We start from the raw sequence: 57671 nt of genomic DNA, 5'->3' as shown, positions 1-57671 counted from the left end.
GATTTTGAAGTAGAAAAATATAACTATTATATTAGCCGTGGCGCTTCTGTATTTGCAATTTCAGCAAGTAACCCTGAGCTTTTAAAAGATGTAGACCCTAAAAAGATTTCATCTAGCGTTCAAGCTAGAAGTAAGGCTTTAAAAGAGGTTTACTCAGATAAACTTATGAGTAACGAAAATGCTTGGTGCATAGTTTCAATCCCAACTAAAGAATGGGCTATGAAAGTATTTAATGATGTTTCTTCTAAAGAAGCTATAGAGCTTTTATGGAATTCTATCTTTGATATTATGAGATTAAATAGCGAAGACCCTATAAAGTCTTGGGATATTCATTTAAATAACATAAAAAAACATTTAGATTTTTTCAATAAAAATAACTTTAAATATCTAAAGATGAAAAACTCACTAGGAACAGATTTAAAAGTAGAATTACCTTTAAACCATATTTGGTGTGGAGGTTCTGAACTTACTAAAGGAGGAGTTGAATTTATAGCAAATATGCCAACAGAAGAAATCTTCACAACTCCTAAAAGAGATGGTGTAAACGGAGTAGTATATGCATCAAAGCCTTTAAATTATAATGGAACTTTAATTAATGACTTTAACATTACTTTTAAAAAGGGAGAAATAGTTAATTTCGATGCAAAAGAAGGGCTAGAAGCTTTAAGAGAATTAATAAACACAGACGAAGGTTCTAGATACTTAGGAGAAGTTGCTTTAGTTCCTTATAACTCACCGATTTCTAATTCAAACATATTATTTTATAATACTTTATATGATGAAAATGCATCTTGTCACTTAGCTATAGGTGAAGCTTACCCATCATGTATAAAAGACGGAGAAAATCTTTCTAAAGAAGAGCTTTTAAAGGCAGGTTCAAACGTATCTTTAACTCACGTTGACTTTATGTTTGGAACTTCTGACTTAGAAATAATAGGCGTAACTTACGATGATAAAACTATAGAGATTTTTAAAGATGGAAATTATGCATTTTAAATAAAAAAAGAAGGAAAATTATTTCCTTCTTTTTTAGCTTTTATTATACTTTTCATAAACTCTTTTAAGTATATCTTTTAAACTATTAGATTCTAGAAAAATTTCCTTACCCTTTGGAAGTTTTCCCCCTTCAATCTTAACGTTATATAACTTACTTGTATCTTTTTCTCCATTAACTTTAAAAACTAATGAACCTTTGTCCTTTTTAAGTTCTTCTAGCATCTTATAATACTTGTAATAACTTTTTATATCCATTTTTAGATATCCTTTTTAATTATTTACAATATATTATATTTCAAAGGTTCTACATTATTCTTTTTTTATTCTGAAACAGCCTTCGGTTTTGCTTTTTCTACCTTTTCTCTGTGAGTTAATATTTCATTTTCTAAACCTTGTACTAAATAAGAAAATCTATTTTTAATTCTCTTTTTAAAAACGAAGTTTTGAATCATACCGTTCATAGCTTTAAAAAAGCCTTCTGTACAATCTGATTCTTCTAATGTGAATCTAGTTTTTGAATCACCTAGGTCTTCAAATCTATATGTAGAAACAAACATTAATTTATCTCTAACTGTTGTTATTTGATATACTTCATTTAACTTATAATCTGTTATCTCAACCCTTACTTTTGCTTGTTTCATTCCATAGTTCCCAGCAGTTTTTATAGTATAAGCTCCTATAGGATCCTTAGGATTGAAATTTGCAAAATCCCTTTTTGCTGTTCTAATAATTACTTTAAATACCTCATCTACTGGATAATCTAATTCTACACTATTTATAAATGCCATAAATAAGTCCCTCCCTTAAAATCTAAATTTATATTAGCCCCTACACTAATTCTAATATAAATTTAAATTTTAATACAGTATTTTCCTAAAATTTAAAAGAAGGCATAAGCTATATTTATAGCTTATGCACTTCAAAATTAATATTATTCTTCTAATTATTCAGCATCTTCTGCCATCTTGTTAGAAGCTATAACAAATGGTGTCCAGATAATTAGAGCTACTACGAATAGTAATGCTGCTAATATAGCTGCTTTGAAATCTCCATTTGTAGCTAAGAAAGCTGATAGTATTGGTGGAGTTGTCCAAGGAATGAACGCTTGGATTTTTTCTACCATACCTGCTTCTGTAGCGAAGTATGCTAAAGTTAATAATATACCTGGAGTTAATACGAATGGTATAAAGTAAATTGGGTTTAATACGATTGGTAAACCGAATATTACTGGCTCGTTGATTTGGAATAATCCTGGAGCGAATGCTAATTTAGCAAGTTCTTTTTGCTCTTGTCTCTTAGAGAAAATCATTATTGAAATGATAAGAGCGAAAGTAGCTCCTGATCCACCTGGCATTGCGTATACGTCTACGAAGTTTCTAGTGAATGTGTGGATTGCTTCTTTACCTTGAGCAACTAATTCAATATTTTCGTTTAATGTTGGTAAGTACATAGTATTAAGAGCAGGCTCTACCATATTCATACCGTGTAATCCAAAGAACCATAATAATTGAGAGAAAGTGATTAATCCAATATAAGTAAATGGAGATTGTCCTAATCTTTCTAATGGTTTTTGAATTGTAGTATCTATCCAAGATTTGTAGTCAGTTCCTACAATTTTTAAGAATATCATTGAAATTATTGCAAATACCATAACTGTTAAGATACCAGGTATAACTGCAGCGAATGATCTTGAAACTGCTGGTGGTACTTGATCTGGTAACTTGATAACAAGTCCTTTTTTAACTATAAAGCAGAAGAATTGAGCTGAGAATAATGCAACTAAGATACCAGCGAACATTGCAGTTGAGTTAAATGAACCCCAAGAGATTTGTCCCCAAGTTCCTGTTGTAGTTATAAAGTCAGCGCCAACTAAACTTTCTTTTAAAGCGTCAGGTGCAACACCTAAAGTTCCAGCGATTTTGTTTAGAGTTTCAGGAACTTTTTCTACTAAAGTTACATCTTTAATAGTTGAAGTTAATCCATCTAAAACTTGTGAATCTGGAATCATAGCTAAGTATGAACCTAAAGCAACGATTGCTGTAGCAAGTGGATCTACTTCTTGAGATCTACCGTAAGCGTAAGCTATAGTGATTACTAAATAAATAGTAGTCATTGCTAATGTTGCCCACCACATTTGGTTAAACACTGGGTTAACATATTTTTCTAAGAATGGGAATACAGAAGTTTTGTATGCCTCAATCTTCATTAATTCTCTACCTACTAATGAGTCCGGTTTTAATAAAACGTTTAGCATCATAGTACCAACGGCACCGATTAATGATATAGGTAGGTAAGCTATAAATCCATCTCTTAGCGCAGCTAAGTGTTTTTGGCTACCAAGTTTTGATGCGATAGGCATCATAACCTTTTCAAGCCAAGCAGCAAATTTGTCCATAAATTTCATTTTGGTTTCCCCCCTGAATTGATTTATTTATATGAAACTTTCTTTTTTGATTTACTAGGGTGCCGCCCTGTAAATCTCGAAAGTACCCATAACTTAGTATCATATAATTTGCAATTCTTTTTAAACTACAAACCCTTTTAAATTATATTTAATTATATTAACTTAAGTAAATTTATATAACTTATATATTAAATTTATTTTAAGTATTCTTCTATTGTTGGCAGAATTTTTTCAATTCTCTTTAATCCAAAATCAGCTGGTTTAATACTAGCGTATGGAATATTAGCCCCTTCTAATTCTTGTTGAACCTTCTTTTCTACAAGTAACATCTCTGGTGAGATAAGAGCTACGTTAACATCTCCATTTTCAATGATTTCTCCCATACCTGAATCATTTGAAAATATCCACTCGATATTTAAAGAGTTCTTCTCAGTGTAGTCGTTAACAAATCTTTCAAATGCTTTTGATTGCCCTGTTCCTTTAGACAATACTAATACTTTGTTCATAATCTGCATCTCCTTCTATTCCCTAATTATTAGTACAATTTCCTTTTTCTTCATCTGTTATCATTTACATAATAACATCTATTTTACGGTTTGTACATAGTTTTTGAATATTTTGTAAGTTATTTTTGTAATCTTGAAACCTACTTTAATATTATAGGATTTAGTCAAGAGAAATATTACTTAAAACAATTAATTTTTTATATCTTTTAGCATTATTTCCCTTCCTTAAATCCTATTTTATATAATTTTTCACAGAATGTAAACATTTTTATGGATTATTTTTGTAATTTTTTCTGATTTTCTCAGTTTAATTAATTATATTAATTTTTTATTACTAATTTTATTTTTAATACATATTTTTTATAATATTTTGTCTAAAAGGGTATTTTTTACATCCTCTAAAAACTCAAAACTGTTTCTAACCTTAATATTTTCAAAATTGCTAATTAAAGCTAAATCTTTAGTCATAAATCCTTTTTCTATAGTCTCTATAACTGCTTCTTCTAACTTATTTGAAAAATCGATAAGTTCCTTATTAGAATCTAATTCCCCTCTTTTTCTAAGCGCTCCAGTCCAAGCAAAAATTGTAGCAACTGAGTTTGTAGAAGTTTCTTCCCCTTTAAGGTGCTTATAATAATGTCTTTGAACTGTTCCATGTGCAGCTTCGTACTCAAAGTTTCCATCTGGAGATACTAAAACTGAAGTCATCATAGCTAAAGAACCAAAAGCTGTTGCAATCATATCACTCATAACATCACCATCATAGTTTTTACAAGCCCAAATCATCCCACCTTCTGACTTAATAACTCTAGCTACAGCATCATCTATAAGAGTATAAAAATACTCAATATTTTCTTTTTCAAACTTTTCTTTATATTCTTTTTCAAATATCTCGTTAAATATATCTTTAAAAGTATGATCGTATAGTTTCGATATAGTATCCTTGCTTGAGAACCATAAATCTTGCTTTGTATCTAACGCATAGTTAAAAGAACTTCTAGCAAAGCTTTCGATAGAATTATTTAAGTTATGCATCCCAAGCACAACGCCATCCCCATCAAAGTTATGAATAAGCTTTCTTACTTCTTCCCCGTTCTCATCTGTAAATAAAAGCTCACACTTTCCTTTAGAGACTTTCATTTCCACATCTTTATATATATCTCCGTAAGCATGCCTTGCTATAGTAATAGGTTTCTTCCATGTTTTTATGTAAGCTTCAACAACCTTTGTAATTATTGGTGCTCTAAAAACAGTTCCATCTAAAATAGCTCTTATAGTTCCGTTTGGACTTTTATACATATCTTTTAAGTTATATTCTTTAACTCTGTCTTTATTTGGAGTAATAGTTGCACACTTAACTCCAACCCCGTATTTTTTTATTGCAAGCGCCGCTTCCTTTGTTACATCATCATTCGTAATATCTCTGTTTAAAAGTCCTAAATCATAATATTTCGTATTTAGTTCTATAAAAGGCTCTAGTAATATACTTTTTATTTCTTTCCATAAAACTCTTGTCATTTCGTCTCCATCCATTTCAACTAATGGAGTTTTCATCTTTATCTTTTCCATAATATTGCCCCCTTTTTCTTACGAAATGTAAAAAAACATTTTTTTACAATTATATATCACGCTACCTTTTTTTACAAATTTGAATATAAAAAAAGACACGCTACCCTAGCATGTCTTTATGTAAACAATTTTATTAAATTAATTTTAGAAAAAAAGATTTTTATTTTATTTTGAATGCTTCATCTATAAAAGCTTCCATATTACTGCTTATAAATTTATCTTTGTGATGTAAAAATAATAGATCTCTTTTGATTTTTTCACCATTAAAACCTTTAATAAGTAATTTGTTGTTTTCTACTTCTTCTTTTACGCAAAGATTAGATATACAACCTATACCAAGACCAGCTTCAACACTTTTTTTGATAGCCTCTCCACTACCTAGTTCCATATAGACTCTATAACTTATCTCGTTTTTATTTAGATAGTTTTCAACTGTTTCTCTAGTACCACTTCCGTATTCTCTCATTATAAATTTTTCTTTAGTTAATATGTCACCTTTTAAAAACTCTACTTTTTCCCATTCTTCATTTGCTGGTGTAATAAATACAATTTCATCTTCTAAAAACTTTTTATATGTAATTTCTTCTGAGTGAATAGCACCTTCTGTAAATGCAAAGTCTATCTTATTTTCTAAAATCAACTTCTCTATATTCTCTGTATTTTCTATTATTAATGATATTTCAATTTTTTTATTAAGTTTTGTAAACTCTTTTATTATATCTGGAAGAATATAAATACCAATAGTTGTACTTGCTCCGATATTAATTTTTCCAAACTCTCTGTTACCCATTTTTCTAATGGTATCAACGCCCTCATCGTAAAGGTTTAAAATTCTTCTTGCATAGTTAAAATAAACTTCACCTTCATGAGTTAAAGATATCTTTCTACCTATCCTATCAAAAAGTTTTACTCCTAAGTCTTCTTCTAATTCTCCTATCGCTTGGCTTACCGACGGTTGACTGATATATAAACTTTTAGCAACCTTTGTCATATTTAAATGTATAGCTGTTTCATAAAAAATTCTAAGTCTTCTGAAATTCATATTTTCTCTCCTTACTTTCTAATATACCTAAACTAGAGCTAAGTAAAATATATTACTTAGCTCTATTATACACTATTTATCATCAATATTTTCATAATCTACGTCGATTGCTTTTGATGTGTCGAAGTCATCATCCTCTGAGTCAGTGCTCTTCTCATTGCTATAATATGTTTCTCTTTCTTCATACACATTTTCATTTTCTTTAAATTCTTTTTCTACCTTTTTACCTTTTAATTTGAAATATCCCCAAAGGACAAGCATCACAACTAATATGAAAGGTAAAAGATAAATAAATAAACTAATGACAGCCCCTATAATAACAACACCTATTATTATATAAAGTATAGCTTTCCAATTCACTCTATTCATATCCTCATTCCTTTTCTTCCTTGTTTACTTCATTATACAATTTAATTCTTAAGGATAAAAGCATATATTCCTTAAATTTTCTTAACATAATTATATAAGAGTTATTGTGTAACTTATTATATAGTATTTTAATTTATTTTTCAAGTTTATACTCTATACTTAATCTTTTCTTCATTTTTAAAGTAGAAAAAAAGTGCTAAATTAAATTTAGCACTTAAAAATTTATATTTTTTTCTTTTTAGCTATAACAGGTAATATAAATCCTAAACCTATTAATATAAATGGTGTTAAAACATTTAAGCTAATTTGGAACCACCAAGGGCTACTAAAAGTTTCTACACCTTGAGGGAACATTCCAAGCACACAGGCAAATGCTGTAAAGATAAAGCACCAAACGCCTACTCCAAATGCAATCTTATCATTTTTTAGGAATTTGTAATCTGATTTAAACTTATCTTTAGCCTTTTTAAGTAACATAAACGCTAAGAACACCCAAAGATATCTAAGTGGCATTACAACAGCATTTAATCTTAAAAGCCAGCTGTATAATTCGTTCATGTTTCCTATTCCTAAAGCAGGAACTACTATAAGTATCCCAACTAAAATAGAAGTCATTATATAACCGTTAACTGGAGCTCCATTTTTATTAGTTTTTGTTAAACCTTTAGGAACAAAATTATCATCAGTATCTGCAAGTAATACTTTTAAAGGTGCATCTATTGAGAATACTAAAGCAGAAATTTGAGCTGCTGTATTTGCAATTGCATAAATAATTAAAAGTACATTTCCAAGACCATAATAATCTCCAAGTTTTTGGAATGCATAATATTGACCATTCATCATAAGATCGTTTGGAATATTATTTGCATCAAACATCATTCCCATAGCAACTGATCCTAAAATAGCTGATACCCCAACCATAATAGCTAGTACTATCATACCTATTGGAAATTCTTTTGAAGCGTTCTTAGTGTTATTTACATAAGGTGATATCTTTTCTGCACCACCAACTGAGAATACTAACATAGATATTGTTGTTAGGTATGCAAAGTTAAAATTAGGAATTACACTATGTAACGAAATATCTGTAGTTGCAATCTGAACACCTCTTAAAGCTGGTGCTGCAATCATCATTAATATGTAAAGTATAGACATAATAAATGTAGCTGTACCTGCTACTGTACCAATTATTTTAAGTGAGTTCATTCCTTTTAATGAAACCCAAACGAAAAATAAGAAAATACCTAAAGTTATTAACTGTGCCGTCATAGGAGATAAAGTCTTTATTAAATCTCCATTCCCTTTAAATATCCACCCAAGTCCAACTAAAACGTTTTGTGGCTTTTGAGCAAGATATGGAATATGTACTACCCAGTAAGTCCACCCTGCAAAGTATGCAAGAGTTGGTGTACTAGTTTCTCTAATCCAAGTACTAACTCCCCCTTTACCTTCTTTAAAAACAGAGCCAAGTTCTCCTACCATAAGGGCATAAGGAACAAAGTATAATCCTATAATAAGCACCCAAGAAACTACTACTTGAAGCCCTTGGTTTGCGAAGTTATTTACTACGTTACCAAATCCCCAAACCATTACAAATGCCATTAAAGAAAGATTATACCATCTAAGCTTTTTATCTTCTGCCATTTAATCTCCTACTTTCTTTTGTAAAATAATATAATAAAAAGATTATACCAGTTTTCAGATAATTCGACAATTTTTTTACGATTATTTTTGATTTTTTGAGGCAAATAGTTCGATTTTCTATAATATTATATCTTATTATAGAAAATTCTACTTTTAATGAATGGTTAGCATTAATGTATAAAAAAAAGCACCTAATAATTAGGTGCTTAAAACTCTTAGTGTAATACGAATTTTAGAATAAATACTATTGCAATAACAACTGTTGCTAAACTTATATCTTTGAATTTTCCAGTGAAAACTTTTAATACAATATAAGATATAACCCCAAATATGATACCATCAGATATACTATATGAGAAAGGCATCATTATTATAGTTAAAAATGCAGGTATAGCTTCTGTAAAATCTTCAAAGTTTATCTCTTTAATAGGTTCAATCATAAATAAACCTACTAAGATTAAAGCTGAAGCTGTTACAGCTGGCGTAATTACTGCAAAGATCGGAGCAAAGAATAATGCAAGACCAAACATTATAGCTGTAGTTACAGCTGTAAGTCCTGTTCTTCCCCCTTCTGCAACTCCTGCTGCACTTTCAACGAATGTTGATACAGTACTTGTTCCAACGCAAGCTCCAAAAGTAGTTCCTATAGCGTCTGATAATAATGCTTTTTTTATGTTTGGAACTTTTCCATCTTTATCAAGCATCTTAGCTTTAGTTGCAACTCCAACTAAAGTACCTATAGTATCAAATAAATCCATAAATAATAATGTAAATAATACTATTACCATATCAAAACTAAATATATTATGCCATTCAAAAGCAAATAGCACACCTTTAATTGAAGGTGGTGCACTCATTAAAGTACTAGGCATAGGTGTTAAACCAAAAGGTATACCTATTATTGCAGTAACAAGCATCCCAATAAATAATGCTCCCTTGATTTTTCTAGCTATTAAAACTGATGTAATTAATAAACCAACTATAGCTAAAAGCCCAGGTCCTTTTACTATATTTCCAAGTTGTACAATTGTTCCTCCATCTTGGTGAACAACTATACCAGCTCCTTCAAGTCCAATTAAAGCAATTAAAAGCCCGATTCCAACAGCTATACCTTTTTTAATACAATCTGGTATAGAGTCTACGATAGCTTCTCTAACATTAAATAAAGTTAATAATATAAATATAATACCTTCTAAGAATACTGCAGTAAGTGCAAATTGGTAAGAATAACCCATTTGTAGAACTACTGTGAAAGCAAAGAATGCGTTTAATCCCATTCCTGGTGCTTGTGCAAAAGGTAATTTAGCGTATAATCCAGTAAGCATAGTTGCAACAAATGCTGAAAGTGCTGTTGCAGTAAATACTGCTCCTTGATCCATTCCAGCTGCTGATAAAATTGATGGGTTAACAATTAATATGTATGCCATCGTCATAAATGTTGTAATACCAGCTAAAACTTCTGTTTTAGGTGTAGAACCAGCCTTAGTAATATCGAAATAATTATCTAATAGACCGTCTTTTTTAAAAAGGTTTTTCATCTTATCACTCTTTCATGTAAATTTCGTCCGCATTCTATAATACCTTATTTTTTTACATTTTTCTACCCTAACTACGAATATTTTTTCTATATTTTTAAGTTTTTTTCATAATTTTAAGGTTTTTACGAATAATGCAACCTGTTTAAAAAGCTAATCGTTCGTAAATTCAACAAAAAGCTATGTCTTACTAGACATAGCTTTTTGCTAACATATTTCTCACTATATGTTTTTTTGTTAATTATCCGCTAATTAACCTTTCCGCTTTTTACCACATTCCCCTAACGGTTAAAATACCCTTACTATTTTAACCATGTTTTAAACCCTCTTTTTAATTCCGATCACTCCAACTTGAATAACAAAGCCCATCTGCTATTCTATATATAATAAAGAGCCCCCTCCTTATTAATCTAAATCAAAATTAACCCTCCCCGAAAATTCAGTTAATTTTAATTTTAAGTAGTTGTTGTACATTTATTATTTCATAAGGATTTTTTAGTGATGTGTTATTTTAGAAAATAAATTATTCCAACTAATAATTCCTTTCCGCCTTCCCCTAATGGTATTTTAACTTGTATTCTTATTTTTTTCATCATACTTTTATATTATTAACCATTTGTTATTTAAATTCATTTTTTATACAATATTTTCTAAGCTAATATTATATATATTTATAATTTGTATAATATTATAGAAATATTATTGAATAATTAGCTTTTGTATACATTTTTTCTATTTCCAATATTATTATACAATTTTTATTAATAAACTCTTTTTTACCAATTAAAAAGTAAAAAAGAGAGAATAACCTTTGTTATTCTCTCTCTTAATAAAAACTAAATTTTACTTTTCAGTATCATCTTCTATTTTTCTTCTACTACTTCTTCTTTAGGCTCTCTAACTGATTCAATAACACCTACTGTTTCAGTTTCTCCTTCATTAGTTCCAGAAAAAACTGTATTTTCAACTATTATTTCTTCATCTACAGAATCTGTGTCTTCTTCTAAATCTTCTTTAGCTTCATTTTTCCCATTTAATTCTCTCTTTAATTCAAGATAAAATTGAGCCATAGAAGCATTGTAGTAAGGGATAAACCAAACTGAATAAATTCCACAAGTTATAATAACTAATAAGAACCAACCTATAAATGAAAGTTGAGTTAAGAATAATTTTCCTTTGTACCCTTTCATCATTTCGATTGATTTTCCGAAACTATCTTTAACAGAATTTCCTTCTACTATTAAAAACTTAGTACAGAAGAAGAATAAATTAAATATTATCCCTGCAGCTACTGCAATAATTACAAGAATAATTATTTCTCCAACTAAACCACCTAAATCTCCAAGACCTATTCCATAATATAATAATAAATCAATATTACGTATATAATCTAATAGTTTAAATAATATTGGAATACAAAGTATTAAGCTAACAATTAAGCTAAATAGACCTACAAATATTGTATATCCAACATATCTGAAATAAGTTTTAGGACTAACTTTTAAACTAGCTAACTTACCTCTACCTGTTTTTACGATATTTAAGAAGAAAGCTGTAATAGCAACACCTATAAATGCTTCAACCATACAAGCTAGTAATGTAAATCCTAAGCCTAAGTACATATTAACTTCAGCAATGCAAAGTGCTAATACTATTGAACTAAATGAAACTCCTAGGATAACCGCTTTATCTTCTTTCATTTTTTCTCTTGCTCTAAATTTTATAATTCCTATATCCATAATAATTCCTCCTATCCTCTCTTTAATTATACGGCAATAGCCTCCTATTAACCATCTAATATAGGCTAAATTCACCACATTTTAACATAATATAACTACAGTTCAAATAAACTATAATTTATTAATAAACTATATAAAAATTTTATGTCCACCTTACTATTAGTATTACCTTAATGCAGATTTGAACACTATTTTTTAAAAATATATTTTTTTATAATTCCTCTAAATACAAAAAGTACCACAACCTAAGTTGTGGTACTAAAAAATTTAAAATATTAATTTTAAATTATTTATTTTTCATTCCTTCTTCTACAGCAACAGCAACTGCAACAGTAGCTCCTACCATTGGGTTGTTACCCATTCCGATAAGACCCATCATTTCAACGTGAGCTGGAACTGATGATGATCCTGCGAATTGTGCATCTGAGTGCATTCTTCCCATAGTATCAGTCATACCGTATGAAGCTGGACCTGCACCCATGTTATCTGGGTGAAGAGTTCTTCCTGTACCACCACCTGATGCTACTGAGAAGTATTTTTTACCTTGCTCTACACACTCTTTTTTGTAAGTTCCAGCAACTGGGTGTTGGAATCTTGTAGGGTTAGTTGAGTTACCAGTGATTGAAACGTCAACTCCTTCGTGATGCATTATAGCAACACCTTCTCTAACGTCGTCTGAACCGTAGCATTTAACTTTAGCTCTGTCTCCGTTTGAGTAAGCAGTTTCTTTAACTATGTTTAATTTTCCTGTAGCATAGTCAAATTTAGTTTCAACATAAGTAAATCCGTTGATTCTTGAGATGATCATAGCAGCGTCTTTTCCAAGACCGTTTAAGATAACTCTTAAATCTTCTTTTCTTACTTTGTTAGCTTTTTCAGCTATTTTGATAGCTCCTTCAGCAGCAGCGAATGATTCATGTCCTGCTAAGAAAGCGAAACATTTAGTTTCTTCTCTTAAAAGCATAGCTCCTAAGTTTCCGTGTCCTAAACCAACTTTTCTGTCGTCAGCAACTGAACCAGGGATACAGAAAGCTTGTAATCCTTCTCCGATAGCTTCAGCAGCTTCAGCAGCAGTTGTACATCCTTTTTTGATTGCTATAGCAGCACCTAAAGTGTATGCCCATTTAGCATTTTCGAATGCGATTGGTTGAGTTTCTTCAGTGATTTTGTATGGATCGATTCCGATTTCATCACAAACTACTTTCGCATCTTCTATTGTTTTCATTCCGTATTTGTTTAATACAGGAACGATTTGATCTATTCTTCTTTCATAACTTTCAAATAATGCCATGATTAAAAATCCTCCTTACAACTTTTAATAAATTATTCGTGTCTTGGGTCTACTAATTTAACAGCGTCTGCAACTCTTCCGTATTGTCCGCTTGCTTTTTCCATAGCTTCGTTAGCTGTCATTCCTTTACCAACGAACTCCATCATTCTTCCAAGGTGAACGAATTTGTAACCGATAATTTGGTTGTCAGCATCTAAAGCAACTTTAGTTACGTAACCTTCAGCCATTTCTAAGTATCTAGGTCCTTTAGCAACTGTACCGTACATAGTACCAACTTGTGATCTAAGACCTTTTCCTAAATCTTCAAGTCCAGCTCCTATTGGAAGTCCGCCTTCTGAGAATGCAGTTTGAGATCTTCCGTATACGATTTGTAAGAATAATTCTCTCATTGCAGTGTTTATAGCATCACAAACTAAGTCTGTGTTTAATGCTTCTAATATAGTTTTTCCTGGTAAGATTTCTGAAGCCATTGCTGCAGAGTGAGTCATACCTGAACATCCTATAGTCTCTATTAATGCTTCCTCTATTATTCCATCTTTAACGTTTAAAGTAAGCTTACAAGCTCCTTGTTGAGGTGCACACCAACCTATACCGTGAGTAAGACCTGAAATATCACTTACTTCTTTTGCTGCTACCCATCTTCCTTCTACAGGGATTGGTGCTGGTCCGTGGTTAGGTCCTTTTGCGATTACACACATTTCTTCAACTTCTTTTGAATACATCATATTCTAATTACTCCTCCCTAATTATTAGATTCTAAACTACGAGTTTTATCTCTAGTTTATTTTCTAGCTAGGTCAAAAACTGTCCCTGTGGGATAGTTTTATCCTAAATATATTTTAGCAAATCTACCACAATCAAACAACCTTATTCTTTCATTTTTTTTTAATATTTTTCTATATCCTTTATTTTTCCCCATTTTTAAGGGGTTATTAAACTTTTTTTATTTTCTTATTTGTTAATTTAATTGCAATCTTTTACTTTCCTATGCTATAATATTTTATACAAGTTGCAAATTTTTATGCCACCATGGCGGAACTGGCAGACGCACATGACTCAAAATCATGCGGTTTTACCGTGTGGGTTCGATTCCCACTGGTGGCACCAAATAAAAAAGGACAAGATAATCTTGTCCTTTTTTCTATATACTTTAAATTTATAAAGCTTTATTTAATGAATCTATATCCCATATTACTAGTTGTAAATTTCAGATTTTAATTTTTTTCTTATTCTCACTCTCCTATAATTTCAATACTACAATTAAATATAGGGTGATTCCAAATATTTCAAAACTGATTATAGCAAATCTTATTATTCTTAATGTAATTAATTCGCCTAAAGTAAAAAAATTGCTTTATGTTAATATGACACCTTATTTCTTTAAAATCATTACTTATAGAAGTAATAGAATTCATTTCATTAACTATTCATATGATTTAATTTTTATAGGAATTCTAACCGATTTACCACTTGCTTTGGTAGCTTATGATAATTTATTCAAACCTAAGCCTTATCCATTAAATACTCCTCTAACGTAATATTTTGATTGTGAATTATCTTTGCAGCCTCTTTACCAACATATCTTATGTGCCAAGGCTCGTATGATATACCTGTTACTGATTCTTTTCCTTCAGGATATCTTATAATAAACCCATACTTATAGCAGTTATCATTTAACCAATCCGCTTCCTTTGTTCCTTTAGCAAAATATTTTCCTTCGTTTGTTATATCTATGCAAAGCCCTGTTTGGTGTTCACTAAATCCTGGTTTTGCAACATACGCATCAGCCATTTTCTTTCCTTCTGATTTAACTCTATTATTATAAGTTTGTACCTGCGATTCATATGATCTATATCCTGAATTCCCTAAAAGAATTATTCCTTCGTTTTCAGCATCATTAAACATAGCTTCTAGGCTTTTAGCTATTCTTTTAGATACATGCTTTTCTTCATTACTCGAGCTATTATTAAACCTTATATTTGGTATTACAAGCTTATCGTCTTTATAATTTTTATCTACTCCATTTTCTTTGTTTACTAAGACTAATTCTTTATCTTTTATATTTTTATTTATAGTAGGATTTTTATAACTTTCCTTATGTAACATACCTCCTAAAATATAACCTCCACAACATAATAAAATAATTAATATAATAACTTTTTTCATCCTCTACACCTCTTTTTATAATATATTTTCATTATAAAAAGTAGGTTTTAAAATAATTATAAGAAAACCTTACGAAATCTTACGTTTAAATACGCAAAAATAAAAATACCGTATATTTGTTTTAAATAATACGGCATTTTAAAAAAATCACTCTCATTTTGATAAAAAATCTAATTCTTCCTTTGATTCAAACCAAAACTCACTATATCCGCAATCTAAGCAAATATAATAGTTAGGGTTTAAAAGTTTTGTTTTGAATCCCTCTCTAGCCCTAACTGGTGGTGCTTTTACTTTTTTAACCTTGGTAGAATCACATTTAAAACATTTCATTTTGTTTTTCATAAATTCCCCCCTAAAATTTAAGAGTTATATATTTCTTTAAAATTGACTTTTTAATTATCAATTATAATTTCTTTATATGATTCTTCTCTTGATTTTAGATTTAATAAAATCTTAGATACTAAAAACAATACAGGTAATTCTATAAGTGGTCCAATTATAAGTGCTAATGCAATAAGCGGTCTATCAGGAAATGACGCAACTGCAATTGCGAGTGCTATAGGAGAGTTTCTTGCGATAGTAGTTAAATTTAACGAAACCCCATCTTGATAATTTAGTTTTGTAAGCTTTCCTGCAATTCTTCCAACTATAAAATTGATTACAAAAAATAATAAAATAGGAATTAATAAAATAAAAAGAACCTTATAATTTTCTAGTAATACCTTCCCTTGTGATGCAAACATAGCTATAATTGCTATATTTAAAAAGTATCCTTGTGAATCACAAACTTTAGGGATCACCTTTTCTTCAAATTTATTATTCCCTACTCTTTTTATAATAAGTTTTCTTACAATTGTTGATAAAAGTAGTGGGATTATTAAGCTAAGTGCCACTCCTTTTCCTAGACTTAATATATCTATTGATATACTAGCCCCCCCTATTAGTAATATGTATACAGGTAGTAAAAGTAATTGAAGTATCAGATTTAAAGGAAGAATAGACGAGCCTAAAGCGACATTTCCTTTTGAAATCCCTATAAATATTAAATACCAATCAGTACAAGGAGTTACCATAAGCATAATGAATCCTATTAAAAGTTCTGGGTTATTATTTAAAAATAATCTACCTAAAATAAATATTAATATTGGTGTCCATACAAAATTTATAATAATTGCTGTTAATGTAAATTTTAAATTTTTAAAAGAACTTCCTATTTCACTTAAAGGTACTTGTATAAACACTAACAAAAGCATTATTGTTAATGACGGCATAATTAAATATTCTGAATATCTTTCTATAAAAGTTATTTGTCCTAATATAATTCCTAATAAAACCATAATAAAAATAGTTAAACTTTGGAACTTATTTATCTTTTCCATTAATAATCTCCTTTAATTCAAAACGAGTAATTGAATATAATTATCATTTTTAATCATATTATATAGAAAAGTGTCTCCTATTACAAATAAAAAAAATAAAAGCACAAGGTTTATCCTTATGCTTTTTAAAAACTCTATCTTCTTGCAAAATCCACAAATTTGAATTTATCAGGTCTATGCCTTGATTCAGTATATTGAAAAAGAGTAGTATCGTTTAGATAAGTGTAGCTTTTAACTACAACAACCATATCATAATGCTCTAAATCTAAAAGTCTTTTATCTTCTGTCGATGCCTTTTGAACTGTTATTTCTTTTTTTGCGTAAGAAATTTTAAGTCCAAGCTCTCCTTCTATATATTCATAAAGAGATCTTTTACAAACATCTAAAGTTAAAGTTTGAATTATACTTCCATTTAAGTAGTCTTTATCTAATATTATATTTTCCCCATCTATATTTCTAACTCTAACTACTTTCCAAATATGGTCTTCATCACTTAGTTCTAATTTTACTTTCATTTTTTCATCAGCTGCTTTTAAGCTAAATTCTTCAACTTGAGTTTTAATCTCTTTACCCATCTTTTTTGAAAGTTCGTAGAAACTAGTTATACCTGAAACAGGAAAATCAAATTTATTTCTATCTAAAACGAAAGAACCTTTCCCTTTTAACTTTTGAATATATCCGTTTTGCTCTAAAAGGTTTAATGATTTTCTTATAGTATCTCTTGATACATCATACTGTTTCATTAAATCTGATTCAGATTTTAACTTTTCCCCATTTTTTAATATACCGTTTTCTATATCTCCTACAAACTCATTGTATATACTTACGTATTTACTCATGTTGCACCTCTTAACTTTAAAATCTTTACATATATTATACTATATTAAAATAAGCTTAGGCTACCTTATTTGTAGCCTAAGCTTAACCTTTAACTTAATTTATATATTATAGATTCGTAAGGTCTTAATTTTAATCTTTTTAAATCTAAACTACTATCATCATAATTTGATAAAAGGATTTTTATATGCTTACCTTTAAAGTATTTTTCTTCTATAGAGATTTCAGTTTCTACATCATAAAAGTTATTTATAACTATTAATGATTCTCCTTTATACTCCCTCTTATAAGCATAAACTTTATCGTGGTCCTCATTTAATATTTTATAATCACCTAAAGAAACTGTTTCCTCTTCTTTTCTTATTTCTATAAGCTTTTTATAATGATAAAATACTGAAGTTTTATCTTCTAATGCATTTTTAGCATTTATAGTTATATAGTTTTTTGAAGTGTTAATCCAAGGAGTTCCTTTCGTAAATCCAGCATTTTTAGAATCATCCCACTGAACTGGAGTTCTAGAGTTATCCCTTGATTTTGAGTTAAGTATTTTTATTATATCTTTTTCTAAAGCACCTGATTCTTTTAAAATATTATAATAATTAATAGATTCTACGTCTTTGTATTCATCTATATTTTCAAAATCTGGGTTAGTCATCCCAAACTCTTCTCCTTGGTAAATATAAGGCATTCCACTCATCATATGAATTGAAGTCGCTAACATCTTAGAAGATTCTTTGTGATATTTTTCTGTGTTTCCAAACCTTGAATTCACTCTAGGTTGATCGTGGTTACACCAAAAGAGCGCATTATACCCTCCGCCTTTTATCATTTCTTCTTGCCAAGTGCTAAACAGCTCCTTAAGTTTTTTAAAATCAAAATCCATTAAAGACCACTTTTCACCATCTTTGTAATCTACTTTTAAATGGTGGAAATTAAATACCATGCTTAATTCTTGTTCTTTAGGGTTTGAGTATTTTATGCAATTATCTATTGAAGTTGATGACATCTCACCTACTGTTATTACGTCTTGATATTTTCCAAAAGTATTTTCGTTTAATTCTTTTAAGTATTTGTGGATATTAGGTCCGTCAGTATAAAACCTTCTTCCATCCCCTAAAAGATCGTCTTCATATACCTTAGGTTTTGAAATTAAATTTATAACATCTAGTCTAAATCCTTTAACTCCCTTTTGAAGCCAAAAATTTACTACTTTATAAATCTCTTTTCTTAATTCTTCGTTATCCCAATTTAAATCAGCTTGAGTTACATCAAATAAATGAAGATAATATTCATCTAAACTTTCAACGTACTCCCAAGCGTTTCCTCCAAACTTTGAAATCCAGTTTGTAGGCTCTTTGTTGTCCTTACCTTTTTTAAATATATAAAAATCTTTATATTTCTTTTCACCTTTTAATGCTTTCTTAAACCAAATGTGTTCAGTTGATGTATGATTAAACACCATATCTAGCATTATTTTAATATCTCTCTTTTTTGCTTCACTAACTAAAGTTTCGAAATCTTCCATAGTTCCAAACTTTGGATCTACTTTGTAATAATCAGCTACGTCATAGCCGTTATCTTTTTGTGGTGACACATAAAACGGAGTCAGCCATATATAATCTATTCCTAAAGTTTTTAAATAATCTAATTTTTCTACTATTCCTTTTAAATCTCCAAGTCCATCTCCATTTGAATCCTTAAATGATTTAGGATAAATTTGATAAACTACACCTTTTTTAAAGTCACTCATTTTAAACCTCCAACTTATACGTACAAGTATAAGATAATGTTTTTTATTTATTCTGTCAAGTTAATTTCTTTAAAAGCATAAAAGGAGTTATAAAATAACCCCCTTCATTTATTTTTTTATATTAAAGAACTTATTTTGTTCCATACTTAGCTAGTTTTGTTTTTGAAAATACTAATGTAAGTACAAATGGTACTACTATTGCAACTGCCATACATATAGCGTATGGTAACATGCTAGAACCTCTAATTGAAAGTATTGCAGGAAGTCCTCCAACTCCAACAGAGTTTGCAACAACTCCAGTAATCATTGATATAATACCTGCTATTCCTGAACCTGTAAGTCCAGCTATGAATGGGTAGAAGTATTTTAAGTTTATACCAAATATTGCAGGTTCAGTTACCCCAAGGTATGCTGATATGCAAGCTGGCACCGCAATTTGTTTTTCTTCATCATTTTTTCTCTTTAAGTAAATATATCCTAAAACTGCTGAACCTTGCGCTATGTTTGCAAGTGCAACGATTGGCCACATATATGTTCCTCCAGTTGATGCTATAAGCTGTAAATCTACTGGTAAAAGAGTGTGGTGTAATCCTGTGATTACTAAAATTGGATAGATAAATCCATATATTCCTCCAAATAACCATCCTATTGATGAGTTAAATCCAAATGATACTCCTTGTGCTATAAGGTCTCCTATCTTCCAACCTATAGGTCCTAATACTGTATGTGCTAATAATACTGCTGGAACTAATGAGAAAAATGGTACTATTATCATCTCTATAGATGCTGGTGATACTTTTTTCCAAAATCTTTCTAAGTAAACATATGCAAATCCTACTAAAATAGCTGGAATAACTTGAGCTTGATAACCTATCATTTCTATTTTAAAGAAGCCAAAATCCCAAAACGGAATTTTATCTGCTCCTGCTACTGCATAAGCATTAAGTAATTGTGGTGAAACTAATGTTATACCAAGAACTATACCTAGCATTTGGTTTGCACCCATCTTTTTAGTTACAGACCAAGTAACTCCTACAGGTAAGAAGTGGAAAATAGCTTCACAAATTAGCCAAAGAAAACTGTTTACCCCATTCCAAAATACTGAAATCTGTGTTAAAGTCATTGTTCCATTTTCAAATAACTTCATCTCACCTATAATATTTCTAAAACCTAAAAGCAAACCACCAACTATAATAGCTGGAATGATTGGTGCAAAGATTTCAGCTAAATTTGCAACTGCTCTTTGAAGAAGGCTCATATTTTTCTTTGAAGCTTCTTTTACAGCTTCCTTGCTTTCTCCCTCTATACCTGTTTGTCCTATAAATTCATTATAAAAAGTTGATACTTCTGGACCTATAATAACTTGAAATTGACCAGCTTGAGTAAACGTGCCTTTAACAGATTTTAATTCTTCTATCTTAGATGCATCTGCTTTGCTTGGATCTTTTAACACGAATCTCATTCTAGTTACGCAATGTGTTAATGTAGCTATATTGTCTCTTCCCCCAATATATTCTACTAAAAGGTTTACATCTTCTTTAAACTTACCCATTTTAAAAATACCTCCTCTTGAAAGTTGTACGTATATCTTATGTTTTAAATATACACTATACGTACAAGTTCTGTCAATCGTTTTCATAAAAGTTTTTTAATTATTTTAGGGGAAAAAATAAAAGGCATTTCTGCCCTCTATTTTAATCTAAACATAATAGCTTCAAAAGGTCTAAGCTTAAGGGATTTTAATTCCGTGCTAGAATCTTTATAATTACTAATTAGTATCTCTAAATCACTATACTCTATTCCTTTTAAGTTAAACTCTGTTTCTTCTTCATAAAAGTTTGAAACTACAAGTATCCTATCTCCATTTAATTCTCTTAAATAAGAAAATGTGTTAGTAGACTCTAAATCTAAAGGAGTATAGTCTCCATAAATAATAGTTTCGTTCTCTTTTCTTAGTTTTATTAACTTTTTATAGTGATAGAAAATAGAACCCTTATCTTCTAAAGCATTTTTAACGTTTATAGTTTTGTAGTTTTCATTAACTTTAAGCCAAGGTTTATTTTTTGTAAAACCAGCATTTATAGAATCATCCCACTGCATAGGAGTTCTTGCATTGTCTCTCCCCTTTGCATAGATTGATTCCATTATATCTTTGTGACTATAACCTAAAGCTATTCTCTCTTTATACATATTCTTAATTTCAATATCATCATAGTCTTCTATGTCTTTAAATTTTATATTAGTCATCCCGATCTCTTCACCTTGATAAATATAAGGAGTTCCTCTCATTCCGTGAAGAATCGTTCCAAGCATCTTACTACTTAATACTCGGCTTTTTTCAGAATCATCCTTTCCCCACCTTGAAACTATCCTTGGAAGGTCGTGGTTATTCCAAAAAAGACTATTCCATCCATTACTCTTAAGCTCTATTTGCCACTTACTTAATACTCTTTTTAAATCTCTTAAGTCTAATTTTTTAAGGTCCCATTTTCTTTTTCCTGGGATCTTATCTAAACTTATATGTTCAAACTGAAATACCATACTAAGTTCTTTTTCTTCCTCGCTTGAATAAAGCTTAGCTATTTCAGGAGTTGCACCCCAAGTTTCTCCGACAGTTAATAAGTCTTTATCTCCAAAGGTTTCTTTATTCATTTCTTTTAGATACTCATGAAGTTTAGGTCCATTTTCCTTAATTTCTTTATCTGGAACCTTTCCTATTAAATCTATAACATCTAATCTAAATCCACCTACACCTTTATCTATCCAAAAGTTAATCATATCGTAAATTTCTTTTCTTAAATCTTTATTTTCGAAATTTAAGTCTGGTTGCTTTTTACTAAATAGATGAAGATAATACTCTCCACTTTCTTTATCGTATTCAAAAGCACTTCCCCCAAAGGTTGACTTTAAACCGTTTGGCTCTTTCCTCCAAACATAATAATCTCTATATTTATTATCTTTTGACTTTTTAGCTTCAATAAACCACTTATGCTCGTCAGAAGTGTGATTTAATACTAAATCCATAAGTATTTTTATTCCTCTTTTTTTACTCTCTAAAATAAGTTCTTCCATATCACTCATATTTCCAAACTCATCCATTATATCTCTATAATCACTAATATCATATCCATTATCGTCATTAGGCGATTTATAAACTGGACTTAGCCAAACTACATCTATCCCTAATTCTTTTAAATAATCAAGTTTTTCTATAATACCTCTAATATCACCTATTCCATCATTATTAGAATCATTAAAACTCCTTGGATAAATTTGATATACAACTGAGTTATGCCACCATCTCTTTTTCATAACTTCCCCTCCTTCTTATAAACATATACGTATATGTTTATAAGAGAATGATAACTTTTACAAAGAGCTTTGTCAATAACGCTGTAATAAAAAAAAAGTGGAAATTACTTTCCACTTTTATTCTTCAATTAATTCTTCCATATCTTTTATTTTGAATACATCTAAACTTCCGCTCATATCTGACGTAAGAGCTTTTAAGCATTCTGCTGCACCTGCAACTTCTTGACTTGAAGAATTTAATTCTTCTGAAGAAGCTGTAACTTCTTGTGATGTTGCTGATATTTCTTCTGATATTGCAGAAATATTATCAACTCTTTCTAAGATACTTGTTTTTTGCTCGTTTATTTTATTAAAAGCTTTTACCATAGTTTCGACTTTTGGAATAATATTACCTATTGAAATAGAAATAGCTTTAAACACTTCGATTGTATTTTGAATAACTACAGTTTGAGAACTTAGTTCTTTATCCATAGAAGCTGTTCTGTTTACAAGTCTATCTGTGTTAGCTAAAATTTCTTTTACAGTTACGCAAATATTTCCTGTAGATTCTTTACTCATCTCTGCAAGTTTTCTTATTTCTTCTGCAACTACAGCAAAGCCTCTTCCAGCGTCTCCAGCCCTTGCAGCTTCAATAGCTGCGTTTAGTGCTAAAAGGTTAGTTTGCTCTGAGATATTATTTATTAAATCTGTCATTCCATTAATCTTTTTGATTTGATCTGTAGTATTCCAAATGTCATCGTTAAATTTATCGAATTCTTTTTTAAAACTATCTAAATTAGAAGTTAATGCCCCTAGTTCAGTGTTACTATTTTGAGCTTCTTTATTTATATCTGTTGCCATCTCTTCAACAACTGCTATATCTGATTTAACAGTATCTAAATTACTACTAAAGTTAACCATAGCTGCTGAAATTTCAGAAAGGTCTGTTGCTTGGCTAGTAGTTCCATTAGCTACATCACCTATTGCAAGAACTATACCTTCTGTAAGTCTTGAAAGTTCTCCTGCTATGTTTGCAAGTGCTTGAGCATTCATATCAATAGCCTCTGCGTTAAACTTTACGTTGTTCATCATTTTACCTATCGAAACTTGAGTTTCCTTAACTGATGTAAGCATACTTCCAATCTCGCTCTTTTCTTCTAGCTTCTTAGAATCAAGTTCATTTTTAAAATTTCCTTCAGCAAATTTGTGAATTTCATCACCAACTTCTTTAATATCATTTGATACACTATCTGAAACTTTAGCGATTACAAAACATACAATAACAGAACTTACAATAACCGCAATAAAAAATTCAAGATTCAGCTCCCCTACAATTAGTGCTGTCACTACCATAGCGATAATAAAAACAGGCATAAGTGTCTTAATCATTTTACCTTTTAAGGTTTTTAACTTAATTTCATCCATTCCCAGTTCCCCCACTTGTCTTAAATTAAACTTATAGTATAATTATACTTTAAATTTTACTTTTCATCAATAAATTAGCATACCTTTTTATATTTTGAAGGTATGCTATAATTTTACATTATTATTTTAATTGCGTTATAGATAAGTAATATAGTTGATGCTCCTAAAATGCTCCAAATAACTCCGTAATAAAGCATTTTCCTATCATCTAAATTAACTTTATTTTCTTCTTTCATAAAATTCCACAAGCTCCTTTAAGTATTTTACTGTATTAACTGGTGCCTTACCTATAGATGTCTCTCCTGATAATAGAAAGCCTGATACTCCTTTTTCTATTAAATTATAAATACCATCAACTTCTGAAAAGTCAGGAAGACTTCCTTTTTTCATACTATTTAGAATATGAGTTCCTATATATATATCTTTATCTTTATCATATTTTTTAACTTCTTTAATTATTTCATCTTGATATATAGGTGCATATTTAATATCACTTTCAGGAACTAAATCCCCTCTTCCTATCACTACAGAGTCTATCTTACCTATAAAATCTTTTATATTTTTTGCTCCCTTTGGAGTTTCAACCTTTCCAAAAATCCTTGGATTATAAGAACTGCTATTATTTTTTATATAATCTAAAACTAAATCTATATCATAGCTAGATTCTACAAAGGACTGGCAGATTATTTCTATATTATTTTTTATTGCAAAATTTAAACCCTCTATATCTTTTTCACAAAAAGACTTGCCCTCTCTCTTAAACTCTTTTATATTGCATCCCTTACCTGCTCTAACTATTCCACCTTTTTGAACCTTTGCAATAACTCCCTTTTTAAAAGAACTTATAACTTGAAACTTCATAGTATCATCTTTCATAGACATCTCATTAAAAGTATTTTCTAAAAGTTCTTTATTGCTTACATTTAAAGGTATTACTTTTCTTTCACTATTTCTAGCTGCATACCCTTTGTTTTTATAGATATCTTCTCCACAAAATATAACTTCTTCACCATTATAAATCTTATATATATAAGGAAGTTTATCAGAAACTCTTATCTTACTACCAGATAGATCTATCATGATATGTACGTCCGAGCTAACTTCTTTTATCCATTTATATAAATTATCTAATTCATTAATATTCCCATGTGATGTGTTAAATCTAAATATATCTACACCTAAAGATACTAAATCTTTAATTACCCAATTTTCTTTAGTGCTTGGCCCTGTTGTAACTATAAGTTTCATACTCCACCTCCAAATCACAAAAAATTTTAATTAAGGCTTCAAAGGGCGAAGCCTTAATTAAATTTTCAAAATACATTCTAAAATCTTTTCATTTAATAACTTTTTATCAAGTATTGTATTTTCTGAAATGTAGACTTTAATTATAGAAACTGGAATGTTTATGTTTTTTATAAGATAATAATTTTCTCCATTTTCTAAACTTATATTTTCTACATTTAATTCTTTTAAACTTTCCTTTAAAGAATTAGAGAAATTTTTAGATTCTTCTTTTTCCCCACTATATATCTTTATGCTATCATTTCCTTTTCTTACTTCTACTTTCAAATAAAAATCTAAACTTGAAGTGTTTGCAATAATTACTTTTTCGAAGACTTCGTTTCCTATACTCTTTCTAATTTGCAAATCCATATCTACGATGAATATTCCCTTAGATTTTAACTCTTTCTTAAATGTCTTTAGGATATAATCATCATTTGTGTCTAATCCTATCTTCATTTAATGCCTCCAAGGATTTTTTATTAATACATTATATTCTTAGAGCTAAAAATTGTTCTAAAGGATTTATTTTTAGAATAGTAATTATTGTAGACTAATGTTTTGGAGGTAGTTATTTTGAAAAAAATAACATTATTTTTAATCTGTTTATTAAGCCTTTCTTTTGTAGGTTGCATAAATATTAACCCTAAGTATCTAGAGTTTAAAGCGCAACCTAACGTTGGATTGTATTCAAATGAAATTATTGAGAAAATTAAAAATAAAGAAGAGTTTTCTCTAGAAGTTTTCGACACAAACTTTTATAAAACTTTCCCTGTAGATAAAGGTGATAACATAATTCTTTATAATTTTTTCAATTCTATAAATAACAAAGATTATGTTGAAGATACAAGAGAGAATAAAAAAGATTTAAGTAATAAAGAAGAGTTTAGGCTTATAGTTAAATTCAAAGAAGCTAAATACATAATAAATGTTTTTGACTCTGAATTAATAACTATCCATCCTTGGGATGGAAACTACTCTCCTGATATTATAAATATGAAAAACGTTCCTTTAGGATATAATTTATATGATTTTTGCGATTATATTAGAAAAGACTAAAAAAAGCGTCACATTAAACTACTTAATGTGACGCTTTAAACTTCTATTTTTTGAGATCTTCTAAGATTTTAAATACACGTTTATTTAATAGAGGGTGGATTACATCCCCCCCTATTTGGTTTAAAGGAACTAAAACGAATTCTCGCTCTTCCATCCTAGGATGAGGTAAAATTAAATCATCAAAGTCAGTAACTAAGTCATCAAAGAATATTATATCTAAATCAATAATTCTAGGACCCCACTTAATTATTCTTTCTCTTTTCATCTTTTCTTCTATTTTTAAAAGTTCTTTCATAAACTCCCTAGGGTTTAATCTAGTTTTAACTTTTAAGGCACCGTTTAAAAACTCTTCTTGGTTCTCGTATCCCCAAGGCTCAGTTTTAATAAAATCAGAGATTTTTAAAACTTTTGTTCCTTCAATAGAATTAATATAATCTATAGCTAAGCCTAAATTTTCTTCCTTATTACCGATGTTACTTCCTATAGATAAATAAGCTTCGTGCCAGCCTCTATTAATTTCTATCGCAGCATATTTTAAATGCCTATTTATAGGTGCCCAAGGTTTTTTAACCTTTACCTTGCAAGACTTTACTAATTCGTAAGTATCTAATATAAAATTAGATACTTTTTCTCCAACTGTCTCTATTAAATCTATGCTTTCTAAAGTTACTACTTTTTCTATTCCGTGGCAAAGCTCACCATAATGAACTGACTCTTCTAAGTCTCCGTATCTTCCGGCTTTACTTAAATCAAGGCTTAACTCAATATCAAAAACGAACTTTTGACCAAGTACTTTTTCTTCTTTAAATACACCATGGTTTGCAAATATCTCTACGTCTTTTAAATATATTTTATCCATCTTTCTCCCTCTATTTTACCCTTAAAATGGCATCTGTCATAAGACATGCTCTCTTATTTTCTAAAACATCATGAACCCTTACAAATTCACAACCCTTTTGTATTCCGATTACTGTAGTTGCTATAGTCCCTTCTACTCTTTTGTCTGTAGGAAGGTCTAGTGCTAGACCTATCATAGATTTTCTTGAAGTTCCAAGTAAAACTGGATATCCTAAAGCTTTTATTTCTTCTAAATTATTCATTACCTTTAAGTTTTCTTCGTATGTCTTTTTAAAACCTATTCCTGGGTCTAAGATTATATCTTCTTTTAAAACTCCATTTTCAAGGGCTATATTTATGCTTTCAATCAAATCAAACTTAACATCTTTCATAAGGTCTTTATAAGCTTCTTCTTTTCTGTTATGCATAAGGATACATTTAGCTTTAAATTTTTTACAAACTTTTGCCATATTTTTATCGTATTTAAAGCCCCATATATCATTTACTATATCAGCACCAGCTTTTAATGCCGCTTCTGCTGTTTTACTTTTATAAGTATCAATAGAAACTGGGATATCAAAATTTTCTTTAATAGCTTTAATAATAGGAACTACTCTCTTTATTTCTTCTTCTTCACTAACATACTCTGCGTTTGGTCTAGTTGACTCACCGCCTACATCTATAATATCTGCACCATCTTTAATCATTTCTGAAACTTTTTTTATTGCTGCATCTACTTCGTTATAATTTCCCCCATCTGAAAAGGAATCTGGCGTAGCATTTAAAATACCCATAACGTATGTTCTCTTATTTAAATCAAACTCTTTATTTCCTATTTTCATATTTTTCCCTCATTTCATTAATATTTAATTATATTATTTTTCTTTTGTACGCTCCAATAACATTTTTCATAAGCCTTACAGCTAAAGCAATTTCTAGACTCTTTATCGCTTGTCTTTATAAGCTTTTCTAAACAGTTTAAATCTTCTTTTTTTCTGTGACTATCTATAAGATTTAAAATTAACTCTTTTTCTTTTTCTGTATACTCTGTTTCTTTTAAGATATCACTTGCTATAATTACGCTTGCCTTTTGATGTTCAATTCCTTTAGTATATTCTAAAACTCGTCCTATATCATGAAGAAGTCCAAAGGCATATATTACATCTTTAGATATATCTAAGTTATTTTCTAAAGCTTTTATATAAGTTATTCTAGACACACTTAAAAAATGCTCTAAATCGTGTTTGCAAAACTCCCTGTTTTCTTCTAATTTTTCAAGTAATTTTAAGTTTTCTATATATTTTTTATTTTTTAAGATACTATTTATTTTATCCAAACTCAAATTCACCTCTATTTAATTAAAGATAATGTTTCAAGTCTTAAATCTTTATCTTCTTTAAATGCGCCTCTAAAAGTTGTTGTTATTGTTTTAGTTCCAGGCTTTTTAACACCTCTCATAGTCATACACATATGCTCACCTTCAACTAAAACTAAAACTCCTTTTGCATCTAAATATTCATATATAGCATCAGCTATTTCCGCTGTTAATTTCTCTTGTAATTGTGGTTTCTTTGAATAAGTCTCAACGCATCTTGCAAGTTTAGATAAACCTACAACTCTTCCGTTTGGAATATATGCTATATGTACTTTGCCGTAAAAAGGTACAAAATGATGCTCACACATAGAATAAAAAGTAATATCTTTTTCTATAACTACATCATCGCTTCCATAAGCTTCAAATGTTTTACTTAATTCTTCTTTAGCATTTTTATTTATGCCGCTAAATATTTCTTCATACATTCTAGCTATTCTGTCAGGTGTTTCTAATAACCCCTCACGGTTTGGATCCTCTCCAATCCCTTCAATTATTAATTTTACACCTTCTAAAATCTTTTCTCTATCTATCATAATTTAAATCCCCTCCGCTTAGCGTAATACTGCTATTATAAAATTCTTTTATTTTACTTGTAGCTACGCTTTTAAACTCTTTATCACTTATCTTTTTAACTTTCATTATCCCCATTAAGCTGTTAGTTAAGAATACTTCGTCCATTTCTAGTAATTCTTCTTTAGTTATACTCTTTTCTATAATATTATAATTCTTAATTAAAAACTCTCGGACAGTTCCGTCTAAAAGTCCGTCACTTATCTTTGGAGTATATATTTTAGAGTCTTTAATACAGAAAATATTAGATACTGTAGTTTCTGTTACAAATCCTTTTTCATTTAAGAAAATAAAATCATCTAATTCTAAGCTTTTAGCTCGTATCTTCTCTAAGATATTTATAGCATAGTTTGTTGATTTTATATAAGTTAAATAGGAAGTTGAGTTTCTTAAAACCTCTGAAAAATCTAATTTAAACCCTTTTTTAAAGGTTTCTTCATCGTAATTATTTTCCCTAGTACTTATTATAATATTTTTTTCTGTAACTAGTATCTTTAAGGCATGATTTTTAAGGTAAATTTTATTTATAACTTCTAAAATTTCTTCCTCTTCTAAATCCTTAAAATTAAGCACTTTAAGCCCATTTTTAAGCCTTCCTAAATGATAGTTTAAAAATATTGGCTTACTTTCTAAAAAATATATAGTTTCAAAAACTCCAATTCCAAAATTAACTGAAGAATCTATAAAACACTTATCCTCATTAAAAATTATTTTTCTCATTTTAATACTTTCATTAAAGCTACTGCCTTGTCTAATGTTTCTATATATTCATCCTCTTCATTAGACTCGTAGGTAACTCCCCCTCCTACCCCAAAATACGCTTTATTATCTCTTTTTAAAATAGTTCTAATTGCTATATTAAAATCACTATTTCCCCTAAGGTCAAAATACCCTATGCATCCTGTATATAGGTTTCTTTTAACCCCTTCTAATTCTTCTATAATTTCCATAGCTCTTATTTTAGGAGCTCCAGTTATAGAACCTCCCGGGAAACACTCTCTCATACAATCAACTGCTGTATTTTCTTTTTTTAGTTTACCTTCTATAGTTGAAACTAAATGAAATACTGTTTGATATTCTTCTATTTTAAATAATTCTGTTACCTTAACAGAGTTATTTTCGCAAACTTTACTTAAATCGTTTCTCTCTAAATCTACTATCATTAAAAGCTCTGATTTATCTTTTTCACTATTTATAAGTTCTAATTTATTTTTAGCATCTTCTTTTTCATTTTTCCCTCTAGGTCTTGTACCTTTTATAGGTCTTGTAGAAACTAAATTATCTTTTATTTTTATAAATCTCTCTGGAGAAGAACTTATAATTTGAAAATCTTCGTAATTTATAAAGGCTGAAAATGGAGCCTTATTTATTTCTCTTAAATCTTCATATAGGGCAAATGAATCTTTATTTGAAGTGCAATAATATCTTTGAGTCATATTTGCAATATAAATATCTCCGTTTTCTATGTAATCTCTCATTTTCTTTACAGCTTTGATGTATTCCTCTTTAGAAAAGTTTGAAATAAATTCAGTATTATTATTTTTTATATCTTTCTTCCTTAAAGCCTTTAATGGTTTAAACTCATTTATATTGTTTATAATTTCTTCTATATTACTATCTTTTTGATTTTCATACAAATCTGTTATATAAACTTTATTTAATTTTAAGTCAAAAATAATAATGTTTTTGTATAGATTAAACCTCATAAGTGGAATTTTAAAATCTTCCTTAGAAGTATCTTTAATAACTTCTAATTTCCTTCCCATATCATATGAAATATATCCTATAAAACCTCCCACAAAAGGAATATCACTTTTAATATCTACTTTGTATTTTTGTATTTTTTTATTTAAAATTTCAAATCCATCTTCTTTAGAGTCTTCTAGAATCTCTATCTTTTCTATAGGATTAATTCCTATAAAAGAATATTTAGATAGATTTTCGTCTTCCTTAGAACTATCTAAAAAAACTGCATCTTTAGTGTCTTTAAATATACTAAAGATTTCAAAAGGATATAATTTAGTATTTATCTCTCTTATCTGTAAATTCATAACGTCCCCCTATAAATTGCATATATCTATAAAATTCTTTAAAACCTCATACCCAAACTCTGTTAGTTCAGCTTCTGGATGATATTGTACACCGTAGATTGGTAAAGTTTTATGTTTAACTCCCATAATAGCACCATCTTCACTTTTTGCTGTTATTTTTAATTCTTTACTAATTGTACTCTCATCTATAACAAGAGAGTGATATCTAGTTACCTTAAACTCTTTTTTAATTCCATTAAAGATACCTTCTTCATCTGTTGTTATTTTAGTTATTTTGCCGTGCATAGGTCTAACCCCTTTTACTATATCGCATTTAAAATATTCTCCAATACTTTGGTGACCTAAGCAAATCCCTAAAATAGGCATTTTTTCTTTGAATTTATCTATAATTTCTAATACATTACCAGCTTCTTTTGGACTTTTTGGTCCTGGTGAAATTATTATTCCTTTAGGATTTAAAGATTTTATAGTATCTTCATCTATTACATCGTTTCTAAATACTTTAATCTCTTCTCCTAATTCCTCAAAATATCTTACTAAATTATATACAAATGAATCATAATTATCGATCATTATTAACATATTCTACATCATTCCTTATTTTTCTATAATTTTTTAAATCTTTATGCTAAAATACAAGTGTACATATAATATGTAAATTATATCATAGCTTATAATTTTATTCTTAAAAAATTATCTAAGCTTGAAGGGAGATTTAAGCATTGCATAAAGTAGATTTTCATCTTCATACAACTGCATCTGACGGATTACTAACTCCTACAGAAGTTGTTAAAAGAGCCGTTAAAAATAATGTATCACATATCTCTATAACTGATCACGATACAGTTTTTGGAATAGAGGAAGCTTTAAATGAAGCTAAAAACCATAATATAGTAGTAATACCTGGAATAGAGTTTTCAACTTATCATAATAACGAAAATATTCATGTACTTGGATATTTTAAAGATGATAGCTATAAATCTAAAGAGGTTGTATCTTATATAAATAATCTTAAAGAAATGAGATTTAATAGAGCCTTAGAGATGGTAAATAAATTAAAAGAACATTTCAATATAGAAATTAGTGTTGATAATTTAATCAAAAGAAGTAAAGGTGTTGTAGGAAGACCTCATATAGCACAAGAGATAATAGACTCTGGCTATGATTACTCTTGGGATTATATCTTTGATAACTTTATAGGAAACGATAGCCCTGCATTTATTCCTGCAAACAGAATTTCAACAGAAGATGGAGTAAAACTTTTAAAGAGCTTTAACTGCGTTGTATCTCTAGCTCACCCAGTTTTAATCAAAAAGTCACCTCTTAAAGATTTTTCTAATATGGGATTTGATGCTATTGAAGCAATCTATTTCTTAAACACTAAAGAAGAAGAAGAGTCACTTAAAGCTTTTGCAAAAGAAAATAACATACTTACATCTTGTGGTTCAGACTGCCATGGTAAATTTGACACAGATAAAAAGCACGGTGATATAGGTGATAAGGAAATGACAGACGAAGAATTTGATAAATTCATTTCTTTATTTAAATAAAAGTTATGGGAGAAAAATTTCTCCCATAACTTTTATATTTCTTCTACCTTTAATTTTGCAATCTTATATATATCTTCTTCTATTTCTTTAACTAGTATATTTTTAAAATAATCATCTTTATCTATATTTTTTATCTTATTTAATCTAAACAAGAAAGCTTCATTTACAGATATTCTAGTATGACATAGTTTAAATACTTTATATTTTCTGCTTCCCTTTGTTATATTATTTAAATAATCAATCATTAAGGTATTATCTAACATAATATCTCTTATTTCTTTAGTTTCTTTTAAATCCTCTTTCTTTAACAGATTAAATAATAACTCATCATTTTTTCTTATCCTATTTAAAACCTTTTTAAATTCATTGCTAAACTTATAAGGTTTAATAATGGCAGTAGATATTAGACCAAGTAGCACACCAATCACTACAAAAAATATTTTATTATAAATAACTACCATAGACGGATTATTTAATTCACTTATTCCTATCGAAATTATAGTTGAAAATGTCATCATCTTATCGTAATCTTTCATAAGAGTTAATAAGTATATAGCTAAAACTATTATTAAAATTTTTCCCTCTTTAACTTCTAAAAATTTATATAAAACTACATATAATAAAGACCCAAAAATAGTTCCTTTGATTTTCATAAAAGATTTGAACAATGTATTTTTAGAATCAACTTGAATTACAGCAAATGCTGATAATACTAAACACACTGTAGAGCCATTATTTAAAATAGTTCCTATAAAATATGTTATAGTTATTGCAAGAGTCATTCTTAAATTAAAGTAAAAGCTCTCATTTTTCTCTTTATAAAAGTTATTAACTCTATTTTTTATCTTTTCAAAATTAAAAATATCAGAGAAAGCCATTTTAAATGAAGTTCTTTTGCTATCAGTTATAAAAATATATTTATCTATAGTTATCTTTATAAATTGAATAATTCCACTAAGAATTTTTTTATCATACACATCAGTATCACTTAATTCATCATTTATATTGTTTAATTGATGAATACATTCTTCCATGCTAATTTTTTTATTTAAGTACTTAGATAATACTTCTAAAACATCATTTACATTTCCCATAAACTTATCTACACTTATGCAAACCTTTTTATCGTAATTTATTTTTTGAAGCATCATATTTATCTTTTCTACAACTGTTATAAAATCCATAATACATTTATCTTTTTGAGTTAATGAATTTTCCCGAGCTCTTGTATTATTTATTAAATTATTTAAATGACCTATTTTCCCATCTAATTTTTCATTTAAATCTTTAATATCTCCATCTGTTTTAATATCTTCTATTTTTTTAATCATTATATTTATAATATCTTTTAGAATATTAAGCTTAATATCCTTATAGCTTGTCTTAAATACATATAACTTCGTAAATATAATAAATCCTACACAAAATACTACTCCAAGAAGTCTAACTGGAAATCCGTTTACACTTGTTTTAAAGATTAACATATAAACATAGACCACTATAAACGTATTATAATATCCCTTATCTAAAGTACATAAATTTAAAGCACCAATAAAGAAAATAGTTATTAAATTTATAAAAATACTCAAATAAACATTTATGCTTGCTATTTCTGCCATAACTGTAATTATTAAAAATCCAGACATAAGCTTAATCAATTCACTTTTAGGCGAAATTGTAAAATCATCCTTTGATAATTTTGATATTGAAAGAATTGCAACTATTGAAAGTGCCACATTTTGCATCCCAAAGAACAGGTATGTAATCCCTATTACTAAAAGATACACTACAGTTAAAAATGCACTTCTTAAATACTTATTATTTTTCATCTCTCTCCTTCTTTCTTAATTGTTTAATAAAGGCCGCATTAAAAACATGCGACCTTTAATCCTTATTTTCTATAAGCTGTCAAAACAGCCTTTTTAAGAACTTTAGGATCCTTTTTATATTCAGTCACAGGACAAATATCTTTTAAATCTAGTCCTAATAATTTGTAAACAGCAGTTCTAGCTGCACGAACTGAATACTCCTCTGTAAATACCATATCTTCTGGAATTTCTACAAATTGACTAACTAAAGCAAAGTTTGTAGAACCATCAGGTACAACTTTAGGTCTATCACTGTATTTACGAGGTTCAAATTGTGAATCTATATATGGCATCATACAAGGTATAACATTTATAACACTATCCATTATTTCATCCATATGTTCTTCAAGATGTAAATGATAAATTAATTCTTCAAGCATTTCTCTACCTGTGCAATTTCTCATAGGTTTTTTAACGTAATCACCTAATTTATCTGTGTATAAACCATATCCCCAGAATATTGTAGTATCCATAGGTTGGTTTATGAAGTGTGGTTGAGCTGCTACAACTATACTCATTAACCAATTAGAATCTTTAAATGTCATTAAAGCTCCACTTCCTGGGATATTGCCTGAGAACTTTTCTATAAGTTTTAGCATTTTATCACCTTTCATAGTAACAGTAAAGCTTTCCCAGTTAGTTTCTTCTGGATGATTAAAAAATGGTTCCGGATTACCTAATCCTTTTTTCTTTTTACTTATCTTTCTCCAAAGGTCAGCTGAAATAGGGTTATCAGGATTATAGCTAGCTGGGGTATCTAAATCTCCAAGTGTAGCTGAATCTGTCATACAACCATTTGTAACAATACAGATATCTCTATCTCTTAAATCTATAATCTTTTCTTCTCCATCTTCTTTAATGTGTATTTTAGAAACTGTAATTCCATCTCCTTCTTTAAAATCAATATCAGTTACTACTGTATTTACTCTAAAGTCTACAGAAAACATATCTAAATGTGCTTTAAGTGGTCTTATTAACGAATCGTATTGGTTGTAAGGTGACCTTGTTACCCCTTCTAAAGTTTCTATTCTAGAGAACTCTAAAATCATACGTCCCATATATCTTCTAAATTCAAAAAGACTAGACCATTTTTGGAATGCGAATGTTGTTTGCCACATATACCAAAAATTAGTTTGGAAGAAATGAGGCATATCTTTAAAGTAATCTTCTATTGTTAAGCCATCTAATTTCTTTTCATCCATCATCATTAATTTTCCAAGTGCTAATCTTTCTTTATTATTAAATCCCATAGATCTAACGTTTAATATATTTCCGTCTTTATCAACTAAACGTGCTTGTGCGTGAGTTGGGTGAAGGTGATCAAAATTTAATATTTCTTCTGTAACACTCATACCTGGCATGTCTAAAGAAGGTATACTTTTAAATAATTCCCAAAAGTTTTCATAAGTTTCTTCATTTAGCATTCTTCCGCCTCTGCAAACAAAGCCAGCTTCAGGAACTCCTATACCGTCATTACTACCTCCTAGAATATCCATTCCTTCTAGTATATGAATGTTCTCACCTTTAAAATTACAATCTCTTATTAAATAAGTAGCACCAGCTAAAGAACCAAGCCCACCACCTACAAAATAAGCATGCCTATCATCATTTCTTACAGTTTCATAGCTTTTTACTTTAGTTTTTTCTTCTTTTTCTTTAATCTTTTTTCTTGTAAGTGCTACAGCAACTGCACAAGTTCCAACAGCTCCTGCAGCTATTAAAGCTTTTTTCTTATTATTATTTACTTTTCCTTTTTTACTATTAAAAACTAAATTCTTTCTATTACATTTTTTCATAGAAATCACTACCTTTCAAACTTAATAGTTTATATATTTCTATTATACCCATTCTATTTGAAATATTTGTTAATAAATACGGGGTAAATATGTAAATTTTAAAGCCTGCAACAAATTATTGCAGGCTAAAAATATTATTCTTTATCTTTTGGTTCTTCTAAAGCTTTAACTTCGCCGTCGCCGTACCATTTACTTTCACTTGTTGGATTATTTAAAATACCTGCCATTACTAAAATAGATAGTATTGCATTTATTATTTCCTGATAATTTTCTGGTAAGATTTTCAACCCAAAGCCTTGTAAAACCATTGGAACTAAAGCTGCTATAGAAACCCATAAACCATAATTTTTAAAACGACTCATATTCATAAGGAGTTCCTCCTAATTTTTTTATACTATAATATATGAGTACTTCTTTAAAATTTCTATAACTTATTTATTAATTAGGTATAAATAAAAAACTATCCCAAAAAATTAATCTTGGGATAGTTTAAATTTTATGCTTCCTTTAAGAAAGCTACATAGCCTTTTTTAGTTTCAAATATATCAGCTTTTGAAGTGATTTCCCAAGGAGAATGCATATTTAATACAGCAACTCCACAGTCTATAACTTCCATGTTGTATTGAGCTAAGATATATGCGATAGTTCCACCGCCTCCTTGGTCAACTTTTCCAAGTTCTGCAGTTTGATAAGATACATCATATTTTTCCATATGATTTCTAAGTTCAGCTATATATTCAGCATTTGCATCATTACAACCTGATTTTCCTCTAGCGCCTGTATACTTATTAAATACTATACCTTTTCCAAAGTAAGCTGAATTTTTCTTTTCCATAACTGAAGGGTAATTCGGGTCAAATGCTGCACTTACATCTGATGATAACATTTTTGAGTTTGTTAAACATCTTCTAAGTTTTAAATCATTATACCCTTCTTTTAGTTCTATAACTTCTGCTACTATGTTTTCAAAGAATTTTGATTCCATACCAGTAGCACCGATACTTCCTACTTCTTCTTTATCTACAAGAAGGCAGCAGCAAGTTTTATCTATATTTTCTATTTCAAACATCGCCATTAACGAAGCGTATGAACAAACTCTATCGTCTTGTCCGTAAGCCATAACCATACTTCTATCTAATCCGTAATCTCTAGCACGACCAGCTGGCACTATTTCTATTTCAGCAGATAAGAAGTCCTCTTCTTCAAAATCATATTTATCTTTTAATAATTTTAAGATATTTTCTTTAACTGCATCTTTTTCTTTTCCTTTAAGAGGCATACTTCCAATTAAAACATTAAGGTCTTCACCTTCTATTACCTTAGCACCCTTTTTATCCATTTGATCTGCTGCTAAGTGAATTAAAAGATCTGAAATACCAACTACAGGGTCCTCTTCGTCTTCTCCGATTACTATATCAATTTTAGTTCCATCTTTTTTAACTACGATACCGTGAAGTGCTAAAGGTAAAGTAACCCATTGGTACTTTTTAACTCCACCGTAGTAATGAGTATCTAAAAATGCAAGTTCTGTATCTTCATATAGAGGATTTTGTTTTAAATCCAATCTAGGTGAATCTACGTGTGCACCTAATATTTTTAAACCTTTTTCTATCTTTTCTTTTCCAATGATAAATAAAGCTAAAGCTTTACCCATATTATTTGCATAAACCTTATCTCCGGCTTGTAATTTTTCACCTTTATTTATCATTTCATTTAAATCTTTATACCCATTTTTTTCAGCTATTTTAATAGCTTCAATTACACACTCTCTTTCAGTTTTGCATTTAGACATAAAATCTTTATATCCATCACAAAAATCAAAGACTTCTTTCATATCCTTTTCATCATACTTGTTCCAAGCATTATCAGTAAATCTTGCCATATTAATGACCTCCCTTTTAAGTTTAAAGTTTTATGTTATTTTAAAATATAGATGAAGCAAAAAGCCTCATCTATATAAATTAAAGTCTACTATCACTAACTTCTTTTATTCTGCTTTCAATAATATCTACTGGTGTTTCGTTAGACATTAAAGAATATCTATAGTTAACAGCTGCAGCTTCAACTATAACAGCTATATTTCTACCTGGTCTGATTGGTACAGTTAATTTTCTAACAGGAACTCCTAAAATATCCATACATTCGATATTTGTTCCTAATCTATCGTAATCCCCATCATTTTTCCAGTGTTCAAAATGCATTACTAATTTAATATTCTTTCTTTGAAGAACTGAACTTAAACCGTATAGAGCTGATACATCTATAATACCAATTCCCCTAACTTCAAGCATACCTATAGTTATTCTAGGAGATGACCCTATTAAATCTCCATCTATCTCTCTAATATCAACAGCATCATCAGTTACAAGTCTATGACCTCTTTTTATAAGTTCTAGTGCAACTTCACTTTTACCAATTCCACTTTCACCTGTAATTAAGATACCTATTCCGTAAACGTCTACCAAAACTCCATGCAATCTAGTTTCAGGTGCTAATTTATCAGACATATATATTGTCATCTTACTTATAAATTTAGTAGTAACTAAATTGCTTCTAAGCACCCAAATGTTTTTTTGCGTTGCGTATTTTATAAGTTCTTCGTGAGGTTCTAGCCCTCTAGTAATTATTAAACATTTCATATCAAAACTAAAATATTTTTTTAATCTCTTTTCTCTAAGTTCCTTTTGCATATCATCTAGGAAGCTCCATTCAGCTTTACCTATTACTTGAAGCCTTTCTGGTGCAAAATAGTTATAAAAACCTGATAATTGTAATCCAGGTCTATTTATATCACATACATTTATTACTTCTTCGTCTTTTCCAGAAACTAATACTTCAAGTTCGAAATCTTTTATAAGCTTTTTGACACTTACCGCCATACCAATCACCCTTTATATATTAATCTTTTTTTATTTCTACTTGTTCTAATTGAGCTCTTAAATTTTTCTTTACGTTATCTAAATATCTTCTTCTTAATCCATCTCTAAATATAATTTCTTCTTCTGTTAATTCTCTTTCTTTTTTTAAGGCAGAAAACTCGTTTATCTTTTCTGTTACTTCTTCTATTGTCATATTTTTTATATTATTAACATCTAAATTATTCATCATCTTAATCTCCTTAACTTTAGTTATATATTATATTTTACCTTTATTTCTTTAAGTTATCAACTAATAGAGTGCTAGAGTGCTTTAAAGTTAATTTTTTATATTTTTTGACAGCCTAAACTTTTATATTTTCCTTTTCGACAGAAAATTTTTGTTATTATGTTTTTTATAGTTTTTTATCATATCTTTTTGTCATATCTTGGAAAACGATATTGATTTACAATAAGATATATTATGTTATAAAATGACTATACAAGGTGAGAGAAATGTAGAATGTGAGGTGCGTTTGATGACAATTAAGAAATTAAAAAGAAAAATCAGTTTTCGTAAAAAACTACTAAACCTTTTAACAAGATGCTTATCCCCAACAAATAAGTTTGTTGTATATGTTTCACAAGATTTAGACAAATTTATTTCTATGCATCAAAAATTTATCTATACTAGACACAGCAGAAGAAAAGGACTAGTTAGAGCTGCAAGTAGAATCGCAGCTTAATCTTTAGTTTATAATAAGAAATTTTAGGTGTAGCAAACTATCCCACTAGTAATTGCTACATCTTTTTTAATTTAGAAAATAACAAACCCCTCTTAATAAATTAAGAGGGGTTAAAGTCATTTAAGATCCCAACATGCCGTTAGCTTATATATTCAAAACCTGCTCCTCGCAGGTGGGTCAAACTCATAATATACTTCTGCCTTCCCTTGTCAAAACTGAAGCTAAGCTTAGGGCCTGACATGAATATTACTTTTGCTAGTCCCGAATATACTATGTAGGTTGAATATGATAAGCCTTGCGCACATCTCAGGATTTCTATGCCTTTATTATATCACTTCTCTATTAGAATGCAAGGACATTTTTAAAACTAAAGGTAATCGTTTAAAAGTTCTTCTAAATCTCCTATATATTCTTCTTTAGCACAAGCTAAAACAAATCTAAGATATTTGTTTTCGTTAGCGTCTAAAGTAGAATCCTCTAATTTCCATTCTAATTCAAACTCATCCATAGCTTCTTCAACTATAGCCTCGCTATTATCTTTAGCTATATCTAGAAGGTAGGGAATATAATACTCTCTTTTCCACTCAATAGAATCTTCTTCTGCATCACTTTCTTCGTTTGCGTAAGCTCTTGCAGCTTTTAATTCATCAATATCAAAATCGTAGAAGAATTCTATCACAGAGTGATCGCTTAGAGATAATATTTCTGATACTTCTGTAAGTCCGTTTTCTTCAAGCATTATAACTATTCCTGATATATTCATTATAAACCATCCCCTCTTTTTATTATTAGTAAATTAAATTTTTATATTCTTTTTTTACAGCTAAGAATTCTTTATCATCTTCAACTATATTATATTCTTCTAAATCATTTACTTTGTCTATTCTAAATATTAAAATTTCTTCTGTATTTCCTTCTACAGGAGATAATAGTAAATATTCTTTATCCTTTTCTTCAAGATAAACTTTAGCTATTGCTTCAAAGTCAATTTTATTTCCTTCTTCATCTCTAAAAGACATTATTTCTTTTTCTTCCATTTTAAATTCTCCTTTTTTTAAATATATCTTATTATAAATATATTTTACTTCTTTTACAAACAAAATTCGGGAAATTAATAGAAATTTTCAATTAATTTCCCGATTAGTTTTTATATTAATTCAGTTATTGAGTCTCTTTTTATTATATATTCGCTATGAAGTGCTCTAGTTAAAGAAACATATAATAATCTTTGATCTAATGTACTAGATTTATCATATAATTCCTTTGTAGGATTATAAATTATAGTGCAGTCAAATTCTAACCCTTTAGTTAAAAATGATGGAATTATAGTTAAATCACTTTTAGATTCTTTTTCTTTTCCTTTAATTCTTTGGAAAGTAAATTCTTTAAGATGTTTCTTTAAAATCTTTTCAAGTTTTATTCCTTCATCATTATCCTTTGTTATTATAGAAATAACATTTTTTCCTTTAGCTTTAATTTCTCTAACTATGTTTTCTATTTCTTTTGAAACATCTAAATCTGTTTTTGCAGTTATAATTTTAGGAACATCACCATGCCTTAAAACCGGTTTTGCATCTTTAAGACCTAAATCTTGTGCTTTTAGAGAATTTCTTGCAAATTCTATTATTTCAACTGTAGATCTATAGCTTTGACTTAAACTTATAAAGGTCGATCTACCTTTAAATAATTTTTCTGTTATATCTTCCCAGGTTTTTAATCCCTTATAAAAATAAATTCCTTGAGCTAAATCTCCAACTAATGTAATAGAGTTACCTTTTGATAGTTCGTTTACTAAATAAACTTGGAAAGGGCTATAATCTTGCGCTTCGTCTACAACGATGTGTTTGAACTTTTCTTTATCATCTATTCCCTCTAAAAGAACTCTTATATAAAGAAGTGCTGCTAAATCATCTTCATCTATTAATCCGTTTTCTGTTTTTTCTTTAAAGTCATTTTTCATATATTCGCCTAATGCTTCTGGTATTTGACCATCTGTTGCGATTTCAAAAAGGTCAGGGTCTTCAAAAAATCCTGAATAAATATCCGCTGGATTTATTCCTCTCCAAGCCTTAAAGTATTCATTTAAAGCACTCTTAGCATTTTTTCTAACAGCCTCTTTTATAGTATCTCTCTCATCATAAGACTTAACTAAAGCTTTTCTTCTTTCTTCTTTGTCTTCAATCTCTAACTTGATTTCTTTTATTTTCCCTTCCCATTCTAAATCTACTTTTTGAATAACTGCCGCTGTTTTTTCTTTTATTTTTAGATTTAGATATCTCTTTATCTCATCTTTTCTTTTATTTATGGGGTAAGCTTTTAAATCTTTTAAATAAAGACGCATTATTTCTTTCCTTGAAAATAATACTATTCCTTCTATTACTATATCTTTTATATCTAAAGATCTAGATTCTAAAAGTGTTATATATCTATCTAACATTATTTTAAATGACATAGATCCTCTGACTTTTGCTGAATTAATTATAAACTTTCTTTTTAAAGGATCAGTTTCAGTCATTATTTCATTTAGTTTTTCGTCTTTATTGTATATTTTACCCTTTAATTTTGCCTTAGTCTTTACTAATTCTTCAAAGGTGCTTTGCTTAACTTCGTGAGCACCAAGACTTGGAAGAATCTCAGATATATAATCTAAGAATAATTTGTTTGGTGCAAGAACTAAAATATCCTCACTTGTCATAGTTTCTTTATATCTATAAATTAAATAAGCTAATCTATGAAGTGCTATAGTAGTTTTTCCTGAACCTGCTGAACCTTGAACGATAAGAGGAAGAGTTCTTGGCCACCTTATAATATCATTTTGCTCTTTTTGGATTGTAGCTACTACTTCTTTAAGCTTTTTCCCTCTACTTTCTTCAAGGTTAATCTTTAAGAATTCGTCTACTAACTCTTGTCCTTCTCCACCATTTATCATAATTTCATTTATACTTTCATCAAAGACTCTACTTAGTTCATACTCTTCATCAAATAAAAACTTTCTCTTTAATGATAATTCACCATCTATAATTCCAGCAGGTGCTTTATATGAAGCCTCTCCACCAGTACCGCTATAATAAAGGTCTGCAACTGGTGCTCTCCAGTCTACTACTATTTCTTCTCCATTTGAAGTACTACTTATACCGTGTTTTCCTATATATATTTTTTCTACTTCTACAGTCTTTAGCTCTCTAAAGTCTACTCTCCCAAAATAAGGAGTATTAAAAGCCTCTTCATATTTTGCGATATCTTTTATGGCAAGCTCTTTAGCTTTACCTATAGTATCTTTTTCAGAATTATATTTCCCTTTTAATGCTTTTGATAACTCATTATATTTATCCGTTACTTTTTTTACATAATCCTCTTTTGAATCTAACTCTTCTTGAATGAGATTTCTTTTTTCTTCTAAAATCCCTCTTTCTTCTTTTAATTTTTTATCTTGACTCATTTATAATACCTCTTAATTTTAATTTTACACATAATACTTTTTACCTAAAGATAAAAAGCCCTAACTATTATTATAAACATAAATAGTTAGGGTTATAAACTAAAATATCACAAATTTTAATAATTATTAATTTATTAATTTCATCTTATAAAAGGTTATTCTTTCTCCTCTTATAATTTCATATACATCAATTATCCTAAATCCTAATTTTTCGTAACATTTAATAGCCCTTTTATTAAAATCTCTAACTTCAACTACAATATCCTTATCTTTATATCTTTCTTTAGCTTTATTTATTAAATCATTCATTATAAATTTCCCGTAGCCTTTTCCGCAAAGGCTTGGTTTTATTCCTATCCCTATATAACACTCATTATTATATTCTCTAACCCTACCGTATCCTATTAGATTATCTTTTAATTTATACCCTATAAATTCTTTTTCTCTACTTTCTTTTATCCCTATAGAATATTTTTTAATTAAAGCTTCTCTGTAAGACATATTGTAAACTTTGTACTTTCCTCTATATTTCCACGTGCAGGCTTCCTTTGCCATATCTTCTTTTAAAGTTTCATCTTGTAAGAAAGATTTTTCATACCAGTAACCTAAAGTGTTTTTGACTTCAAATCCTCGCCTTTTATAAATTTCAAAAGCTCTTTTATTTTTTTCAATAACTATAAGGCTAACAGTTTTTACTCCCCTTATTTTCAAATTAACTATTGCTGTTTCAAGAAGTTCTTTTGAAAGACCTCTATTTCTATATTTTCTATCTAAGCCTATATCAAATTTCCCATTTTCCTTTTCTATATCTAAGGTTAAAAAGCCAACAGACTCTCGTCCTTTCTTAACTATAAAACTTTTATCTTTTTCTTTTAAAAGATTTGAACATTCTTCTTCACTTAAAGTGCAGCCGTGTGGCATATCATTAAAGGCAGAATTATATATTTTTATAAATTCTTTTTGATTTTTTTCGTTTAGTTCTTCTAAGTTTAATAGTTCTAAAGCTTTTAAATCATTATCTATAAGTTCCATAGCGTAAGATCTATAAGAATATTTAAACCCTAAACTTTCTAAAACACCTTTATCTTTTTCTCTAAAACAAATTAAAACTTTAACTGCACCTAGGTTTTCTATAAAATCTTCTGCATAATTTAAAGCTTCATCTATCTCTTCTTTTTTATCTGTAAAAATGCTGTCTATTATTATATAGCCTGTTTTTAATTTTTCTACTTCTTTAGTTATACAATTTAAAATTACTTTTGGAGTATCCTTAAAATTTATAAATACATTTTTAGAAAAATTATAAATCTCATCTTTATACCTTAAATCCATTTCCTCTAGTGTTATATTTTCTTTTGTATTTAAACAATCTAAAATTTTAACTTTTTCAAAATCTTCTAACCTATCATAACCCTTAATCATAAAATCACCTTTTTAAATTACTTCCCATTTATTACTTTCCATAAAATCATTTGCACTTTCATTTGCTTCTTTTATAACATTTTCATCATACCCTAAAATCTGAAGGATTTTTATAGCATTTCTAGTTTTTGTCCTTCCTTTGTTTATCTTATAATCAAATACTATTTCATCTTCTAAAATACTTTCACTAAAATGATAATTTAAATAATAATTTTTAAGGATATCTGTTAATTCTAAATCGTGTGTTGCAGCTATTACCTTGTATCCATCTTCTGCTAAAAACTTAAGTATTCTTGAAGATGCCGCAATTCTCTCAATAGTATTTGTACCTCTTAAAATTTCATCTATAAAGCAAATAATATTTTCGTTTCCTGTTTTTGCATCCATTATCCTTTTTAATGATTTAGATTCAACCATGTAATAACTTTCTTTACTTAACAAATCATCTTTTAGTGCCATAGAAGAATAAACCTTAAAGAAGTCTCCCCTATAGCTTTTTGAAAATGACATATAAAAGCTTTGAGAAAATATTATATTAAGCCCTACGGCCCTTAAAAATGTAGACTTACCAGATGCATTAGACCCTGTAATAAGTATAGAATCCTTTATCTCTAAAGAATTTAAAACTGGATTTTTTATAAGAGGATAGTAAGCATCCTCTATGCTTATTTCTTTATTTTTTATAAACTCTGGCTTAGAGATTAATTTTAGTGATTCTCTTAAAGATGATATAGCTAAAAGCGAATCTAATTCTCCTACAAACTCATAAGCCTTAAGTAGTGAACCTTCATTATTTCTTAAATTGCTACTTATTTTTTCTATTTTCAAAGCTTCTGATAAGAAAAATAGCTTTAAAACTTCATTAAAACCTATAGCTTCGGGAATTGAATTTTCTGCCTTTAAAAAGTACTGCCTCTTAGTTTTTCCAAGCTTTTTTAATTCATATTTTATATTTTTATAAGAGTCATTTATAACTGAAATATCTAAATCACATACATAATTTGCAAATTTTAAAACCTTTATTATATATTCATAATCTACAAGTCTGCAATTATTATATTTATAACTTTTTTGTGCTATATAAATATTAACTAAAAGAGAAACTATCATAAAAAGAAAAAAGATTGGCTTAAAAATAATTAAAACTCCAAAAATTATAGGAAGTTTTGATAACAAATATAAAAATTTATAATTCCATAGTTTTTTAGCTATGGAATGTTTATATATCATAACGCTATCACTTTTTCCTAAAATCCTTAACTTTATCATAATATCTTCACGTATATCTTTATTATCTTTAAAAAATTCTATTAGATTATCTCTTCTTTTAAGTTCATTTAAATCAAAACTTTGCTCCCTTAAAGTTTTATATAATATTTCATCTCCTAAAGATGTCCCTGTGTTATTTATCCCTTTAAATATCTCGTCCATATTTAAATCATTCCATGTTATATCATCAATATAAAAGTTTAATTTATCCTTTATAAAATCGAAGTATCCTTTAGTTTTGCTTAAATCTATATCGTTTAATTTAATATTTTTAAGCTTGCCATATTCTTCTCTTACTTCATTTAGATACTTCTTCTCATTATGTTCTCTTGCCCCTTTATAAGTTATAACCATCCCTAGTACTAAAATACCAATTACTAAATATGCCAAATTATCACCTCTTTTACATTTTACACTAAATTACAAAACAAAAATAGATACAAAAAAGCATACCGATAAATCAGTATGCTTAAAACTATTTTTGACAAATCAAAATATTTTCTTTAGAATCTTCTTTTATATTATCAAATATTTTTTTTGCTTCTATCTTATTTTCTTTTTTGAAATTAAGGATATAAAGGATACCTTCTTTTTTTAAGAAACTATATATCTTTTTAATATATTTCTCTCCCATAGGACAGTTATTATTAATCAAAATCGCTATATCGAAAGATTCTTTTTTAAAACTTATAGAATTATAATCATCTAAAAAATAATATACTTTATTATAATTAGAACTTTGAAAATTTATTATTTCTTGTACACTTTCAGTAACTAAATAAATTTCATAACCTTCTTTTTTTAGTTCACTTAATATATCTAAATCCTTAATACAAACCCCTAAAGCCTTTTTTTCTCTTAATAAATTAGCCATTAATTTTTAATCCTACTTACCCTCCTAAAAAATATTTCACTAATATACTATGAATTAAAAATCATTTTGCCTAATATATTGTATTTTTTTAATATAAAGATTAAACTATCTATAAATACATTCTTTAGGAGGCATTATGACTATAAGAAAAGAAACTTTAAAAGATCAAGGTAATATTTATCACTTAGTCGAGGAAGCTTTTAAAAGTGCTGATCTATCAGATGGAACTGAGCAAGATTTAGTTAATATCATAAGGCAAAGTGAAAATTATATAGAAGATTTATCAATAGTATTTGAAGAAAACTCTACCCTTTTAGGGCATATAATGCTATCTAAATTTAAAATTACAGATTCTAATAAAACTTATCCTTCACTTATTCTAGCACCACTTTCTGTAAAGCTAGAATTTAGAAATAAGAAAATAGGTTCAAAGCTTGTAAACTTCGCTTTAGATAAGGCTAAAGAACTCGGTTTTAGTTCTGTTTTTGTTTTAGGAGACCCAAAATATTATAATAAATTTGGATTTAAAGAAAGTAGATTATTTAATATAGAAAATATTAATGATATTCCACCTGAATATTCAATGTGTCTTGAATTAAATGAAGGTTCTTTAAAAAGTATTAAAGGTACAGTTGATTTTAATCTATTCTAACTTAGATTTTTATAAAAAAGATGAGCAAAAATTAATTTTGCTCATCTTTTTTAGCTTCTTTTAAGGTATCATTTTCTTTAATTATTGAATGTTTTTTACCATATAAGAAATAGCTTATTAAAATAAAACATAACACTATTATAAACACTATCCAAGTATTTAATTTTAAGTTAAACATTAAAAATAAACAACATCCTGCTCCAAGTATTGGAACAAAAGGAACAAGAGGCGTTTTAAAGCTCCTTTTTATATCTGGATATTTCTTTCTAAATACTATAACTGATATAGATACCATACCGTATACTAATAAAAAGGCTATACTTGCAAAATTTGCAAGATCTTTTAAATTGCAAAATCCTGCAAGAACTGCACCGACAAGTCCTACCGACCAAAGTGATACTATAGGAACATCCTTTTTATTTTTCTTACTAAATACTTTAGGAAGTAATCCGTCACGGCTCATAGTTGACATAATTTGAGAAGTTGCAAAGTTACTTGCAAAAATTACTGCAAGTATTCCAATAATTGTTCCTAAAGATACAATCATAGATACATTGCTTCTACCTACTAATTTTAAAGTGTAAGAAAGTGCATCTGGCACATTTAAGTTTTTATAAGATGTTATACCAGTTAAAACTAATGATACTCCAACATAAATTGCAGCACATACCGCTAAGGATGATATAAGCCCAATAGGGAGTGCCTTTTTAGGGTTTTTTACATATGGTGCTGCTGACGCAGTTGCATCAAAACCACAATATGCAAAAAAGACAGAAGCTGCACCTGTAAATACTCCGCTTGTACCATAAGGTAAAAAAGGTTCATAATTAGTTTTCTTAACGTAAAATACACCAACTAATAAAAATATAAAAATAACAACTATTTTTGTTATAACCATTGCATTATTAAATTTTTTACTATCCTTAGTACCAGCTGAAATTATAAATAAAATCATAACAACTGAAAACATTGCAGGTAGATTAACAAACCCACCTTGAGACGGAATTGCTGTTATTGCCTTTGGTAAATAAATATTAAAAACATCTAAAAAACTAGTTAAATACGCACCCCAACCCGATGCCACTGTAGCCATTGATAAAAGATATGCAATAACAATGCAAAGACCAGAAACATAGGCTAAAATTTCACCTAAAGTAACATAAGTAAAGGTATAAGACCCTCCTGAACTTGGAATGTTTGAACTTAGTTCTGAATAACATAATACTATTACCATAGCTGCTATTGCTCCAATTACAAAAGATATAGCAACTGAAGGCCCAGCTTCAGTTGCTGCAACTATACCTGTTAAAACCATAACTCCTGTCCCAATTACTGACCCTATGCTCATTAAAGTTAAATCTAAAATGCTTAATGTTTTTTCATTTTCTCCTATATGATTTAAAACACTACTCATCTTTTGAGTTCTAAATATATCCATTTTTATCACCTTCAAATCTATTTTCACTATATAATTACAGGTTAAATTATATCAAATATAGAACTTTATTTTTGTAAACTTTTATATTACTTTGTAAACAGAATCTATTGTTTTTTATCTAATTGATTGTAAATTAGGATTAGATATAGTATATTAGTCATTATAATTTATTAGAAAGGGATTTTTATGATAGTTGAAAAATTAAAAAAAGAAGATATTAAAGAACTCTTAGAACTATACAAAGAGCTTATAGATATTAAAAATAATGTATTAACTTCAAAGGAAACATATGAAAAAATGTTAAATGATGATAATTATTATCTTGCTGTTTTAAAAAAAGATAATATAATTTTAGGTTCCGCTTTAGCTGTTTCTTGCTTTAATTTAAGTATGGGTGGGAGTACTTTTGTTGTAGTTGAAGATGTTATAGTTAAAGAAAATACAAGAGGTCTTGGAGTAGGCAAAAAGCTTATGGAATCTATTGATGAATTTGCTAAATCTAAAGATGCAGCTTATTCTATTTTAGTTTCTTCAAGCTACAGAAAAAGCGCTCATAAATTTTATAATAATATAGGCTATAAAGACAGCGTTTTAGGTTTTAGGAAAATATATAAAGACATATAAAAAAAGATTTGCACTAAAATTTTAGTGCAAATCTTTTTTAGCTTTATATTACGCCCATTCCTATAAGCATTCCTAATATATATGGTACTAACCAAATTACCCAAACTACTATACTGAATTTGTGGAATTTTTCTTTTTGTTCTTCGCTTCCACTAATTAATACCTTTGTTGCCCAAAGTGCGTGGAATAACATTAATAAAATTGCAAGAGCTCCTGTAATTCCATGAAGGTTAAACTTAATTCCACCTGCTATATCCATCATAAAATGTGTACCTAAAGTATCACAAATTAAACCTAAATAGAATATTACAACGTGCCAAGTTTTAAGTTTTCCTCCTAATTTTTCTGACCAAACACCTATTGTATAAAACACAAGTGCGCTAGTTATAAATATTATTGCTTTCATTAATAATGGTGACATACTAATTCCTCCTTAAATCATTTTAATCTTTCTATCATGCTTTCTAATTTTTCTTTAATTAACGCTTTTTCTTCCTCACTAAATGGTTTAAAAACTTCATTAAAAGCTTCTCTCATAAGATTGCTTATCCTTTTAGATAGCTTACTTCCTTCTTTTGAAAACTTAATATAAGTTATTCTTTTATCTTTTGAATCTTTTTCTCTAACTACAATATTTAGCCCTTCAAGCCTGTCTACAATTCCTGAAGCTGTAGCTTTTCTAATAGACATAGCATCGCTAAGTTCTGTAATTGTAAGTAAATTTTTATGACCTATTATCCTAATTGCAGTTATTTGAGTAGGTGTAAGTCCCTCTCCCTTTAGTTTTTTAGTAATAGTGTTGTTAACTATAGAATTTAATTCTCTTAAGTATAGAGCTATTAAAAACTCATCATTTGGCTTCAAGCTCTCACCTCCAAAATAGTTAGTATGCTAACTACTTTATTATAATACTATCTTTTATTGCAAAATACAATTAATTGATTTTTAATAAATTGTGAATTCTTATTAATAATTATTATCCACTAAATCAAAATAAAAAAAAATAAGGCCTTTACAGAGTCAGCCTTATTTTTTAAGTTATTTATTTAATGAATGTTTTGATAGCTTTAATTATTTCAATTTGTATTTCAAGACTTCCTATTGGATCTTTTTCTAAATTTAGTGCATGATTTGCACCATTAAATATCATTACTTTATATTTTTTAGAATCTACTATATTTTGAAGGTTTTCTTCACTTAATAGTGGATCCTTACTTCCTGTAATAATAAGTGATCCTTCTTTAAAGCCCATCCCTACAGTTTTATCTATAGGACTTATATAGATATTTTTAATATTTATTTCTTCAATTTTTTCATTTAAGAAATCTTGAACGCAAGTACCTATACTTTTACCTATAATTATTATTTCTTTGTATTTTTTTAAATTAAGTGCATCTTTAACTAATTCTAAAGTTTCATCTGCAATTATATTAAATTCTTCTTCTACATTGAAGCCTTTTCTAGCTACTTGGAATCCATATTCGATTTCCATTAAGTCATAATTTTGACTTAGCGCAAGTTCTCCTGAATATTCTATTGTAACTCTATCTATTGTGTATGCAATCCCTGGTAAAATTACAACTAATTTATCACTTCCATTATCAATTAAATTAGGTTTTAATTGAACCTCCCAATATGAATTTAGTACATGATTCATAAGCTCATCTTCTTTCTATAAATTTAAATTGTAAACTAATGTTTTTGAATTTTTTTCTATTTCATCTATATTATTTTTAATATCTACACAATCACCAATTGCATAAATATTTTCTCTAGATGTCTTAAATACTGGATTAACTAAAATACCGCCGTTTTCTTTATTTAAAGTTACGTTACTTCTCATTCCTATTATTCCATCTGGAACTACACCAGACGCTATAATTAATGTATCGCATTTTAAATTCTTTGAATTTCCATTATCTAAAACGACCTCTTCTATACGTCCATTTCCTTTAACTGTTTTAATTCTATAATTAAATAGTATATGATTTGTTAAATCAAATACTTCTTGGTTTAACCCTAAACAAACTATTGCAGAAATATTTATATTTTTATTTTTAAGTTTATCTGATATTTTATATAAATCGATTCCTCCAAAGATAACAACATTATCTCCAATATTCACGTTTTCCATATCCAAAATCTTATCTGCCATATTAACTGTATAAATTCCTGAGCATCTATCTCCAGAAATATTTAATGCATTTTTACCTTTTTCTTTTGCACCGTTACAGATAATAATGTTTTTTGATTCTAATTTTTCTATTCCGTTTTCCATACTTGTTGCAATAACATTTTTTTCATCATCTATTGAGATAACTTGAGTGTCAAGTTTTATTTCTATATCAGTACATTCTATATTTGAAACTAGTTTTTCTATATATTCTTTGTGCTTTTTAACACCTTTTAACATTCCACCTATTTTATTATCTTTTTCAATAACTAGAACTTTTTCCATTCCTCTTTCATAAGCATTTAAAGCACAATTAAGTCCTGAAATTCCGCCACCTATAACTATTAAATCATATTTTTTCATCGACTAGTCCTCCTTAAAACCTATAACATTTGAATTTTCATTATTCTTCATTACTTTGTTTAAAGGAATACCTAACTCTCTACTAATTATTGTAGCTATAGGAATTAAACATCCAACTCCTTGACACCCACCCATAGATGCTCTTGTTCTTCTTTTAACTCCATCTACTGTTTTAGCCCCAAGCGGTCTATTTATTGCATCTACTATTTCACCTTCTGTTATAAGTTCACATTTACAAATAAGCTTTCCGTAAGCTCTATTTTCTTTTATAACTTCATTTTTTTCATCAAAAGATAATTCGTTAAATCTTAAAATACCTTTTCTCTTTCCATTAAATCTTGTATCTTCTTTTAATTCAATTTTATCTTTTAATAATTCTTTTACATAAACTGCAATAGCCGGTGCACAAGTAAGCCCTGGTGAATCTATTCCTATTACATTTATAAAATTTTTAGAATCTTTAGCTTCTTCTATTATAAAATCAGATTTTATATGAGGTCTAATCCCACTAAAAGCAGTTAAAATTCTTTTTTCTGGAATTTCGTTTATTAGTTCTAATCCTTTATCCCTAATTTCTTTTGAACCTTCTTCAGTTACTGAAAAATCGAAAATATCATCTAACTCTTTAGCATTAGGTCCAACTAAAAGATTTCCTTCTACTGTTTTAGTTACAAGTACTCCTTTAGTATCTTTTTTAGGAACAGTAAATAATGTTCTATTAGTTAACTTTCCAGAAATTTTATCTAAAAGTAAATACTCTCCCTTAACGCCTTTTACTTTTAAAACATTTTTGCTTACCATGTTATTTATTTTATCACCATAAAGTCCTGCCGCATTAATTACTATCTGAGCTTCAATTTCTTCTCCGCTTTTTAGTTTAACTCTATAAAACTCATTTACTTTTTCTATTCCAACAACTTCTGAGTTTAATTTAAACTTAGCACCGTTTAAAGCTGCATTTTCAGCAAGGGCAATCGTCATTTCATATGGACTAACTATACCTGATGTTTTAGCGTATAATGCACCTTTAACATCTTCTTTAATATTTTTTTCTAAATTTAAAGTATCTTCTTTATCTAAAATACTTAAATCTTTAATTCCAAGTTCTTCTCCGTTTTTCTTTAAGTTTTCTAAAGCGAACATATCGCCTTCACTAAACCCTAAAACTAAAGCTCCATTTCTCTCAAATTTAAAATCTAAATCCTTTGATAAGGAATCGAACATATCGTTTCCTTCTCTATTAAGCTTTCCTTTTAAAGTTCCAATCTTTTCATTAAAACCAGCATGTACAATACCACTATTAGCTTTTGTAACACCTTCTGCTATATCACTGTCTTTTTCCAAAACGGTTATATCTAATTCGTACTTTGATAATTCTCTTGCTATTGCTGAACCTACAACTCCAGCACCTATTATTAATACATCAGTCATTATTAATCCCCCTCATCTTAAATAAATGTTTCTATCGCTTTACTTACTCCATCGTTTATATTTGTATCAGTAATAAAATCTGCTACGCGTTTTACATCTTCTGTTCCATTTCCCATAGCTACACCAACACCTGCGCATTTAATCATAGAAATATCATTTTCACTATCACCTATACACATAACATCTTTTAAATCAATTTTAAGATACTTTGCTAATTTTTTTACAGCCTCACCTTTACTTGAACCTATATTCATTATTTCAAAGTTATCAGGCCAAGAAGAAACAACTTCTTTTTCTATATCAGAGCTTTCTATAATAGTTCTAGCTTCTAAAACTTTTTCCATATTATTTTTATCAGCGCAAACTCCTTTTAGTAATTCATCACCGTATTTATCTAATATTTCCTCAATATCATCAATAACTATTAGTTCTATTTGTTTATCTTTTTCTAATTCTTTATTTATTATTTTATATACGTGAGTTTCTGGTAGCTCCTTCTTTGATATTATACCAAATTCAGTTGTAAAATAAGGATTTAGCCCACATTTTACAGAAACTTCAAAAAATTCTCTAGCCATTTCTTTTGTTAACGGGTTCTTATAAATTGTTTCCCCATTTGAATCACCGATGTATGCTCCATTTAATGCAATAATAGGTGTTCTAAGCCCTATCTCATCTGCGTAAAGTTTAGCTGATCTGTATACTCTCCCTGTAGTTATAGCAACTATAATATCGTTATTTATAGCTTTATCTATAGCTTCTAAATTTTTCTTTGATATTATCTTTTGGTCTTTTAGTAAAGTTCCATCCATATCTGTACAAATAAGTTTTATACTCATTTTTTTGCATCTCCCTTACTTTTTATCTTCCTTAATTAGAATACTACTATCTTATCGATAATAAAAATACTATTTACTTATTTAAATAATAGGTAATAACTTATTTACAAATAAGTTAAATTTATAATATTTAAAAAGAGAATCATATAAAACTATGATTCTCTACTTAAATTTATTAAGCTAATAATTTTTGCTACTAAAAAAATCGCTACGATACCTATCCACATTGAAATTGCACTTTTCATGATTCGTAGTACAAAATGAATTGAATCATCTTGCATGATTGAATTTACTATAAATACTATTAACAGTGCTATAACAATATAGAATTTTTTATTTTTTGAAAGTTTTTTGGAATTTTCCATAAGTTTCTCTCCTTTATTCCTTAAACACTCTCATTTCAAATTTTACATCTAAAACTTAAAATTAAGTTTGTAGCTTACTTAATTTTAAGTTATTAGTGGTTTCATAACTTCATTTTGACTTTTATTTAATATATGATATCATAATTTTTTTTAAAATTTAATTCTATTTTTTATATTTAACTTTTTTAATTTTTTGTTCATTTTTAATTTGTTTAGTTTATATTGATTTTGTTTTATAACTAATAATTACATTATTTCTACTTTATCATCAATTTTTACTTGTCCAGAGCTTAATACTTTACTAAAAACTCCATGAATAGGCATTATACATTTCCCAACTCTATGGAATATTTCACATTCGTTGTGGCACTTTTTACCTATTTGAGTTATCTCTACTATAGCCTCTTCACCTATTTTCAGTTTAGTTCCTATAGGAAGTTTATCAACTTCAATTCCTTCTATTACAAAGTTTTCACCGAAATCACCAAACTTTACGTTCCCTCCGGCTTTATTAAAATCTTCTATCTTTTTATATTCTAAAAGGCTTACCTGACGATGCCAGTTACCACCGTGTGCATCCCCCTCTAAACCGAAATTCTCTATTAAATTAATGCTTGGAATTTCTGTTTTAGCAGTTCCCTTTCTTTCGCTTTTGCATATTGCCTTTATCTTTCCCATAGATTATCCTCCTATTTGATTCATAAATCTAATTTCTTTGTTTTTATCTTCTTTTTTAAATAGATATTTTTCTGGTTTGTTATAGATCGAGTTTTTAATAATATCTATTATTTGCTCTTCTGATATACCTTTTTCTATTTCTTTTTTTAAGTTAATTCCACCTTTCCAATTAAGGCATCCTTTAAGCATTCCATCTGATGTGATCCTTATTCTATTGCAATTTTCACAAAAACAATTGCTTAAAGCACTTATAAAACCGATTTTCCCCTTTGCACCTTTTAATTTAATATAATTTGCAGGTCCGTCTTTTTTATCGTGTTCTAAGTTTTTATATTGGAAATTCTTTATTAAATCTTTTATTTCTTCGTTTGATATTCCTGTAAATTTATTTCCCTCTCCTATAGGCATAAGTTCTATAAATCTAACATCTATATCTTTTTCTTTAGTTAAATTTATAAGGTCTATGATTTCATCATCATTTAGTCCTTTTATAATAACTACGTTTAATTTAACCTTTATTCCAAGGTTTAAGCATTTATCTATAGCTTTAAGAACTATATTAAGATCTCCACCTCGAGTTATTTTTTTATATTTTAAAGGGTTTAAAGTATCAAGGCTTATATTAACTTTAGTTAAACCATTTTCTTTAAGTTCCTCTAATTTTTCTAATAAAAGAATTCCATTAGTCGTTAAACAAATATCTTCTATTCCATCTAAAGCATTAGTTTCTTTAATTATTTTAACTAAATCTTTTCTAACTAAAGGCTCTCCTCCAGTAAATCTTACCTTTTTGATTCCTAACTTTTCTGAGGCTTTGATTATTTTTATAATTTCTTCTTCTGTAAGCTTTTCTTTAGAAAATTCTATATTACTACTTGGCATACAGTATATACATCTTAAGTTGCAATTATCAGTTAAAGAAACCCTTAAATAATCTATCTCTCTCCCATATCTATCTTTAATTGTCCTCACCTCTTTATTAAAGCAAATAGACTTTTAAAAGTTAAACTCTCCACTTTTTCCACCAGTTTTTTTAACTAAGTGAATATCGTGAATTACCATTCTTTTATCTACAGCCTTACACATATCATATATAGTAAGTGCAGCTACAGAGACCCCTGTAAGTGCCTCCATCTCTACTCCTGTTTTTTCATCTAGTTTTGCCATAGCATTTATTATTATCTCATTATTTTCTTTATCAATTTCAAAGTCTATGCTTGAACCTGTAATCATTATAGGATGACACATAGGAATTAAATTGCTAGTATTTTTCATAGCCATTATCCCAGCTACTCTAGCTACTCCAAGGACATCCCCCTTTCCTATTTCACCTTTTAAAATAAGATCTATAGTCTTGTCGCTTGCAAGAACTTTACCAGTTGCAATTGCAACTCTTTTAGTAATCTTTTTATCACTTACATCAACCATTACTGCGTTTCCATTTTTATCAAAATGAGTTAATTTATCAGACATCTCTATTCTCCTTTTCCAAACGAACAATGAGGGAAAGTACAAACTTTACAGTCTAAGCAAAATCCTCCGTGACCTAGTGCCGCTAGATCCCTTACTTTTAATTTTTCATCTGCTAGTATTCTAGGCAATACTAAATCAAATACAGTTCTTTTTGAATACATTACGCATCCTGGTAAACCTAAAATAGGAATATCTTTATGATATGCTAGTAAAAACATAGCGCCTGGCAATACTGGAGACCCATAGCTTATAACATCCGCTCCACATTCTTTTATTGCAGTTGGCGTCATATCGTCAGGGTCTACTGACATTCCGCCAGTACAAACTATCATTTCTGCTCCACTTGCTAGAGCTTTTTTAATTTCTTTTACTATCATGTCTTTATCATCTGGTAATATAACTTGGTTTATGAGTTCACATCCATAATATTCTATCTTTCTTTTAACAGCAGGTCCAAATTTATCTTCAATTCTTCCGTGATAAACTTCTCCTCCAGTTGTAATCATATAAACCTTTTTACCTTTTATTTCGTTAACGCTTATAAATGGCTCTCTTATTAATTTTTCAGCTTCTATTATTTTATTTTCATCTATTACTAGAGGAATTACCCTAGTTCCTCCAATAACTTCACCTTCTTTAACTGGTGTGTTGTTATGTATAGTTGAAACTATAATCTCTCCAAGACAGTTTATGTCTA

At 28.6% G+C, this 57671-nt stretch carries 60 protein-coding genes, 1 tRNA gene and 1 other RNA gene (2 of these 62 running past the window's edge); 7 read left to right on the top strand and 55 right to left on the bottom strand.

Annotated features, from left to right (window positions below; genetic code table 11):
• Window positions 1-996, top strand: partial view of an aminopeptidase gene (locus INR60_RS02860; protein ID WP_194189962.1) — the 3' portion only. Its footprint begins 246 nt before the window's first position; only the last 996 of its 1242 coding nucleotides appear in the window; the start codon falls outside the window, past its left edge; it ends in the stop codon at window positions 994-996.
• A gap of 33 nt (window positions 997-1029) precedes the next feature.
• On the opposite strand, the gene INR60_RS02855 is transcribed toward INR60_RS02860, so the two are convergent.
• The 12 genes from INR60_RS02855 to INR60_RS02800 all read right to left on the bottom strand — a co-directional run bounded on the left by INR60_RS02855 (window position 1030) and on the right by INR60_RS02800 (window position 13820).
• Complete coding sequence (locus tag INR60_RS02855; protein ID WP_194189961.1) at window positions 1030-1251, bottom strand: hypothetical protein; 222 nt, start codon at window positions 1249-1251, stop codon at window positions 1030-1032.
• Between the two features lie 65 nt (window positions 1252-1316).
• Window positions 1317-1784 (bottom strand): DUF3284 domain-containing protein, encoded by a 468-nt coding sequence (locus INR60_RS02850; protein WP_194189960.1) that lies wholly within the window; start codon window positions 1782-1784, stop codon window positions 1317-1319.
• Between the two features lie 155 nt (window positions 1785-1939).
• The gene (locus INR60_RS02845; protein ID WP_194189959.1) at window positions 1940-3400 is read right to left on the bottom strand and encodes a PTS sugar transporter subunit IIC; all 1461 of its coding nucleotides are present in this window, start codon (window positions 3398-3400) and stop codon (window positions 1940-1942) included.
• A gap of 194 nt (window positions 3401-3594) precedes the next feature.
• The gene (locus tag INR60_RS02840) at window positions 3595-3906 is read right to left on the bottom strand and encodes a hypothetical protein (protein WP_194189958.1); all 312 of its coding nucleotides are present in this window, start codon (window positions 3904-3906) and stop codon (window positions 3595-3597) included.
• Window positions 3907-4266: 360 nt separating this feature from the next.
• Window positions 4267-5475, bottom strand: coding sequence for an NADP-dependent isocitrate dehydrogenase (locus INR60_RS02835; protein ID WP_194189957.1), 1209 nt, complete (start codon window positions 5473-5475; stop codon window positions 4267-4269).
• 160 nt (window positions 5476-5635) lie between these two features.
• Window positions 5636-6517, bottom strand: a complete 882-nt coding sequence (locus INR60_RS02830) for a LysR substrate-binding domain-containing protein (protein WP_194189956.1) — start codon at window positions 6515-6517, stop codon at window positions 5636-5638.
• A 72-nt stretch (window positions 6518-6589) separates the two neighbouring features.
• Window positions 6590-6886 carry a hypothetical protein gene (locus INR60_RS02825; protein ID WP_194189955.1) on the bottom strand — a complete coding sequence of 99 codons (297 nt, stop codon included), beginning with the start codon at window positions 6884-6886 and terminating at the stop codon, window positions 6590-6592.
• Window positions 6887-7108: 222 nt separating this feature from the next.
• Complete coding sequence (locus INR60_RS02820) at window positions 7109-8530, bottom strand: amino acid permease (protein WP_194189954.1); 1422 nt, start codon at window positions 8528-8530, stop codon at window positions 7109-7111.
• 215 nt (window positions 8531-8745) lie between these two features.
• Window positions 8746-10068: an NCS2 family permease gene (locus tag INR60_RS02815; protein ID WP_194189953.1), complete on the bottom strand. Its 1323-nt coding sequence runs from the start codon at window positions 10066-10068 to the stop codon at window positions 8746-8748.
• Window positions 10069-10928: 860 nt separating this feature from the next.
• On the bottom strand, window positions 10929-11804 hold the full coding sequence (locus INR60_RS02810; protein WP_194189952.1) for a DUF975 family protein: 876 nt from the start codon (window positions 11802-11804) through the stop codon (window positions 10929-10931).
• 286 nt (window positions 11805-12090) lie between these two features.
• A complete protein-coding gene (locus INR60_RS02805; protein ID WP_194189951.1) occupies window positions 12091-13095 on the bottom strand; it encodes a GGGtGRT protein in 1005 nt (334 codons plus the stop codon).
• 32 nt (window positions 13096-13127) lie between these two features.
• Window positions 13128-13820 carry an iron-sulfur cluster assembly scaffold protein gene (locus INR60_RS02800; protein ID WP_194189950.1) on the bottom strand — a complete coding sequence of 231 codons (693 nt, stop codon included), beginning with the start codon at window positions 13818-13820 and terminating at the stop codon, window positions 13128-13130.
• A 298-nt stretch (window positions 13821-14118) separates the two neighbouring features.
• Between INR60_RS02800 and INR60_RS02795 the strand changes: the two genes are divergently transcribed.
• Window positions 14119-14202 (top strand) — tRNA-Leu (locus tag INR60_RS02795).
• 396 nt (window positions 14203-14598) lie between these two features.
• Here the strand turns inward: INR60_RS02795 and INR60_RS02790 are convergent.
• The 11 genes from INR60_RS02790 to INR60_RS02745 form a co-directional block, all read right to left on the bottom strand.
• On the bottom strand, window positions 14599-15261 hold the full coding sequence (locus tag INR60_RS02790) for a M15 family metallopeptidase (RefSeq protein WP_194189949.1): 663 nt from the start codon (window positions 15259-15261) through the stop codon (window positions 14599-14601).
• A 153-nt stretch (window positions 15262-15414) separates the two neighbouring features.
• Complete coding sequence (locus tag INR60_RS02785; RefSeq protein WP_194189948.1) at window positions 15415-15603, bottom strand: hypothetical protein; 189 nt, start codon at window positions 15601-15603, stop codon at window positions 15415-15417.
• Window positions 15604-15653: 50 nt separating this feature from the next.
• Complete coding sequence (locus INR60_RS02780; protein ID WP_194189947.1) at window positions 15654-16640, bottom strand: arsenic resistance protein; 987 nt, start codon at window positions 16638-16640, stop codon at window positions 15654-15656.
• Between the two features lie 134 nt (window positions 16641-16774).
• On the bottom strand, window positions 16775-17479 hold the full coding sequence (gene treR, locus INR60_RS02775; protein ID WP_194189946.1) for a trehalose operon repressor: 705 nt from the start codon (window positions 17477-17479) through the stop codon (window positions 16775-16777).
• A gap of 89 nt (window positions 17480-17568) precedes the next feature.
• A complete protein-coding gene (gene treC / locus INR60_RS02770) occupies window positions 17569-19227 on the bottom strand; it encodes an alpha,alpha-phosphotrehalase (protein ID WP_194189945.1) in 1659 nt (552 codons plus the stop codon).
• 130 nt (window positions 19228-19357) lie between these two features.
• The gene (gene treP, locus INR60_RS02765) at window positions 19358-20779 is read right to left on the bottom strand and encodes a PTS system trehalose-specific EIIBC component (RefSeq protein ID WP_194189944.1); all 1422 of its coding nucleotides are present in this window, start codon (window positions 20777-20779) and stop codon (window positions 19358-19360) included.
• A 137-nt stretch (window positions 20780-20916) separates the two neighbouring features.
• Window positions 20917-22539: a glycoside hydrolase family 13 protein gene (locus INR60_RS02760; RefSeq protein ID WP_194189943.1), complete on the bottom strand. Its 1623-nt coding sequence runs from the start codon at window positions 22537-22539 to the stop codon at window positions 20917-20919.
• A gap of 117 nt (window positions 22540-22656) precedes the next feature.
• Window positions 22657-23943: a methyl-accepting chemotaxis protein gene (locus INR60_RS02755; protein ID WP_194189942.1), complete on the bottom strand. Its 1287-nt coding sequence runs from the start codon at window positions 23941-23943 to the stop codon at window positions 22657-22659.
• 113 nt (window positions 23944-24056) lie between these two features.
• The gene (locus INR60_RS17490; RefSeq protein ID WP_274380426.1) at window positions 24057-24179 is read right to left on the bottom strand and encodes a hypothetical protein; all 123 of its coding nucleotides are present in this window, start codon (window positions 24177-24179) and stop codon (window positions 24057-24059) included.
• Entirely contained in the window at window positions 24163-25191 is a 1029-nt protein-coding gene (locus INR60_RS02750) for a pyruvate kinase (protein ID WP_194189941.1), read from the bottom strand. Before INR60_RS02750 ends, INR60_RS17490 begins: the two co-directional genes overlap by 17 nt.
• A 57-nt stretch (window positions 25192-25248) precedes the next feature.
• Entirely contained in the window at window positions 25249-25686 is a 438-nt protein-coding gene (locus INR60_RS02745; protein ID WP_194189940.1) for a hypothetical protein, read from the bottom strand.
• Between the two features lie 117 nt (window positions 25687-25803).
• Here INR60_RS02745 and INR60_RS02740 point away from each other — a divergent pair, with 117 nt between their 5' ends.
• The gene (locus tag INR60_RS02740) at window positions 25804-26286 is read left to right on the top strand and encodes a DUF4883 family protein (protein WP_194189939.1); all 483 of its coding nucleotides are present in this window, start codon (window positions 25804-25806) and stop codon (window positions 26284-26286) included.
• Between the two features lie 43 nt (window positions 26287-26329).
• Here the strand turns inward: INR60_RS02740 and folK are convergent, their stop codons facing one another.
• From folK to INR60_RS02705, 7 genes are read right to left on the bottom strand one after another with little or no spacing between them, the layout of a single operon-like run.
• Window positions 26330-27145, bottom strand: coding sequence for a 2-amino-4-hydroxy-6-hydroxymethyldihydropteridine diphosphokinase (gene folK / locus INR60_RS02735; RefSeq protein ID WP_194189938.1), 816 nt, complete (start codon window positions 27143-27145; stop codon window positions 26330-26332).
• Between the two features lie 10 nt (window positions 27146-27155).
• Window positions 27156-27965, bottom strand: a complete 810-nt coding sequence (folP, locus tag INR60_RS02730) for a dihydropteroate synthase (protein ID WP_194189937.1) — start codon at window positions 27963-27965, stop codon at window positions 27156-27158.
• A gap of 17 nt (window positions 27966-27982) precedes the next feature.
• Window positions 27983-28459 (bottom strand): HD domain-containing protein, encoded by a 477-nt coding sequence (locus INR60_RS02725; protein ID WP_194189936.1) that lies wholly within the window; start codon window positions 28457-28459, stop codon window positions 27983-27985.
• Between the two features lie 14 nt (window positions 28460-28473).
• Window positions 28474-29031, bottom strand: a complete 558-nt coding sequence (gene folE, locus INR60_RS02720; RefSeq protein WP_207729521.1) for a GTP cyclohydrolase I FolE — start codon at window positions 29029-29031, stop codon at window positions 28474-28476.
• Complete coding sequence (locus INR60_RS02715; protein ID WP_194189935.1) at window positions 29021-29788, bottom strand: aminotransferase class IV; 768 nt, start codon at window positions 29786-29788, stop codon at window positions 29021-29023. Before INR60_RS02715 ends, folE begins: the two co-directional genes overlap by 11 nt.
• Complete coding sequence (gene pabB, locus INR60_RS02710) at window positions 29785-31119, bottom strand: aminodeoxychorismate synthase component I (RefSeq protein WP_194189934.1); 1335 nt, start codon at window positions 31117-31119, stop codon at window positions 29785-29787. The genes INR60_RS02715 and pabB overlap by 4 nt, the downstream gene beginning before the upstream one ends.
• A gap of 9 nt (window positions 31120-31128) precedes the next feature.
• On the bottom strand, window positions 31129-31701 hold the full coding sequence (locus tag INR60_RS02705; RefSeq protein ID WP_194189933.1) for an anthranilate synthase component II: 573 nt from the start codon (window positions 31699-31701) through the stop codon (window positions 31129-31131).
• Window positions 31702-31841: 140 nt separating this feature from the next.
• Here INR60_RS02705 and INR60_RS02700 point away from each other — a divergent pair, with 140 nt between their 5' ends.
• Window positions 31842-32669 (top strand): PHP domain-containing protein, encoded by an 828-nt coding sequence (locus tag INR60_RS02700; RefSeq protein WP_194189932.1) that lies wholly within the window; start codon window positions 31842-31844, stop codon window positions 32667-32669.
• 32 nt (window positions 32670-32701) lie between these two features.
• Here INR60_RS02700 and INR60_RS02695 read toward each other — a convergent pair whose 3' ends face one another.
• The 6 genes from INR60_RS02695 to INR60_RS02670 all read right to left on the bottom strand — a co-directional run bounded on the left by INR60_RS02695 (window position 32702) and on the right by INR60_RS02670 (window position 39438).
• Window positions 32702-34498 carry an FUSC family protein gene (locus INR60_RS02695; RefSeq protein ID WP_194189931.1) on the bottom strand — a complete coding sequence of 599 codons (1797 nt, stop codon included), beginning with the start codon at window positions 34496-34498 and terminating at the stop codon, window positions 32702-32704.
• Between the two features lie 62 nt (window positions 34499-34560).
• On the bottom strand, window positions 34561-36333 hold the full coding sequence (locus tag INR60_RS02690) for an oleate hydratase (protein ID WP_194189930.1): 1773 nt from the start codon (window positions 36331-36333) through the stop codon (window positions 34561-34563).
• A 134-nt stretch (window positions 36334-36467) separates the two neighbouring features.
• Complete coding sequence (locus tag INR60_RS02685) at window positions 36468-36701, bottom strand: phage holin family protein (RefSeq protein WP_194189929.1); 234 nt, start codon at window positions 36699-36701, stop codon at window positions 36468-36470.
• 128 nt (window positions 36702-36829) lie between these two features.
• Window positions 36830-38215 (bottom strand): aminopeptidase, encoded by a 1386-nt coding sequence (locus INR60_RS02680; RefSeq protein ID WP_194189928.1) that lies wholly within the window; start codon window positions 38213-38215, stop codon window positions 36830-36832.
• Between the two features lie 79 nt (window positions 38216-38294).
• Complete coding sequence (gene hprK / locus INR60_RS02675; RefSeq protein WP_194189927.1) at window positions 38295-39212, bottom strand: HPr(Ser) kinase/phosphatase; 918 nt, start codon at window positions 39210-39212, stop codon at window positions 38295-38297.
• Between the two features lie 19 nt (window positions 39213-39231).
• Window positions 39232-39438, bottom strand: a complete 207-nt coding sequence (locus INR60_RS02670) for a DUF896 domain-containing protein (RefSeq protein WP_207729520.1) — start codon at window positions 39436-39438, stop codon at window positions 39232-39234.
• 289 nt (window positions 39439-39727) lie between these two features.
• On the opposite strand from INR60_RS02670, the gene INR60_RS02665 reads away from it, so the two are divergent.
• On the top strand, window positions 39728-39934 hold the full coding sequence (locus INR60_RS02665) for a hypothetical protein (protein ID WP_194189926.1): 207 nt from the start codon (window positions 39728-39730) through the stop codon (window positions 39932-39934).
• Between the two features lie 121 nt (window positions 39935-40055).
• On the opposite strand, the gene ssrS is transcribed toward INR60_RS02665, so the two are convergent.
• The 7 genes from ssrS to INR60_RS02630 all read right to left on the bottom strand — a co-directional run bounded on the left by ssrS (window position 40056) and on the right by INR60_RS02630 (window position 46938).
• Window positions 40056-40250, bottom strand: a non-coding RNA gene (ssrS, locus tag INR60_RS02660) — 6S RNA.
• 51 nt (window positions 40251-40301) lie between these two features.
• The gene (locus INR60_RS02655) at window positions 40302-40697 is read right to left on the bottom strand and encodes a hypothetical protein (RefSeq protein WP_194189925.1); all 396 of its coding nucleotides are present in this window, start codon (window positions 40695-40697) and stop codon (window positions 40302-40304) included.
• A 25-nt stretch (window positions 40698-40722) separates the two neighbouring features.
• A complete protein-coding gene (locus INR60_RS02650) occupies window positions 40723-40971 on the bottom strand; it encodes a DUF1292 domain-containing protein (RefSeq protein WP_194189924.1) in 249 nt (82 codons plus the stop codon).
• Between the two features lie 110 nt (window positions 40972-41081).
• Complete coding sequence (gene helD, locus INR60_RS02645; protein WP_194189923.1) at window positions 41082-43373, bottom strand: RNA polymerase recycling motor HelD; 2292 nt, start codon at window positions 43371-43373, stop codon at window positions 41082-41084.
• 126 nt (window positions 43374-43499) lie between these two features.
• Window positions 43500-44795, bottom strand: a complete 1296-nt coding sequence (locus INR60_RS02640) for a GNAT family N-acetyltransferase (RefSeq protein WP_194189922.1) — start codon at window positions 44793-44795, stop codon at window positions 43500-43502.
• A gap of 12 nt (window positions 44796-44807) precedes the next feature.
• Window positions 44808-46454 carry a MutS-related protein gene (locus INR60_RS02635; RefSeq protein ID WP_194189921.1) on the bottom strand — a complete coding sequence of 549 codons (1647 nt, stop codon included), beginning with the start codon at window positions 46452-46454 and terminating at the stop codon, window positions 44808-44810.
• An 85-nt stretch (window positions 46455-46539) separates the two neighbouring features.
• Window positions 46540-46938, bottom strand: coding sequence for a methyltransferase domain-containing protein (locus tag INR60_RS02630; RefSeq protein ID WP_194189920.1), 399 nt, complete (start codon window positions 46936-46938; stop codon window positions 46540-46542).
• Between the two features lie 136 nt (window positions 46939-47074).
• On the opposite strand from INR60_RS02630, the gene INR60_RS02625 reads away from it, so the two are divergent.
• Complete coding sequence (locus INR60_RS02625) at window positions 47075-47590, top strand: GNAT family N-acetyltransferase (protein WP_194189919.1); 516 nt, start codon at window positions 47075-47077, stop codon at window positions 47588-47590.
• A 31-nt stretch (window positions 47591-47621) separates the two neighbouring features.
• Here the strand turns inward: INR60_RS02625 and INR60_RS02620 are convergent, their stop codons facing one another.
• The gene (locus INR60_RS02620) at window positions 47622-49028 is read right to left on the bottom strand and encodes an APC family permease (RefSeq protein WP_194189918.1); all 1407 of its coding nucleotides are present in this window, start codon (window positions 49026-49028) and stop codon (window positions 47622-47624) included.
• A gap of 186 nt (window positions 49029-49214) precedes the next feature.
• Here INR60_RS02620 and INR60_RS02615 point away from each other — a divergent pair, with 186 nt between their 5' ends.
• The gene (locus tag INR60_RS02615) at window positions 49215-49652 is read left to right on the top strand and encodes a GNAT family N-acetyltransferase (protein ID WP_194189917.1); all 438 of its coding nucleotides are present in this window, start codon (window positions 49215-49217) and stop codon (window positions 49650-49652) included.
• A gap of 43 nt (window positions 49653-49695) precedes the next feature.
• Here the strand turns inward: INR60_RS02615 and INR60_RS02610 are convergent, their stop codons facing one another.
• The 11 genes from INR60_RS02610 to INR60_RS02560 form a co-directional block, all read right to left on the bottom strand.
• Window positions 49696-50073: an HsmA family protein gene (locus tag INR60_RS02610; protein WP_194189916.1), complete on the bottom strand. Its 378-nt coding sequence runs from the start codon at window positions 50071-50073 to the stop codon at window positions 49696-49698.
• A 17-nt stretch (window positions 50074-50090) separates the two neighbouring features.
• Entirely contained in the window at window positions 50091-50516 is a 426-nt protein-coding gene (locus tag INR60_RS02605) for a MarR family winged helix-turn-helix transcriptional regulator (RefSeq protein WP_194189915.1), read from the bottom strand.
• Between the two features lie 178 nt (window positions 50517-50694).
• Window positions 50695-51309: an alpha/beta hydrolase gene (locus tag INR60_RS02600; protein WP_194189914.1), complete on the bottom strand. Its 615-nt coding sequence runs from the start codon at window positions 51307-51309 to the stop codon at window positions 50695-50697.
• Between the two features lie 15 nt (window positions 51310-51324).
• Window positions 51325-52188, bottom strand: a complete 864-nt coding sequence (locus INR60_RS02595; protein ID WP_194189913.1) for an NAD(P)/FAD-dependent oxidoreductase — start codon at window positions 52186-52188, stop codon at window positions 51325-51327.
• A 3-nt stretch (window positions 52189-52191) separates the two neighbouring features.
• Window positions 52192-53619 (bottom strand): NAD(P)/FAD-dependent oxidoreductase, encoded by a 1428-nt coding sequence (locus INR60_RS02590; protein ID WP_194189912.1) that lies wholly within the window; start codon window positions 53617-53619, stop codon window positions 52192-52194.
• 17 nt (window positions 53620-53636) lie between these two features.
• On the bottom strand, window positions 53637-54458 hold the full coding sequence (locus INR60_RS02585; RefSeq protein ID WP_194189911.1) for a Cof-type HAD-IIB family hydrolase: 822 nt from the start codon (window positions 54456-54458) through the stop codon (window positions 53637-53639).
• 152 nt (window positions 54459-54610) lie between these two features.
• On the bottom strand, window positions 54611-54823 hold the full coding sequence (locus tag INR60_RS02580) for a hypothetical protein (RefSeq protein WP_194189910.1): 213 nt from the start codon (window positions 54821-54823) through the stop codon (window positions 54611-54613).
• Between the two features lie 246 nt (window positions 54824-55069).
• On the bottom strand, window positions 55070-55501 hold the full coding sequence (locus INR60_RS02575) for an MOSC domain-containing protein (RefSeq protein WP_194189909.1): 432 nt from the start codon (window positions 55499-55501) through the stop codon (window positions 55070-55072).
• A 3-nt stretch (window positions 55502-55504) separates the two neighbouring features.
• A complete protein-coding gene (gene moaA, locus INR60_RS02570) occupies window positions 55505-56464 on the bottom strand; it encodes a GTP 3',8-cyclase MoaA (RefSeq protein WP_194190956.1) in 960 nt (319 codons plus the stop codon).
• A 33-nt stretch (window positions 56465-56497) separates the two neighbouring features.
• Entirely contained in the window at window positions 56498-56974 is a 477-nt protein-coding gene (moaC, locus tag INR60_RS02565; RefSeq protein ID WP_194189908.1) for a cyclic pyranopterin monophosphate synthase MoaC, read from the bottom strand.
• 2 nt (window positions 56975-56976) lie between these two features.
• Window positions 56977-57671, bottom strand: partial view of a molybdopterin-binding protein gene (locus INR60_RS02560; RefSeq protein WP_194189907.1) — the 3' portion only. Its footprint extends 325 nt past the window's final position; only the last 695 of its 1020 coding nucleotides appear in the window; the start codon falls outside the window, past its right edge; its stop codon occupies window positions 56977-56979.

Origin of the sequence: Clostridium chrysemydis (assembly GCF_015234215.1) — a bacterium.
GTDB classification, from domain to species: Bacteria; Bacillota; Clostridia; order Clostridiales; family Clostridiaceae; genus Clostridium; species Clostridium chrysemydis.
The sequence above is the reverse complement of the archived record's forward strand: the minus strand, read 5'-3'. Positions and strand labels throughout refer to the sequence as shown.

What these genes read in the sequence shown, in the direction of transcription:
- INR60_RS02620 (WP_194189918.1), bottom strand. Translation starts at nt 49,028, where the DNA reads ATGGATATATTTAGAACTCAAAAGATGAGTAGTGTTTTAAATCATATA.
- INR60_RS02640 (WP_194189922.1), bottom strand. Translation starts at nt 44,795, where the DNA reads ATGATTAAGGGTTATGATAGGTTAGAAGATTTTGAAAAAGTTAAAATT.
- INR60_RS02580 (WP_194189910.1), bottom strand. Translation starts at nt 54,823, where the DNA reads ATGGAAAATTCCAAAAAACTTTCAAAAAATAAAAAATTCTATATTGTT.
- INR60_RS02705 (WP_194189933.1), bottom strand. Translation starts at nt 31,701, where the DNA reads ATGTTAATAATGATCGATAATTATGATTCATTTGTATATAATTTAGTA.
- INR60_RS02760 (WP_194189943.1), bottom strand. Translation starts at nt 22,539, where the DNA reads ATGAAAAAGAGATGGTGGCATAACTCAGTTGTATATCAAATTTATCCA.
- INR60_RS02825 (WP_194189955.1), bottom strand. Translation starts at nt 6,886, where the DNA reads ATGAATAGAGTGAATTGGAAAGCTATACTTTATATAATAATAGGTGTT.
- hprK (WP_194189927.1), bottom strand. Translation starts at nt 39,212, where the DNA reads ATGGCGGTAAGTGTCAAAAAGCTTATAAAAGATTTCGAACTTGAAGTA.
- INR60_RS02655 (WP_194189925.1), bottom strand. Translation starts at nt 40,697, where the DNA reads ATGAATATATCAGGAATAGTTATAATGCTTGAAGAAAACGGACTTACA.
- INR60_RS02585 (WP_194189911.1), bottom strand. Translation starts at nt 54,458, where the DNA reads ATGAGTATAAAACTTATTTGTACAGATATGGATGGAACTTTACTAAAA.
- INR60_RS02595 (WP_194189913.1), bottom strand. Translation starts at nt 52,188, where the DNA reads ATGAAAAAATATGATTTAATAGTTATAGGTGGCGGAATTTCAGGACTT.
- moaC (WP_194189908.1), bottom strand. Translation starts at nt 56,974, where the DNA reads ATGTCTGATAAATTAACTCATTTTGATAAAAATGGAAACGCAGTAATG.
- INR60_RS02830 (WP_194189956.1), bottom strand. Translation starts at nt 6,517, where the DNA reads ATGAATTTCAGAAGACTTAGAATTTTTTATGAAACAGCTATACATTTA.
- INR60_RS02750 (WP_194189941.1), bottom strand. Translation starts at nt 25,191, where the DNA reads ATGAAACTTATAGTTACAACAGGGCCAAGCACTAAAGAAAATTGGGTA.
- treC (WP_194189945.1), bottom strand. Translation starts at nt 19,227, where the DNA reads ATGAGTGACTTTAAAAAAGGTGTAGTTTATCAAATTTATCCTAAATCA.
- INR60_RS02805 (WP_194189951.1), bottom strand. Translation starts at nt 13,095, where the DNA reads ATGGCATTATTTGAAAGTTATGAAAGAAGAATAGATCAAATCGTTCCT.
- INR60_RS02630 (WP_194189920.1), bottom strand. Translation starts at nt 46,938, where the DNA reads ATGGCTAATTTATTAAGAGAAAAAAAGGCTTTAGGGGTTTGTATTAAG.
- folE (WP_207729521.1), bottom strand. Translation starts at nt 29,031, where the DNA reads ATGATAGATAGAGAAAAGATTTTAGAAGGTGTAAAATTAATAATTGAA.
- INR60_RS02790 (WP_194189949.1), bottom strand. Translation starts at nt 15,261, where the DNA reads ATGAAAAAAGTTATTATATTAATTATTTTATTATGTTGTGGAGGTTAT.
- INR60_RS02715 (WP_194189935.1), bottom strand. Translation starts at nt 29,788, where the DNA reads ATGAGAAAAATAATTTTTAATGAGGATAAGTGTTTTATAGATTCTTCA.
- INR60_RS02835 (WP_194189957.1), bottom strand. Translation starts at nt 5,475, where the DNA reads ATGGAAAAGATAAAGATGAAAACTCCATTAGTTGAAATGGATGGAGAC.
- INR60_RS02780 (WP_194189947.1), bottom strand. Translation starts at nt 16,640, where the DNA reads ATGGAAAAGATAAATAAGTTCCAAAGTTTAACTATTTTTATTATGGTT.
- pabB (WP_194189934.1), bottom strand. Translation starts at nt 31,119, where the DNA reads ATGAATTTACAGATAAGAGAGATAAATACTAAATTATATCCTTTTGAA.
- INR60_RS02745 (WP_194189940.1), bottom strand. Translation starts at nt 25,686, where the DNA reads ATGAAGATAGGATTAGACACAAATGATGATTATATCCTAAAGACATTT.
- INR60_RS02855 (WP_194189961.1), bottom strand. Translation starts at nt 1,251, where the DNA reads ATGGATATAAAAAGTTATTACAAGTATTATAAGATGCTAGAAGAACTT.
- INR60_RS02625 (WP_194189919.1), top strand. Translation starts at nt 47,075, where the DNA reads ATGACTATAAGAAAAGAAACTTTAAAAGATCAAGGTAATATTTATCAC.
- INR60_RS17490 (WP_274380426.1), bottom strand. Translation starts at nt 24,179, where the DNA reads ATGAAAGAAGAAAATAAAGTTAATTTAGATGATAGGAAAATGCTTTAT.
- INR60_RS02810 (WP_194189952.1), bottom strand. Translation starts at nt 11,804, where the DNA reads ATGGATATAGGAATTATAAAATTTAGAGCAAGAGAAAAAATGAAAGAA.
- INR60_RS02615 (WP_194189917.1), top strand. Translation starts at nt 49,215, where the DNA reads ATGATAGTTGAAAAATTAAAAAAAGAAGATATTAAAGAACTCTTAGAA.
- INR60_RS02685 (WP_194189929.1), bottom strand. Translation starts at nt 36,701, where the DNA reads ATGAATATGAGTCGTTTTAAAAATTATGGTTTATGGGTTTCTATAGCA.
- treP (WP_194189944.1), bottom strand. Translation starts at nt 20,779, where the DNA reads ATGGGTAAGTTTAAAGAAGATGTAAACCTTTTAGTAGAATATATTGGG.
- INR60_RS02845 (WP_194189959.1), bottom strand. Translation starts at nt 3,400, where the DNA reads ATGAAATTTATGGACAAATTTGCTGCTTGGCTTGAAAAGGTTATGATG.
- INR60_RS02670 (WP_207729520.1), bottom strand. Translation starts at nt 39,438, where the DNA reads ATGAATAATTTAGATGTTAATAATATAAAAAATATGACAATAGAAGAA.
- INR60_RS02850 (WP_194189960.1), bottom strand. Translation starts at nt 1,784, where the DNA reads ATGGCATTTATAAATAGTGTAGAATTAGATTATCCAGTAGATGAGGTA.
- INR60_RS02690 (WP_194189930.1), bottom strand. Translation starts at nt 36,333, where the DNA reads ATGAAAAAATGTAATAGAAAGAATTTAGTTTTTAATAGTAAAAAAGGA.
- treR (WP_194189946.1), bottom strand. Translation starts at nt 17,479, where the DNA reads ATGAGTAAATACGTAAGTATATACAATGAGTTTGTAGGAGATATAGAA.
- INR60_RS02665 (WP_194189926.1), top strand. Translation starts at nt 39,728, where the DNA reads ATGACAATTAAGAAATTAAAAAGAAAAATCAGTTTTCGTAAAAAACTA.
- folK (WP_194189938.1), bottom strand. Translation starts at nt 27,145, where the DNA reads ATGGATAAAATATATTTAAAAGACGTAGAGATATTTGCAAACCATGGT.
- helD (WP_194189923.1), bottom strand. Translation starts at nt 43,373, where the DNA reads ATGAGTCAAGATAAAAAATTAAAAGAAGAAAGAGGGATTTTAGAAGAA.
- INR60_RS02610 (WP_194189916.1), bottom strand. Translation starts at nt 50,073, where the DNA reads ATGTCACCATTATTAATGAAAGCAATAATATTTATAACTAGCGCACTT.
- INR60_RS02600 (WP_194189914.1), bottom strand. Translation starts at nt 51,309, where the DNA reads ATGAATCATGTACTAAATTCATATTGGGAGGTTCAATTAAAACCTAAT.
- INR60_RS02785 (WP_194189948.1), bottom strand. Translation starts at nt 15,603, where the DNA reads ATGAAAAACAAAATGAAATGTTTTAAATGTGATTCTACCAAGGTTAAA.
- INR60_RS02575 (WP_194189909.1), bottom strand. Translation starts at nt 55,501, where the DNA reads ATGGGAAAGATAAAGGCAATATGCAAAAGCGAAAGAAAGGGAACTGCT.
- INR60_RS02695 (WP_194189931.1), bottom strand. Translation starts at nt 34,498, where the DNA reads ATGAAAAATAATAAGTATTTAAGAAGTGCATTTTTAACTGTAGTGTAT.
- folP (WP_194189937.1), bottom strand. Translation starts at nt 27,965, where the DNA reads ATGAAAATAGGAAATAAAGAGTTTGATTTAAATAAGAGAACATACGTT.
- INR60_RS02820 (WP_194189954.1), bottom strand. Translation starts at nt 8,530, where the DNA reads ATGGCAGAAGATAAAAAGCTTAGATGGTATAATCTTTCTTTAATGGCA.
- INR60_RS02840 (WP_194189958.1), bottom strand. Translation starts at nt 3,906, where the DNA reads ATGAACAAAGTATTAGTATTGTCTAAAGGAACAGGGCAATCAAAAGCA.
- INR60_RS02755 (WP_194189942.1), bottom strand. Translation starts at nt 23,943, where the DNA reads ATGGATGAAATTAAGTTAAAAACCTTAAAAGGTAAAATGATTAAGACA.
- INR60_RS02815 (WP_194189953.1), bottom strand. Translation starts at nt 10,068, where the DNA reads ATGAAAAACCTTTTTAAAAAAGACGGTCTATTAGATAATTATTTCGAT.
- INR60_RS02800 (WP_194189950.1), bottom strand. Translation starts at nt 13,820, where the DNA reads ATGATGTATTCAAAAGAAGTTGAAGAAATGTGTGTAATCGCAAAAGGA.
- INR60_RS02590 (WP_194189912.1), bottom strand. Translation starts at nt 53,619, where the DNA reads ATGACTGATGTATTAATAATAGGTGCTGGAGTTGTAGGTTCAGCAATA.
- INR60_RS02680 (WP_194189928.1), bottom strand. Translation starts at nt 38,215, where the DNA reads ATGGCAAGATTTACTGATAATGCTTGGAACAAGTATGATGAAAAGGAT.
- INR60_RS02650 (WP_194189924.1), bottom strand. Translation starts at nt 40,971, where the DNA reads ATGGAAGAAAAAGAAATAATGTCTTTTAGAGATGAAGAAGGAAATAAA.